Below are 46,942 nucleotides of genomic sequence, written 5' to 3'. Positions count from 1 at the left end.
TGAGCCGGAATCACATGTTCTCCATAATGTTTAACTGACAAGCAATGCTCCGATGTGGGCAAATAATTAATACGACAAATATTTACCACCATTTCATTCGCAGCTATTCTTAATTTGATTACTTTAAAAACAAGTGATTGAACGCAAAATGAGGCGCAAATGGATTGGTATCTAAACGTTCTTAAGAACTATTTTGGTTTTGGCGGCCGGGCTCGGCGCAAAGAGTACTGGATGTTTGTTCTGGTCAACATCATCTTTTCTTTCGTACTCAGCATCCTGGACAACATGCTTGGCTGGCAACGCGCCGGGGGAGAAGGCGTATTAACGACGATTTATGGTGTGCTGGTATTTATACCGTGGTGGGCAGTGCAATTCCGTCGTTTGCATGACACCGACCGTTCTGCATGGTGGCTGCTGATCCTGTTGATCCCCATCATTGGCTGGTTGGTTATCATTATTTTCAACTGTCAGAACGGCACGCCGGGTAGCAACCGCTTCGGTGCAGACCCTAAACAACTGTCCTGACGTAGCACGTAGAGATGCCTGATGGCGCTGCGCTTATCAGGCCTACAACCTACTCCGTTTTGTAGGCCGGATAAGGTGCTTGCACCGCATCCGGCTTAACCCCACCTTATTTCCCCGCAAACAGCTTCGGAATTTCGCGCAGACACCAGGATTTGGCCTCACCCATACTGTCCCGTCGCCAGGCCATGATGATATCAATTTCGTTGGTGGACTCCGGGCTCACCACGCGCAAACGACCTGCGGCAATATCCTCTTCCACCAGCGGATACGGCATGGTCGCCACACCCAGCCCGGCCAACAGCGCCTGGCGCTTATCTTCGATTGAACTCACCGTCAGGCGCGGCTGTTTATCCAGTAACTGGACGGTCAGCACCGGGCGCTCACGGGCGGTATCCGCCACCGCAATGCCCCGGTATTTCACTCGGGTCACTTCCGACAACGGCTCCGGCTCCTGATGGATAGGATGATCCGGCGCAGCCACGTAGACGTTCATCAGCGTGTACAGCTTGCGGGAATTAATTTCTGACGATGAACGAAAATGCATATCCGGGGCGATCACGATATCCGCCCTTCCCTGCTCCAGGCGTTCCCATGCCCCAGCCAGCACCTCAGTGATCACCGAAAGCTGGGTATTGGCCTTCACGGCAAGCCGGTCGATGAGCGGAAAGAACGCTGCCGTGGGTACCAGCGCTTCGGTGACGATCGTCAGATGCGTTTCCCAGCCGCGGGCCAGCGCTTCGGCATCGGTGGTCAGCTTATCAGCCGCCTCGAGCAGCACGCGCCCACGTTCCAGTAGCATGCGTCCAACGTTAGTAAATTTTGTGCGATGGCCTGAGCGGTCAAACAACACCACATCCAGCTCTTCTTCCAGCTTTTGCATGGTATAGCTGAGAGCGGAAGGAACGCGCCCCAGTTCGTCCGCCGCAGCGGCAAAGCTGCCACGTCTGTCGATTGCATCCATTACGCGTAACGCTTCAAGCGTTAATGCCCTTTCTTTGGCCATGTCGTTCTCATTCAGGAAATTTGAACATACCGGGCAGAATATCTGGCTAACAATACAGCGTCCAGCCATTTAACATAAAAGGAAGTAAAGAGAGGTCAAGAAAGATGATTACTACCCGAACAGCAAAACAGTGCGGACAGGCAGACTACGGCTGGCTGCAAGCCCGTTATACCTTCTCCTTTGGACACTATTTTGATCCTAAGCTGCTGGGTTACGCCTCGCTGCGTGTTCTGAACCAGGAAGTTCTGGCACCGGGGGCCTCTTTCCAGCCGCGTACCTATCCGAAGGTGGATATTGTCAACCTGATCCTTGAAGGGGAAGCGGAATATCGCGACAGCGAAGGCAACCATGTCCGGGCAAAAGCCGGTGAGGTTTTACTGCTCGCCACGCAGCCTGGGATTAGCTACAGCGAGCACAACCTTAACAAGGATAAGCCATTAACCCGCATGCAATTATGGCTGGACGCCTGCCCGCAGCGGGAAAATGCCTGTGTACAGAAAGCCACGCTGGCGACCGGCAAGTATCAACTGATCGCCTCCCCGGACGGAGAACAAGGCAGCCTGCATCTTCGCCAGCAGGTGTGGATACACCATGTCGAATTGAAGCAAGGTGAATCACTGAGTTTTCAGTTACATGGCCCACGCGCCTATCTGCAGTCGATCCACGGCACGTTCCATGCGCTAACGGCTGGAGCAGAAAAAGAAGCGCTGACCTGTGGTGATGGCGCATTTATTCGTGACGAAGCTAACATAACATTAGTTGCCGATACGCCTTTGCGCGCTTTGCTGATAGATTTGCCCGTATAGTCAGGAAAAACAAGGGAGTACGACTATGAGCAAGAAAGCGTCAAAAAAGCGTAAACCGGCGGTTAAAGCCAAAATTCAGGACACGGTCGTCCAGACCAAAACCTTTGGCTACGAAGATATGCTGACGGAACTGGAAGCGATTGTTGCCGATGCCGAGCAAAGGCAGGAAGAAGAAGACGCCGCCTGATAAGGCGGCTCAGACTGACGCCGGGTGGCGGTTACGCCTTACCCGGCCTACAGATTAATGCGCTTTGCTGGCCATGATCTCAATGATCTGCTTGTCGGTTTCCTGCATCGAACGACATGCCAGCGCACACAGATTCGCAATAGATTGCTCGACATTATGCGCCACAATCCCTTCGTTACCGGTCACTGCCGTATCGTCCAGCGCCATGAGTACCGCCTTCCATGCCGCCGACGCGCTGGTAGACACTTTCATCGCACAGCTGTTTGACGCGCCATCGCAAATCATCCCACTCACATCGCCAATCATGCTGCTGATCGCCATAGCGATGGTGTTATAGCGCCCATCCACCAGCCATGCCATCCCCGCCGCCGCGCCCATCGCCGCCGTCGTTGCCGCACACAGAGCCGACAAGCGAGGAAGCTGATGATGGATATAGATTGCACTCAGGTGTGACAACATCAGCGCACGCGCCAGTTTTTCATCATCCGCACCAAAGTGCTCGGCCACCACCATCACCGGAACCGTGGCGGTGATCCCCTGGTTCCCGGAACCGGAGTTACTCATCGCCGGCAGCGTCGCGCCGCCCATTCTCGCATCCGACGCCGCACTGGTACGGATCAGAATAGCGGTTGAAAGATCGTTTGCCAGCAGGCCACGGGCACACTGCTTCTCCAGCGTAGCACCGATATGTAATCCCCATGTCCCGCGTAACCCTTCCTGAGACAGCGCCCCGTTTAGTTTTGCCGCCTGCAGAATAAAGCGGATGGACTCAAACGGCACCGCATTCACAAACGCCAGAATCTCTTCCAGAGAGGTGTGGGATAACACCGCCAGCGGCGAATCCAGCTCTTCATCCTGCGTCTGTTCTTCTTTACTGAACACCACACCATTATGGGTTTCGATGTGCACAATGTTGGTATGACCGCCAACAATCGTGACGCACGCCCACCCGTCACGGCTGTACACCTTAGCGCGTGAGAAGAGAATATCTTCGCAAGGTTGCTGCAGCATCACCGCCACGTTTCCGGCAGCCAGCATGGCTTTGGCGTCGGCTATGGCCTCTGCGGACGCATCCTTCAGCACTTCTAAACCCGCGTGGGCATTGCCACCCAGCGCACCCAGCGCAGCGGCGACGGGCAACCCGACCATTCCGGTGCCCGGTACGGTCACGCCCATGCCGTTTTTCATCAGGTTGGGTGAGACCCACGCATCAATGCGTTCAACCGCGCCGTTCAGCTCAGCGGATGCGACTGCCGCCGCCAAAGCCAGAGAGATAGGTTCGGTGCAGCCCAGGGCAGGTTTGACTTCTTCCTGCACCGCGCGGATAAAACAGTCCCATAATGGATTCAATGTAGTCTCAAACATAGCAACGACCTTCACTCAGATAACTCAAGAAAATGCCAGGAACGGAGAAACGCACAACAGCAGGCCTGTGATGATGATCAGGTACAGGGAAGCGCCTTTATATTTGTGCAGTGCAGGAACTTTGTAGACCAGCCAGGCCGGGATCAAACAGCCCACCATGCCGAAGATTGGGCTACAAATAGAGGTGAAGCTCAGTACCGGCGCATTGAGCACAATTGCACTCCAGGCCAGTAAAATAGCGAAGACCATGATGCCGCGCTGAACGAAGATTTCGTTGATCTTCTCAGCAGGCATGTAGCGACGCAGCACATTCATCACAATGCCTTGAGTCGCTTCACGGAAGCCTAAGTACACACCGAAGAACGCGGTCATCACGGCAAAGATGTTCAGAATAACGCTGACGATTTTCACCCAACCCGCGCCGTCACCGCTAATAAACTGTGCGGCAATCGCCAGGGCGGAAATGTTCTGCTCGTAGGCTTTCACCGCTTCATCATGGCCCATTGCCAGGGTGAAAGAGACGGCGTAGAAGAAGACGGTGACAAACAGTATGCCAAACGCGATGTTCATGGCGCGCAGCGCTTTATGACGCGCGACCTCAATGGATTTTGCGCGAGAACGGTACGAGATAACCATCGGGCTTAAGGTTTGAATAAACAGAATCGAGGTCAGCGTAAAGGGCAGCGTAATAATCGCATTCTTAATCAGCAGCCCCATCGGCGGCAGCGAGCCAGCGTTATGCAAATGCCACATCCCGACCATCGACACGCCAAGGGCGGCAACGACCAGCAGCTTGGTCAACACCATGCCGGTGGAGATTTTAAACAGTAATTTTTCACCGCGTGACGAGATAGCCACCAGGATGCAAATCAGCACCAGGCCATAGAACGGGCTGTCGGACAGTAACCCTTCGGTCACGCCAAATGTATGCAGATACGAAGCGCTGTCGTTAGTGATGGCGGTGGAATAAACAAACATCCAGATAACCAACATCACAAAATACAACGCCCCTAACAGAATGCCCCAGTTTTTGCCTAAATAACCGCTAATGACGCTTGGGTAATCTTTGCACTCTGGAGACTCAGCCAGCGTGTTGATGAACAGACGCTGGAACAAATACATCGCGGGATAGCCGATAATCGAGGACAGCAGGAATACCCACAACCCCATCAGACCCACCTGGACGGGAAGAAAAACAATCCCCGCGCCAATCGCCATACCGATACTCATAATGACCCAACCGGTGTCCATGCTGTCGAATTTAATGGCTTCCTGCCATTCACTTTCGGTCATTCCCGCCCGGCGCGCCGGAGCGGATGCGTCGAGTATTACGCTGTTATTCGTAGCCGTTTCCATAATTTCCCGCTTAATGTGTAGGTAGAGGTTTTTTTATTTTTTTCGTATTGCGTCAAGGCGATACGCAATTCATAAGATGCAGGCGAGCTCTTAGAATGAAGAAAATCATACGCTCAGGGTCAGAGAAAAACTTCACAAACAAAACCCTATAATCCCTACAGGTAAAGAAAGATTTTCTCTTGAAAACATCAAAGGTGGGATCGATTTCTGTTTTTGAAGCAGATCACAACAAAAAAAGGTGCACTTCTGTGCACCTTTTTGGTCATGCTATTTTGATTAACTCACATACACACTACTTTGATCGCCAGACCGCCGCGCGAGGTTTCGCGGTATTTATCGTTCATGTCTTTGCCAGTTTCATACATCGTCTCGATAACTTTATCGAGCGACACCCGAGGTTCTGACGTGCGGCGCAGCGCCATACGCGCGGCGTTAACCGCTTTTACTGCGTTGATCGCATTACGTTCAATGCACGGAATTTGCACCTGTCCGGCGACCGGATCGCAGGTTAACCCCAGGTTATGCTCCATGGCGATTTCAGCGGCAATACAGACCTGCGCCGGGCTCCCGCCAAGCAGTTCTGTCAGTCCGGCGGCAGCCATGGAACAGGCCACACCAATCTCACCCTGGCAGCCCACTTCGGCCCCAGAGATAGACGCATTCATCTTATACAGCGCGCCTATCGCCCCCGCAGCCAGTAAATAACGGGCGATGGAGTTCGCATTCACCGGGCGGCGGAACTTGTCGTAATAGGCCAGCACGGCGGGGATAATGCCACACGCACCGTTTGTCGGGGCGGTAACAACCCGGCACCCGGCGGCGTTCTCTTCGCTCACGGCCAGTGCGAACATGTTAATCCAGTCGATGACGTTCATTGGGTCACTGGACAGATTGTCGCTGGAAACCAGCAACCGACGTAATGCCACGGCGCGACGCGGAACGTTAAGCGGACCGGGCAGGACGCCTTCGGTGTTCATGCCGCGCTCGATACCGGCGTGCATGACATCCCAGATTGCCGCAAAACCCGCGTCAATCTCATCTTTACTGCGCATCGCCAGTTCGTTTTGCATCATCAGGCCGGAAACGGAAAGCCCGTTTCGCTCACACAGTTTCAGCAGCTCGCTGGCAGAATGGAAATTGTACGGCACATGCGCTTCAACGTCGTGCGCCTGACCAAAGTGATCCTCCTCAACGATAAAACCACCGCCAACGGAGTAATAGGTTTTGCTTAATAGCGTCTCGTTGCTGTTCCACGCGGTGATGCGCATACCATTTTCATGGCGCGGGAGCGTTTCACTATGGAAGAGAATGTTCTCAGCAGGAGGGAAATCAACGATATGCGTGCCCTCTGCCACCGGGAGACGTCCGGTACGGGCCACGTCCTGGGTAAAACCCGCAATGGTATCAATCTGCACGTTTTGCGGACTGTTACCTGCGAGGCCCATCATGATGGCGACATCGGTCGCATGACCTTTTCCGGTCAGGGAGAGTGAACCATAAAGATCGACCACAATGCGCGTGGTCTGGTGCAATTCTCCGCAACTGACCAGTTGGTCGATAAAGCTTTTACCTGCGTTCATTGGCCCCACGGTATGGGAGCTGGAAGGTCCAATGCCAATCTTAAAAATATCGAATGCGCTAATCATATCCACACCCTCGGATTGCCGTTCAGTGAAGACCAGGTTTCACACTCATTAACGGGATCGGGGCGATCCTGACGATCGCCCCGCGGGGAGTTACACCGTGTCGCCGCGTACGGCGATGGCTTCAATCTCCAGCTTCACATCCTTCGGCAAGCGAGCAACCTGCACACAGCTGCGTGCCGGATAGATAGCCTCGTGCTCATCAAAGAACTGCTGATACACCTGATTAATGGTGGCGAAGTCGTTCAGATCGGCCACGAAAACGGTGGTCTTCACGATATCGTTCACTTTCAAACCGGCGGACTCAACGATCGCTTTCACGTTTTCCAGACTCTGACGCGCCTGATCGGTCACGTGTTCGGCAACTTCACCGGTCTGCGGACATACCGGGATTTGACCTGAGGTCAACACCATGCTGCCCAGATCCACGCCCTGTACGTAAGGCCCAATCGCCCCTGGCGCACAGTCGGTTGCAATAACTTTTCTCATAACCCCTCCGGCGTTAAAGCGCCTGGGTGAAAGTACGTGAAATAACGTCCTGCTGCTGTTCGCGGGTCAGCGCGTTAAAGCGCACCGCATAGCCAGACACGCGGATCGTCAGGTTCGGATAGTTTTCCGGGTGCTCAATAGCATCCATCAGCATTTCGCGGTTCATGACGTTGACGTTCAGGTGCTGACCGCCTTCGACATGCGCTTCATGATGGAAATAACCGTCCAGCAGACCGACCAGGTTGGTTTTACGCACGCTATCTTCTTTGCCCAGCGCAGCCGGCACAATCGAGAAGGTGTACGAGATACCATCTTTGGCATAGGTAAACGGCAGTTTAGCCACCGAGGTCAACGAGGCGACGGCACCTTTGCGATCGCGGCCGTGCATCGGGTTCGCCCCTGGCGCAAACGGCGTACCTGCGCGACGCCCGTCCGGGGTATTCCCGGTTTTCTGGCCGTACACCACGTTAGAGGTGATGGTCAGAATGGACTGCGTCGGCACCGCGTTACGATAGGTTGGCAACACTTTAATTTTCTTCATAAAGCGTTCAACCAGGTCGCAGGCAATGCTGTCTACGCGCTCATCGTTGTTACCGTACTGCGGATAGTCACCTTCAATTTCGAAGTCGACCGCCAGGCCGTTTTCATCACGGATCGGTTTGACGCGAGCGTACTTGATAGCCGACAGGGAGTCCGCAGCAACGGACAGACCCGCCATACCGCATGCCATGGTGCGATAAACATCACGATCGTGCAGCGCCATCAGCGAGGCTTCGTAGCTGTACTTGTCGTGCATATAGTGAATGATGTTCAGCGCACTGATGTACTGCACGGCCAGCCAGTCCATAAAGTGGTCCAGGCTCTCCATCACCGTGTCGTAATCCAGCACGTCATCCATCAGCGGCGCAGTTTTCGGCCCAACCTGGATTTTCAGCTTCTCATCCACACCGCCGTTGATTGCGTACAGCAATGTTTTGGCGAGGTTGGCACGCGCACCAAAGAACTGCATTTGTTTGCCGATGACCATCGGGCTGACGCAGCAGGCAATGGCATAGTCATCGCTTTCAAAGTCAGCGCGCATCAGATCGTCATTTTCATACTGTAAGGACGACGTGACGATAGACACCTGTGCGGCATATTTTTTGAAGGCAATCGGTAAGCCTTCAGACCACAGCACCGTCAGGTTCGGCTCAGGTGCCGGTCCCATGGTGTGCAGCGTATGCAGGTAGCGGAACGAGTTTTTGGTGACCAGCGTGCGGCCGTCCAGCCCCATCCCACCAATAACTTCGGTCGCCCAGATAGGATCGCCGGAGAACAGGGTGTCGAATTCCGGGGTACGCAGGAAGCGCACCATGCGGATCTTCATGATGAAGTGGTCGATCAACTCCTGCGCCTGCTGCTCGTTTAAGATACCGGCTTTGAAGTCGCGCTCAATGTAAATGTCGAGGAACGATGCAGTACGGCCCAGCGACATCGCGCCGCCGTTCTGCGATTTCACCGCGGCCAGATAAGCAAAATACACCCACTGTACGGCTTCCTGTGCGTTACGCGCCGGACGGGAAATATCGCAACCGTACTTCGCCGCCATTTCCTGCATTTGCAGCAGCGCACGACGGTGCTCAGACAGCTCTTCACGCAGGCGAATCGTCGCCTCCAGATTCTGCCCCCACTCCAGATTCGACTGGAGATCGGCAAACTGCTGCTCGCGTTCACGCACCAGGTAGCGAATACCGTACAACGCAACACGGCGGTAATCGCCAATGATACGACCACGGCCATAGCCATCCGGCAGACCGGTTAATACGCCAGACTTACGGCAGCGCAGCATATCCGGGGAATACGCGTCGAACACGCCCTGGTTATGGGTTTTACGCAGTTCGGTATACTGGTACTCAAAATCAGCATCCATTTCACGACCGTAAGCATCAAAAGAGCTTTTGATCATGTTGATGCCGCCGAACGGATGCAGCGCACGCTTCAGCGGCTTATCCGTTTGCAGACCGACGATCTTTTCCAGTTCTTGTTCAATATAACCGGCATCGTGCGCGGTGATCGTAGTGGCAATATTGGTATCAAAATCTACCGGCGCATGCGTCGAGTTTTCAATACGGATGCCCGCCATGACTTTTTCCCACAATGCGGTGGTTGCCGGCGTCGCTTCGGCGAGGAAAGATTCATCCCCTTCATAAGGCGTGTAGTTATGCTGAATAAAATCACGGACATTAATTTCTTCTTTCCAGTCCGTACCTTTAAAGCCAAGCCACGCGTCGGCATACAGCATATCGCTGGTATCGATATTTACCTTCATGAAAAATAATCTCTCTACAGAAAATTAATTATGCAAATTCTACTGGTGTGTTAATTCTGCCTAAATGAATGGCATCACGAGCAATCATTTTCTCTTCATTCGTCGGAATAACTGCACAAATAACTCGAGCATCATTAGCAGAGATAATTCTCTCGCCATGAGAATTTGGCAGACTATTCATTTCGCTGTCGATATTCACACCTAATACGGCCAGATGTTCAATCACCAGACGGCGAATTAAGACTGAGTTTTCACCAATGCCGCCGGTGAAAATAATCCCATCAAGACGATGTAACGATGCAGCATGTCCGGCGATATGGCGTGCAATACGATGCACAAAGGTTTTAATCGCCAGCTGCGCACGCTCGTGTCCTTCGTGCCAGGCTTTTTCCAGCGTACGTAAGTCAGAGGACAAACCGGAAATACCCAGCAGGCCAGACTCTTTATTAACGACACGCTCAAGGTCGCTCAGCGTCTGATTGGTTTCACTGGCGATCCACGCCATTGCGCCAAAGTCCACATCACCGCTACGCGTGCCCATCATCAGTCCTTCCAGCGGCGTCATACCCATTGAGGTATCCACGCTTTGTCCGTTACGGACCGCACAGATGGACGCGCCGTTACCCAGGTGCGCGACAACCAGGCCAGAATCATCATCCTGGAGGTCGAGAAGCTCGTGCGCTCGCTGAGAAACATAGCGGTGCGACGTGCCGTGGAAGCCATAACGACGAACACCCAGCTCCTCGTAATATTTCCACGGTAAACCGTACAGATAGGCTTCAGGTGCCATCGTCTGGTGGAAGCTGGTATCAAATACCGCCACCTGCTGTACACCTGGGAAAAGATGCTGTGCGGATTCAATCCCGCTCAGGTTCGCATAATTATGTAATGGTGCTAAAGGAGATACCCGACGAATATTGTCGATAACATCATCTGTAATTATCGCTGATTCCGTAAAGATACTTCCACCGTGGGCAATGCGGTGGCCAATTAAGGCCACGCTGTCCATTAAATTACGTTGTTCCAGTTCAGCGGCAATAGCCTTTAATGCGTCTTCGTAGCTGTGGTGAGCCAGCTTAGCCGGCTCCCCACCATTGATTGCTATGAACGCATTTTCAGAGTTAATACCGTCTGCAATTCCCGCCATTAAAACATCACAGTTGGCTGCATCCAGCACTGAGAATTTAATGGAAGATGAACCGCAATTAATAACCAGTACTACCGGAAACTCATTCATTTCACTACTCCGCTCATCCTGAGCTTAAGGATTAAAACAGTTTGTAGACGATGTTCAGGATAGTCAGCAGACCAATCGCAGTAACAAACACGTTATCCAGACGGCCACGGTATTTCGCCAGAGACGGCGCTTTACGGATGGCATACATCGGCAGCAAGCAGAGCAGTGAGGCGATAATTGGCGCACCCATCGCTTCAATCAGGTCCAGGATATTCGGGTTGGCGTAAGCCACAACCCAGGTGGAACCCATGATGAAGACCATGCTGATGATATTAAGTTTGCCAACGGAGACTTTGGTCTTATCACCCTTATAACCAAACTTCAGGACCAGACCGTTCAGACCTTCCAGCGTGCCCAGATAGTGGCCGAAGAAAGATTTGAAGATAGCGACCAGTGCGATGATAGAAGCACCGTATTCCAGAACGGTCGCGAAGGTCGACTTGGTGCCGGACAGTGAAGCAAAGTGGTTCGCCAGGTATGACAGTACCGGAATGTTCTGCGCTTTGGCTTCGGCCATATTTGCCGGAGACAGCGTGAACAGGCAGCTAAAGGCGAAGAACATGACCACTGCAACCATCAGCATACTGGCGCGGGAGATGATCTTGGAACATTTCTGCTCGGTAAATTCGCGGCCATAATCTTTTTCATACTCTTCGCGTTTAGACACCACGAAAGAGGAAACAATTGGCGAGAAGTTGAAGGAGAACACCATGATGGAAATACCCAGCCATACGGTGACCAGAATACCGTCATGCCCGGTCAACGCTATATTGCTGAGATCCACCTGCTGGATAACCGCTGAGTTCCAGTAAGGGATCAGGGACAGAGAGATAAGTACCAGGCTGGCAATGAACGGCCATACCAGGAAGCTCATCACTTTAACCATCAGATCTTTACCGAAGTAGATGACGAATGCCATCAACAGCAGCAGGAACAGCGCGACGAAGCCACGATTAAGCGCTGGCATCTGCAACTGGTTTTCCCAGAAGGTCATAAAGGTGTTGGTAATGGTGACGCCATAAATCCACAGCAGTGGGCAAATCGCAAAGAAGTAGAGGAACGTGATGACCACGCCGCCCGTTTTACCAAAATGCTCTTCAACCGTTTCTGTGATGTTGCCGGAAGGGTTAGAACCGGAAAGACACAGGCGCGCCAGTGCACGGTGGCAATAGAACGCGATGGGGTACGCTAACACCAGCATTAACAGAATGGGGATCAGCCCGCCAAAGCCTGCGCGGATAGGGAAGAACAACACCCCGGCGCCGATGGCTGTACCAAATAAACCCAGTGTCCAGGTGGTGTCCGATTTGCGCCAGGACGATTGTTTTGTCTGGCTGGATACAATGCTATCAGTAGTACTCATATCCTATCCTCAACGAAATATATTAAGCGTCAACTAAACCAGTAATTTGGGATACACGAGAAAGGTCGATATTACCGCCAGAAATAATGCTGACTGTTTTTCTATTCTGGATATAGCTATCTAATTTCCCGCTTAATAATGCAGCACAGGCCAGCGCGCCAGCGCCTTCTGTCACAACTTTATTTCGCTGAATTAATGCCACCATACTGTTGCGAATTTCATCTTCGCTGACCAGGACAATGTCATCCACTAACTCACGAACGATTTCATAGGTCAAAGTACCCGGGCGGGAGACGTCACAACCATCCGCCAGGGTGCCGGTCGTTCGGTGCGTGGTTATTTCTCCAGCGTGGAAAGAAGCCGCCATGCCGTGAACGTTTTCAGACTGTACGCCAATAATTTTAATGGTCGGGTTGATAGATTTAATGGCTATCGCAATACCGGCAATCAGTCCGCCGCCACCAATTGGCACAATCACGTTATCGACATCATACAGATCTTCCAGAATTTCCAGACCGATAGTCCCCTGGCCGGCAATCACTTTCGGATCATCATAAGGCGGAATAAAGATGCGGCCTTCAGTTTCAACAATCTCACTCACTTTAGCGATCGTGTCGTTGAAGTTGTCACCGTGCAGCACAACTTCTGCGGAGTAGTCGCAGGTAGCAGCCACTTTAGACTTCGGTGCGCCTTTTGGCATCACCACTTTGCCGTCAATACCGAGCATCGCACAAGAGAGGGAAACCCCTTGCGCATGGTTACCTGCAGAGCAGGCCACCACGCCTTTACATCTTTCCGCTTCAGTTAAAGAACTGAGCTTGTTAAAGGCGCCGCGAATTTTAAATGAACCAGTACGCTGCATGTTCTCAAACTTAAGGAAAATTTCCCCTTTGCAACGTTCACTAAAATAGTTAGAGCGAGGCATTCCCGTTTTATAAATTTTCCCCGCCAGTCTTTTTTTCGCTTCGAGGATATCTTCAATTGCAACTGGGAGATCGTATGTAATGTGCATTAGAACCTCTTACCTGGGTATTAAAGTAAATAGATAGCCGTGACCAACGTCTGATATAGACCGATGGCATTAATTCCGTATTAAATCGAGTTTAATCTTTAATCAACTTCAATTAATTGCTTTCGTCGCTGGCAATTATATGATGAATATTCTTTGGCTAATTCCACCAAAATTGATGCTGCTTTTTTAATTCGATAATTTTTAGACCAGACGGCGGCGTAACGCGCGACCGGTAAGGCCTCTTCTACCGGAATAGTAATAAACTGGTTTGAACCAAATGGAGTGGTCATATCGCAGGGAATTACTGTTAAGAAATCAGCATTGAGAACAAGATTATAAATTGTGACGACCGAGTCTGTTTTAACGATGTTTTCACTGCTGATGCCATTTTTTTGTAACGTAGTAAGAAGCTCGCTGTAGTAACCCATATTCGTTTGCGGCAACACCCACTGTTCATTTTGCAATGCGCTCAGCGTAGTGATGCCGGTGCGTGTTCGGGACTTACTGGCAACCAGAACAAACTCTGACTCGAACAGCGGCTCCACATGCAGGTCGTGCAATTTCATCTCATCGCTTAACGTGCCGATTGCAAAGTCCAGACGCCCATCACGAACCGCTGGTAAGAAAGAGGAAAGCTGGGCTTCATACATGGAAACCTGCGCGTTCGGGAACACCTCTTTAAACTTCTTAATCATGCCGGACATGATGGTAAAGGCGATCAGTGAAGGGAAACCGAACGACACATCAACAACCGCATTGCTCGTCATGCTATTCATCTCATCAACCATGTTTTTCATTTCACGGGTAATAGATTCAGACCATGAGAGCATCACCTGACCGGCTTGGGTCAATGTGACGCCTGTATTTTTACGCACCACCAACTCAATACCAAAATAAGCCTCAACATCATTAATGATTTTGCTTACTGCGGGTTGAGTTAAACCTAATTCTTTTGCAGCTGAGCCGATAGAACCACTTCTAATGACTTCCTGAAAGACCACTAAGTGCTGTGTTTTAGGGAGAGAAATAGTATTCATATCGGCCTGCTCTAATTACTTTGTTGACGGCAGGAAGTGTACCAAATTAAACGTTCACGGATATGTGCGACCACTCACAAATCCCCTTCACTTACATTTTGTAAGACTATTATAAACCAATAAAATCGTTATTTATCAATATAATGAAGAAAAACGATCTCACTTTAACCTGACTTTAATCAAAAAAAGATGGGGGGATAACGAAAATTTATGGCGATAACACATGCACATTAACGGTTATTTAACCGACGGTTGAAAGAAGATAATTCAAGCAATTACAGAGTAATTATCGGTCGGAATAACGTTTAAATTTAATGAGCAATTTATCAAATAAAATTATATTTTAATTATTATCGTGGTTAAATAACGCCATGCATCACACTATTTTGCCTTATTTGTTTGTAAAGAAACATTGCGTTTATCATTATTCAAAACAAAACAAACAATAAATTATCAAATGCAACAATAAATTAACGCTGGTTTTTGATGTTTTCACAGCAAGTAATTTTGTGATTTCGATCGATTGCGTGTGTTTTTTCTATAGCGAAACGTATCGATAAGCGTTTTGTGTTAGCTGTCACAAAACTGGAAATTTTCAGCAACCCCTTTGCCGCTGAAAAAGACGTTTTCGAATAAATAACGGGAAAATAAAAATGAGATTTACCGCAAATTTGCCGGATGGCGGTGCAAGCACCTTATCCGGCCTACAAAAAAATCGGGACCAGTAGGCATAAAAAACACGCCATAAAAGCAAAAACCCTCGCCATTTCTGACGAGGGTTTCCTTTAATAGTTGACGCTGACCGATACGCCGCGTTCTTTTGAGCATAGCGTCGTGGACAGTCATTCATCTTGTTGCCTGCCGTAAAGCAAAAATCCCGCCGAAGCGGGGTTCTATAAAGAGTGAAGCTGACCGATAAGCCGCGTTCTTTTGAGCATAGCGTCGTGGACAGTCATTCATCTTGTCCATCGTAAAGCAAAAACCCGCCGAAGCGGGGTTTTATAAAGAGTGAAGCTGACCGATAAGCCGGGTTCTGTCGTGGACAGTCATTCATCTAGGCCAGCAATCGCTCACTGGCTCAAGCAGCCTACCCGGGTTCAGTACGGGCCGTACCTTGTGAACCCCTATTTGGCCTTGCTCCGGGTGGAGTTTACCGTGCCACGGACTGTTACCAGCCGCGCGGTGCGCTCTTACCGCACCCTTTCACCCTTACCTGATCCCACTTGCGTGGGCCATCGGCGGTTTGCTCTCTGTTGCACTGGTCGTGGGTTTCCCCCCCAGGCGTTACCTGGCACCCTGCCCTATGGAGCCCGGACTTTCCTCCCCTCCGCCCGTCTCCCCCGAAGAGGACGACGACGAAGCGGCGACTGTCTGGTCAGCTTCGGCGCGAAGTATAGAGGGTTTGCGGGCCAATGTCACCCCGCACTGCGCATTCCTATCGCCAGCGTAGCGGCGATGTTTCTGGATGACCGATAAATATTATCAAATGCTCCCCGGAAGGCCTCTTCCAGCGTACCTATGCTGGTCAATACGCTAAACACGGCATCGATACCATATTGATGCACCACGCCCACATCGCGTGTCAGGCTGCCCGCAATACCAATCACCGGCTTGTGGTATTTCTTCGCCACACTTGCCACGCCGACAGGCACTTTGCCGTGAATACTCTGGCTGTCGAGGCGTCCTTCACCGGTAACCACCAGCGTACAGTCGTGAATATGCTCTTCCAGATTCAGCGCCTGGGTCACAATCTCTATCCCGCTACGCAGTTCTGCACCTAAAAATGCCATTAATGCCGCCCCCATACCGCCAGCGGCTCCGGCTCCGGGCACATTTTTCACATCAACGCGCAACGATTTTTTTATGATGTCGGCAAAGTGAGACAAATTTCTATCCAGCTCGATAATGCGTTCTTCAGTCGCGCCCTTCTGCGGACCAAAAATGCGGGATGCACCGTTTTCACCGGTCAATGGATTCGTCACATCACAGGCAACACGAATCGAACAGGTTTTTAAGCGCGGGTCCAGACCCGAGATATCAATGGTATTCAGGCTATTCAGGCAACCGCCACCATAGCCAATGTCAGTACCGTTGGCGTCACAGAGTTTTGCCCCCAGCGCCTGTACCATACCCGCACCACCGTCGTTGGTCGCACTGCCGCCAATACCAATAATGATATTTTGCGCGCCGCTTTCCAGCGCCTTGAGAATCAACTCCCCGGTACCACGCGACGTGGTGACTAAGGGGTTGCGTTTTTCTGGAGGGACCAGCGCCAGCCCACTGGCTGCCGCCATTTCGATAAACGCGGTGTTACCGTCTCCGGACATGCCCCAGCTGGCATTCACTTTTTCGCCCAACGGTCCCGTTACCCACGCGAAATGTTCCGTTCCCTGCGTGGCGGCAATCATCGCTTCAACGGTCCCTTCGCCGCCATCGGCGACCGGAACAGAAACATAGTGCGCATCGGGAAAAATTTCCCGAAATCCTTTTTCTATCGCCTGCGCTACCTCGGTGGCAGAAAGGCTTTCTTTATAAGAGTCTGGGGCAATTACGATTTTCATAGTTATGTAGCCTGACAGTGCCGCGCGAGGCAAGAATTACAGGGCGCGCAGTCGCGCCCTTCTTGTTAGCGAGTGACTTCCACTTTCGCCAGTTTTTCGTAGTAGCATGCCAACGCACTGTGGTCAGCCGTTCCCAGCCCGTCAGCGCGCAGCGCCTGCATCATTTCCATTACCGCTGCAGTCAGCGGCAGCTGTGCACCCACGCCGTGTGAGGTATCCAGCGCATTCGCCAGATCTTTGATGTGCAGGTCAATACGGAAACCCGGTTTAAAGTTACGGTCCATCACCATCGGCGCTTTGGCATCCAGCACGGTGCTGCCCGCCAGTCCGCCGCGAATAGCCTGATACACCAGATCCGGGTTCACACCCGCTTTGGTCGCCAGGGTCAGCGCTTCAGACATCGCCGCAATATTCAGCGCCACGATCACCTGGTTTGCCAGCTTAGTGACGTTACCCGCGCCAATGTCGCCGGTATGCACCACAGAACCCGCCATCGCTTTCAGCAGGTCGTAGTACTTGTCGAAAATCGCTTTATCACCACCAACCATCACCGACAACGTGCCATCAATTGCCTTCGGTTCGCCGCCACTCACCGGTGCATCCAGCATATCCACGCCTTTCGCTTTCAGCGCATCGCTGATTTCACGACTGGCTAACGGGGCGATTGAACTCATGTCGATCAGAACGGTGCCCGGCTTCGCGCCTTCGATGATACCGCCTTCGCCCAACGCCACTTCTTTTACGTGTGGAGAATTCGGCAGCATGGTGATAATCACATCGCACTGTTCAGCAATGGCTTTCGCCGTGGTAGCGGTTTCTGCGCCTGCGGCGATGACTTCCGCAATCGCTTCTGGGTTACGGTCAGCAACCACCAGCGAGTAACCTGCCTTGAGGAGGTTTTTACTCATTGGTTTACCCATAATACCGAGGCCAATAAAACCTACTTTCATTGTCATGTCTTTATCTCTCTATACTGTCGATGGTGGTTATTTCTTAAAAGAATCAGCCAGTTTTTGCGTCGCTGAACGGAACACGCCGAGATCGCTACCGACGGCAACAAACGTCGCGCCCCAGTCCAGATAGCGACGGGCATCTGCATCAACCGGTGCCAGAATGCCGCTTGGCTTACCGTGCTTTTTCGCGACCGCAAAGATGTGCTGAATCGCCTTTTGCACTTCCGGATGGGAGGCATTGCCCAAGTGGCCTAACGCGGCGGCCAGGTCGCTTGGGCCGACGAAAATACCGTCCACGCCTTCGGTTGCGGCAATCGCATCCACGTTATCAACACCCTGCTGACTTTCGATCTGCACGATGATGGTGATGTTTTTGTTTGACTGTGCGAAGTAGTCCGGCACGGTGCCAAACATATTGGCGCGGTGAGAAACCGATACGCCGCGAATACCTTCCGGCGGATAGCGGGTAGATGCCACGGCGTTCACCGCATCTTCTTCGGTCTCAACAAACGGAATCAGGAAGTTATAGAAACCAATATCCAGCAGACGCTTGATGATCACCGGCTCGTTGGTCGGCACACGTACAACCGGCGCGCTGGAACTGCCTTTCAGCGCCATCAGCTGTGGGATAAACGTCGAGATATCGTTTGGCGCATGTTCACCGTCCAGCACCAGCCAGTCAAAACCGGCCAGGCCTAATACTTCGGTACTGATCGGGCTTGCCAGCGCGGACCAGCAGCCAATCTGAACCTGATGCGCCGCAAGTGCCGCTTTAAATTTGTTTGGGAAAATCGTGTTATTCATCGCCTATACCTTTGTTTATTTCTGCAATTCCATACGTTTAATGTCACCGACAATAAACAGGTAGCAAACCATCGCCATCAGCGCCGAGCACCCTACAAATACCAGCGCAGCATTAAATGAGTGCAGCTCGCTCACCAGGTAACCAATCACCAGCGGGGTTACGATAGAAGCCACGTTACCAAATACGTTAAACACGCCACCGCACAGACCCACAATCTCTTTCGGGGCGGTATCGGAAATCACCGGCCAACCCAGCGCGCCAAAACCTTTACCGAAGAACGCCAGCGCCATCAGCGCCACTACGAAGGTGGTATTATCCGTGTAATTGCACAGGATAATGGTTGAGGCGAGCAGCATTCCGAGCACGATCGGCAGCTTACGCGCCAGGGTGATGCTGGCGCCGCGTTTAATCAGGTAATCCGAGAACACGCCGCCCAGTACACCACCGGCAAATCCACACAGTGCCGGAATAGACGCGACCAGGCCGACTTTCAGGATCGACATACCTTTTTCCTGCACCAGGTAGATAGGGAACCAGGTCAGGAAGAACCAGGTGATGGTGTTGATAAAATACTGTCCAAAGAACACCCCCAGCATCATGCGGTTTGTCAGCAGTTGCTTGATATAATGCAGTTTCGGACCGCTCGCCGCAGCACCACCCGGCTTCTTGTGGTCCATATCCACTACCGCGCCATTATCAGAGATAAACTTCAGCTCTTCCTGCGACATCCGTGGGTGATCGGTAGGGTTATGGATCAGTTTTACCCACAGTCCGGTCAGCACAAAGCCAATCACGCCCATCACGGTAAAGACGTGTTCCCAGCCCCAGGCGAAGGTCAGCCAGCCCAGCAACGGTGAAAACAGCGCCAGTGAGAAATACTGCGCGGAGTTAAAAATCGCAGAGGCCGTGCCACGCTCTTTGGTCGGGAACCAGGCCGCAACAATACGGGCGTTAGCCGGGAAGGAAGGCGCTTCCGAGAAGCCCAGCATAAACCGCATGATAAACATGGAGATCCCCGCCCAGGCCAGCGGGAACATATCGACAAAACCCTGCAGGAAGGTAAACAGCGACCAGAAGAAAAGACTGTAGGTATAGACTTTCTTCGAACCAAACTTGTCGAGCAGCCAGCCGCCGGGAATTTGCATCAGCAAATAGGCCCAGCCGAAGGCGGAGAAAATGTAACCCATTGATATGGCGCTGAGCTGCAACTCTTTGGCCACTTCAGTACCGGCAATAGACAACGTCGCGCGGTCTGCATAGTTTACGGCAGTGACAATAAATATTATCAGCAGTATTAAATATCGGGTGTGCGTACCTTTCTTTTTCTCTACAACCGTATCCAGTATCATTCTATTTACCTCAGGTACAAAAAGATTTTTATTATTATTTTGAAGGATGTTTACGCTGATAAATTACCGTAAGATAAAATACGCTTTTATTTATCAGTCGCTATTAAACCGTGATTCAGTATAATCAGCGCAGCGTCGTTAATCATTGTGCAAACGCTCATTAAAAGCATAATATTAAAATATTATTTTATGCATATGCACATAACCATGGGCGCTGATGCACACATTTACGTATTGATACCCTTGGTGGCGCGGCGTTTCTAAGTTTAAGTGATCTCGCTCACATTCTTAAATTAAAACTCCTGACATTCTTATTCCACGACACTGAGTCTTTATTACTTATAATTAGATTCGATATATATCTATTATCACCACCTGGCTGGAGAATACTGGACAATGGCCGACATCGAAATTAGACAAGAATCGCCCACGGCGTTTTATATTAAAGTACACGACACTGATAATGTGGCGATTATTGTCAATGACAATGGTCTGAAAGCCGGGACACGTTTCCCGGACGGACTGGCGCTGATTGAACATATTCCCCAGGGTCATAAAGTGGCACTAACGGATATTGCTGTTCACGGCGAAATCGTGCGCTATGGTGAAGTGATCGGTTACGCCGTTCGCGACATCGCACGCGGTAGCTGGATTGATGAGTCAATGGTTGAGCTGCCCAAAGCCCCGCCGCTGGAGACGCTGCCGCTGGCAACCAAAGTGCCGGAGCCGCTTCCTCCTCTTGAAGGCTACACCTTCGAAGGCTACCGTAATGCCGACGGCAGCGTGGGCACCAAGAACCTGCTCGGCATCTCCACCAGCGTACACTGCGTGGCGGGCGTGGTGGATTATGTGGTGAAAATCATTGAGCGCGATCTGCTGCCCAAATACCCGAACGTTGACGGCGTGGTGGGGCTGAACCATCTGTATGGTTGCGGTGTAGCCATCAATGCACCGGCCGCTATCGTGCCAATTCGTACCATCCATAACATTGCCCTGAACCCCAACTTCGGTGGCGAAGTGATGGTTATCGGACTCGGCTGCGAAAAACTCCAGCCGGAACGCCTGTTAGAAGGCACGCACGATGTGAAAAGCATCCCGGTAGACAGCGCCAGCATTGTCAGCCTGCAGGATGAAAAACACGTGGGCTTTAAATCGATGGTGGAAGACATTTTGCAGGTTGCCGAGCGCCATCTGGTAAAACTCAACCAGCGTCAGCGAGAAACCTGCCCGGCCTCTGAACTGGTGGTCGGCATGCAGTGCGGCGGCAGCGATGCGTTTTCTGGCGTCACCGCTAACCCGGCAGTGGGCTACGCGTCCGATCTGTTGGTGCGCTGCGGTGCCACCGTGATGTTTTCGGAAGTGACTGAAGTGCGTGACGCCATCCACCTGTTAACGCCGCGCGCCATCAATGAAGAAGTGGGCAAGCGCCTGCTCGAAGAGATGGCCTGGTACGATAACTACCTGGATTTGGGACAAACCGACCGCAGCGCTAACCCCTCTCCGGGCAACAAGAAAGGCGGTCTGGCTAACGTGGTCGAAAAAGCGCTGGGCTCGATTGCCAAATCGGGTAAGAGCGCCATTGTGGAAGTGTTATCGCCGGGCCAGCGTCCGACCAAACGCGGCCTGATTTACGCGGCAACGCCTGCCAGCGACTTTGTATGCGGCACGCAGCAGGTCGCGTCCGGGATCACCGTGCAGGTGTTCACCACCGGTCGCGGTACACCGTACGGTCTGATGGCAGTTCCAGTGATTAAAATGGCAACACGCACCGAACTGGCCAACCGTTGGTTTGATCTGATGGATATCAATGCCGGAACCATCGCTACCGGTGAGGAAACCATTGAAGATGTCGGTCTGAAGCTGTTCGAGTTCATTCTCGACGTGGCGAGCGGACGTAAGAAAACCTTCTCGGATCAGTGGGGACTGCACAACCAGCTGGCGGTGTTTAACCCGGCACCGGTGACCTGATTTTCTCTGGCTGAGCATTTTTCCGGCCTATAAGCGCCCTGTCCCGTAGGCCGGATAAGGCGCTTTAGCGCTGCTATCCGGCATTTCAACGATTAGCAGCCCTGTGTCTGTAACTGAATATGCATCACTACTGCTGAATTTATCCCTGCCATCACTGAACAATGATCACTTCGACGCCGCTACGGTGTAATTCTTGTAGACATTCCGCTGGAATACCTTCATCCACAATGATGGTATGAATACGTTGTGTATCAATGATTTTATGCAGGCTGGAGCGATTGAATTTGCTGGAATCAGTCACCACGATAATCCGTTCAGCCACTTCGCACATCCGACGGTTAAGCCGGGCTTCGTCTTCATTGTGCGTACTCACACCGCGTTCTAAATCAATAGCATCAACACCAAGAAACAGCATGTCGAAGTGGTAATTCTGCAGAGACTGCTCGGCCTGATCGCCATAAAAAGACAGCGACTGACGACGCAGATGTCCACCGGTCATCAGCAGCTCGACACCTTCAGCTTCCAACAAGGCACTGGCGACATTCATCCCATTGGTCATCGCAATCACATCGGTATGCTGGCGCATCAGACGGGCAATTTCATAGGTCGTAGTACCGGAATCCAGGATCACGCGATGCCCTGGTTTGATCATTTCAGCGGCAGCCTTGGCGATACTGCGTTTAACCGCCGTATTCAGCGAGCTCTTATCTTCAACAGAAGGCTCCACGCCCGGAGTATTGCTGTCACAGATCAGCGCCCCACCATAGGCACGAACGGCAATACCCTGCTTTTCCAGAAACGCCAGATCGTTGCGGATCGTCACCGTAGAGACGCCAAATAAAACAGAAAGATCGTTCACCTGCACGCTTCCTTGCTGTCGCAACCGCTGGATAATCTGCTCGCGCCGCTCGCTGGTACCTGTTACCCGCTTACTTGCAGAATCGGTATTGCTCATAAGAGATCCTTTAGTTAATTCTTTCGTTTCATTTCGTTTTGCCTATTAACGCCTTTCTTTTACCGGATTGCAAGCACTACAACCGGCTCAGATAGCGATAGAATCGCCGCTGAAACCTTTCATTATGTTTCTTTTGTGAAACAGATCGGAAAACAAGAATCTTTCGTTTTATTTTTATGGCAACTTGGATCAGTATCAAATGAAACAAAACGAAAGATTGATGTCGCAGTAATCTGACCTGGAGAGGAAAGTGAAACATCTAACTAAAATGGTGGAGCAGCATAAACGGGGGAAAGCAAACGGGATTTATGCCGTTTGCTCCGCGCATCCATTGGTACTGGAATCAGCAATACGCTACGCCCATGCAAACCATACACCGTTGCTGATAGAAGCAACGTCCAATCAGGTTGACCAGTTTGGCGGCTATACCGGTATGACGCCAACCGATTTTCGCAGTTTTGTCTGTCGCCTGGCAGAATCTTTTAACTTTCCTCAGGAAATGCTAATTCTGGGTGGGGACCATCTCGGACCAAACCGTTGGCAAAACCTACCCGCAGAGCAGGCAATGGCCAATGCTGACGACCTCATTAAAAGCTACGTGGCAGCAGGATTTAAAAAAATCCACCTGGATTGCAGCATGTCCTGCCAGGGCGATCCTGTTCCATTAACGGATGCCATCGTCGCTGAACGCGCGGCACGCCTGGCGAAGGTTGCCGAAGAAACCTGTAAGGCACATTTTGGCGAGTCCGATCTGGTTTACGTGATCGGCACGGAGGTTCCGGTTCCCGGCGGTGCCCACGAAACGTTAACGGAGCTGGAAGTTACCACACCTGACGCGGCACGTGCCACGCTGGAAGCTCATCATCATGCGTTTGAAAAACAGGGTATGGACGCCATCTGGCCACGCATTATCGCGCTGGTGGTGCAACCCGGCGTTGAATTTGACCACACACATATTATTGATTATCAGCCGCAAAAAGCCGTTGCCTTAAGCAAGATGGTAGAAGCCTACGACACATTGGTCTTTGAAGCGCATTCCACCGATTATCAAACACCACAGTCACTGCGCCAGTTGGTCAAAGATCACTTTGCGATCCTGAAAGTTGGCCCAGCCCTGACCTTCGCCCTGCGTGAAGCGTTGTTCTCACTGGCCGCTATTGAAGAAGAATTACTGCCAGCAAAGGCCTGCTCAGGTCTACGCCATGTTCTGGAAAGCGTGATGCTCGATCGCCCGGAATATTGGCAGAGCCATTACCACGGAGATGGCAACGCACGTCGACTGGCACGAGGTTACAGTTACTCCGATCGGGTTCGTTACTATTGGCCAGACAGCCAGATTGATGACGCCTTCGACCGACTGGTACGCAACCTGGCAGACGAGCCAATTCCACTGCCGCTCATCAGCCAATATCTACCGTTGCAGTACGTAAAAGTGCGCGAGGGAGATCTCAACGCCACACCACGAGAACTCATCATTAACCATATTCAGGACATACTGCAGCAATACCACCGTGCCTGCCAGGGCGCATCATCCCATAACGCATAAAAAGAAAGAGAAAAACACTATGCCAAACATTGTATTAAGTCGCATTGACGAACGTTTAATTCACGGTCAGGTCGGTGTGCAGTGGGTCGGATTTGCGGGGGCAAATCTGGTTCTGGTTGCCAATGATGAGGTCGCTGAAGATCAGGTTCAGCAAAACCTGATGGAAATGGTGCTCGCAGAAGGGATTGCCGTGCGCTTCTGGTCACTGCAAAAAGTGATCGACAATATCCACCGTGCTGCCGATCGTCAGAAAATTCTGCTGGTCTGCAGAACCCCCGCAGACTTCTTACGGCTGGTTGAAGGCGGCGTTCCGGTTAACCGCATCAACGTTGGCAATATGCACTACGCCAACGGCAAGCAGCAAATCGCTAAAACCGTTTCTGTAGACGCGAACGATATTACGGCATTTAACGGGCTGAAAGCCGCCGACGTGGAATGCTTCGTTCAGGGCGTACCAACCGAACCCGCCCAGGACCTCTTTAAACTTCTCTGAGGAATTCACAATGGAAATTAGTCTGTTGCAGGCTTTTGCGTTGGGTATTCTCGCCTTTATCGCAGGCCTGGATATGTTCAACGGGTTAACGCATATGCACCGCCCGGTGGTTCTTGGACCGCTGGTCGGGCTGATACTGGGCGATCTGCATACCGGTATTTTAACCGGTGGTACGCTGGAACTGGTGTGGATGGGCCTGGCCCCACTGGCGGGTGCTCAGCCACCAAACGTCATCATCGGGACCATTGTCGGAACAACATTTGCTATTACGACCGGCGTAAAACCAGAGGTTGCCGTTGGTGTGGCTGTGCCATTCGCCGTAGCGGTTCAGATGGGGATTACCTTCCTGTTCTCCGTGATGTCGGGTGTTATGGCTCGCTGCGATCGGATGGCAGCGAATGCCGATACAGCCGGAATTGAGCGGGTGAACTATCTGGCATTACTGGCATTGGGGACGTTCTACTTCTTATGCGCCTTCCTGCCGATTTACTTTGGCGCGGAACATGCCAAAACCGCCATTGATGTGCTACCCACACGCCTGATTGACGGCCTCGGCGTCGCCGGCGGCATCATGCCAGCAATCGGTTTTGCCGTACTGCTGAAAATCATGATGAAGAACGTCTACATCCCCTATTTTATTCTGGGTTTTGTTGCCGCTGCCTGGCTCAAGCTCCCGGTACTGGCTATCGCCGCCGCCGCACTGGCAATGGCGCTGATCGATTTTCTGCGTAAATCACCTGAACCTACAGCCCCGGTAGCACAAAAAGAGGAATTCGAAGATGGAATCTAACCAAACGGCTCTGCCGAACGTTTCCGATACCGAAGATACGCTGCTTACCGGCACCAATGAAAACATCTATGAAGATCAGAACATTGGGGCGGAGCTGACAAAAAAAGACATCAACCGCGTAGCCTGGCGTTCCATGCTGCTACAGGCATCTTTTAACTACGAACGTATGCAGGCATCAGGATGGCTGTACGGTCTGTTGCCCGCACTGAAAAAGATTCACACCAATAAACGCGATCTTGCGCGTTCAATGAAAGGCCATATGGGGTTCTTTAATACCCATCCGTTTCTGGTGACGTTTGTTATTGGCATCATCCTCGCGATGGAACGCTCCAAGCAGGACGTGAACAGTATTCAAAGTACCAAGATTGCCGTAGGCGCACCGCTCGGGGGCATCGGGGATGCGATGTTCTGGTTAACGCTGCTGCCCATTTGCGGAGGGATCGGGGCCAGCCTGGCGCTACAGGGGTCTATTCTTGGCGCAGTCGTGTTTATTGTTATGTTCAACGTTGTCCATCTTGGTCTGCGTTTTGGCCTAGCACACTACGCGTATCGGATGGGCGTCGCGGCCATCCCACTGATTAAGGCCAATACCAAGAAGGTTGGGCATGCGGCATCCATCGTTGGGATGACGGTGATTGGCGCCCTGGTTGCAACTTACGTTCGCCTTAACACCACGTTGGAAATTACCGCAGGTGATGCGGTGGTAAAACTGCAGACGGATGTTATTGACAAACTGATGCCGGCTTTCCTGCCACTGGTCTACACATTAACCATGTTCTGGTTGGTTCGTCGTGGCTGGAGTCCTCTGCGTCTTATCGCCATTACTGTGGTGCTCGGCGTAGTCGGAAAATTCTGTCATTTCCTGTAAATACAAGGGGCTGTAGATGTTAGGTATTATTTTGACGGGTCATGGCGGGTTTGCCAGCGGAATGGAAAAGGCGATGAAACAGATTCTGGGGGAACAGTCTCAGTTTATCGCCATCGACTTTCCAGAAACCTCAACCACCGCCTTGCTCACTTCGCAACTTGAACAAGCGGTGAGTGAACTGGACGCTAAGGAAAATATCATTTTTCTGACTGACCTGCTGGGTGGCACTCCGTTTCGTGTCGCGTCTACCCTGGCGATGCAAAAACAAGGAAGTGAAGTGATCACCGGTACCAATCTGCAGCTTCTGCTGGAGATGGTGCTGGAGCGTGAAGGCTTGAGCAGCGAAGAATTTCGTCTACAAGCACTGGAGTGCGGGCATCGCGGCCTGACCAGCCTGGTCGATGAGCTGGGACGGTGTCGCGAGGAACACCCCGTTGAGGAAGGGATATGACACAACTGCTGCGCGCCAGACGTCTGCTGACTGAACAGGGCTGGTTGGACGATCATCAATTACGTATAGAAGAAGGCACTATCACGACGATTGAGCCTATCCCCTCTGGCGTGATGGGGCGTGATGCCGACCTGCTGTGCCCTGCTTACATCGACACCCATGTCCACGGAGGGGGGGGCGTCGATGTTATGGATGAAGCGGCAGACTCACTCGACAAGCTGGCGATGCACAAAGCACGTGAAGGGGTAGCCAGCTGGCTGCCCACTACCGTCACCGCCCCATTGCAGGATATTCACGGGGCACTGCAACGAATTGCCCATCGCTATCATTCAGGTGGCCCCGGTGCGCAAGTGCTGGGCAGCTATCTGGAGGGACCGTATTTCACGCCACAGAATAAAGGCGCGCACCCGCCTGAGTTATTTCGGGAGCTGGAACTTAACGAGCTGGATGAGCTGATTGCAATTTCCCGGCAAACTTTGCGCGTGGTGGCGCTGGCACCAGAGAAACCAGGCTCATTGCAGGCTATTCGGCACCTCAGGCAACAGGATGTCAGGGTGATGCTGGGTCATAGTGCTGCAACCTGGGAACAAACCCGAGCCGCCTTTGACGCCGGTGCAAATGGGTTAGTGCACTGCTACAACGGCATGACAGGGCTGCATCATCGGGAACCCGGTATGGTCGGCGCGGGGTTAACCGATCCGCGCGCATGGCTGGAGCTTATTGCCGACGGACACCACGTCCACCCGGCAGCCATGACGCTGTGCTGCAACTGTGCAAAAGATCGGATAGTGCTAATCACCGATGCAATGCAGGCCGCCGGTATGCCCGATGGGCGCTATACGCTGTGTGGCGAAACGGTAGATATGCGCGGCGGTATCGTACGGACCGCTTCTGGCGGTCTGGCCGGCAGTACGCTGTCCGTTGATGCGGCCGTTCGCAATATGGTCGAATTCACCGGAAGTACGCCAGAAGATGCTATCCATATGGCTTCACTGCATCCTGCTCGCTTGTTAGGTATTGATCACCAGCTAGGATCTTTAAAAACGGGCAAGCGTGCCAGCATTATTGCCCTTGATAGCGCTCTGCATTTACAACAAATCTGGATCCAGGGCCGCACGTTCCCACTCTAGACCTTTCACTGTGTATGCTATTGGCCTTCGCTTAAACACCGCAAGGCCTTTCTTTTCCTTTCGAAGTAACAAACACCATACGCTACGATTCCAAATTTAAATCTTATATATCAATAATATAATAAAACAATACTCTTGCACGATCACAATTTTCGTTTTATTTCTTTTTATTCATTTGAACTTTCAATTTCTTTTCTATACATTTAATTCAACTGATTACATGTACAAGTGAAACGAAACGAAAGATAGCGACAAGTTTGCCAGCGTCTGATGTGGAATTCACACGACTAAGGACTGAGTTATGCCAGAAACCTACACCCCTGTTCGCGCGATAACGGGCACCTGGACAGAAGAAGAAATTCGCCAGCAGCCCGCCAGCTGGATCCGCTCTCTCAGCAATATCGAAAAAATCCGATCCTCCATCGACAGTTTTCTCGCACCCTTGTTGCGTAAAAGCGATCTGCGGATCGTACTGACGGGAGCGGGAACCTCCGCGTTTATCGGTGACATTATTGCTCCATGGCTCGCCAGCCACACCGGAAAGAACATCAGCGCCATCCCGACAACCGATCTGGTCACCAATCCAATGGATTATTTGGCACCAGCGCATCCGCTGCTGTTGGTCTCTTTTGCCCGGTCGGGTAACAGCCCGGAAAGTGTTGCAGCAGTTGAGTTGGCGAATCAGTTTGTCCCTGAATGCTATCACCTCTCAATCACCTGTAACGAAGCGGGCAGCCTGTACCAAAACGCGGCCGATAGCGATAACGCGTTTGCACTGCTCATGCCTGCAGAAACGCACGATCGCGGTTTCGCGATGACCAGCAGTATCACCACTATGATGGCCAGTTGTCTGGCGGTATTTGTTCCAGAGAAAATCAACAGCCAGACATTCCGCAACGTGGCCGATCGCTGTCAGGCGATCCTGACGTCACTGGGCGATTTTAGCCACGGCGTGTTTGGTAACGAACCGTGGAAACGGATCGTTTACCTCGGCAGCGGTGGATTACAAGGTGCCGCACGTGAATCAGCGTTGAAAGTTTTGGAACTCACGGCGGGTAAACTGGCCGCATTCTATGACTCGCCAACCGGTTTTCGCCATGGTCCTAAATCACTGGTCGATAACGAAACGCTGGTCGTGGTGTTTGTCTCCAGCCATCCCTATACACGTCAGTACGATCTCGATCTGCTGGCAGAGTTACGTCGTGATCAACAGGCACTGCGCGTTGTGGCCATTGCCGCAGAGACCGATGCCATTATTGAAGCCGGTCCACATATTCTATTGCCACCTTCACGCACTTTTATCGATATGGAGCTCGCTTTCTGCTTCCTGATGTATGCCCAGGTGTTCGCACTGACGCAATCCATCAGTATCGGCAATACACCGGATACGCCTTCTGCCAGCGGTACAGTCAACCGCGTCGTTCAGGGCGTTGTTATTCATTCCTGGAACGGCTAAAAGGATCGCATCATGAGCATTATTTCTACGAAATACCTCCTGCAGGATGCCCAGGCAAAGGGCTATGCCGTACCTGCGTTTAACATCCACAATGCCGAAACGATCCAGGCTATCCTCGAAGTCTGTAATGAAATGCGATCGCCGGTGATCCTCGCCGGAACACCAGGCACCTTTAAGCATATTGCGTTAGAAGAGATCTACGCGCTATGCAACGCCTACTCCACAACCTATGACATGCCTCTGGCACTGCATCTTGACCATCACGAATCGCTGGACGATATCCGTCGTAAGGTGAACGCTGGAGTGCGTAGCGCGATGATTGACGGCAGCCACTTCCCGTTCGAAGAAAACATGAAGCTGGTGAAATCCGTTGTGGATTTTTGCCACGCCAAAGATTGCAGCGTTGAAGCTGAATTGGGTCGTCTGGGTGGCGTTGAAGATGACATGAGCGTGGATGCAGAAAGCGCTTTCCTGACAGATCCTCAGGAAGCAAAACGTTTTGTCGAACGTACTGGTGTAGACAGTCTCGCCGTCGCTATCGGCACCGCGCACGGTCTCTATACCAAAACCCCGAAAATTGATTTCCAGCGTCTGGCAGAAATTCGTGAAGTGGTCGATATCCCACTGGTATTGCATGGCGCAAGCGATGTACCTGATGAATATGTCCGCCGCACCATTGAGCTGGGGGTGTGTAAGGTCAACGTCGCCACCGAACTGAAAATCGCCTTTGCCGATGCGGTCAAAGCCTGGTTTGCAGAAAATCCACAGGGTAACGATCCCCGTTACTACATGCGTGTCGGTATGGATGCCATGAAAGAAGTGGTACGCAGTAAAATTAATGTCTGCGGATCGGCAAACAGATTAATGCCTGCCCGCGAATTATCATAACATTCATCTCTTTTTAGTGAATGATTCAAAAGCGCGGTCTGATTAACTTCAGATAGCGCTTGCATCAAATAAATCACAGCGTACAAACCCGCCAGAAACCTCCCTTCTTCGCACCAACGCGTTGCAGTTTGCCTTTCTGCTGCAACGCTTTCAGATAGCGTTCAATGGTTCGGGCTGAGATTTCACACTCATCGGCAAGGCTTTTGGCAGTTCGTGCAGGCTGACGCGACAAAATATGCAGTATGCGTTTTTCTATATCCAGTAAATCAGGCGACATTTCTTCCGACATTTCTTCCGACATTTCTTCCGATATTTCTTCCGACAGGGCTGATGATTTTCCCAACCCGTCTTGCAAAGCAGAGATAATATTTTCCAGAATAAATTCTATAAATGGCGTGCAACTACTTTGCCGATCGCACAGCCCTAACACTTGGTAATAACGCTCCTGCTGGAAGTGGATCAGCGTTTCCACCGGTAGCCACGCCAGTTCTGCTCGCCATTCACTCAGAATCAATGTCTGCCACAGCCGTCCCATCCGACCATTACCATCGGCAAAAGGATGAATAAACTCAAACTCATAATGGAAAATAGCCCCGGCTATCAGGGGATGGAGCTCGGTTGTTTTTAACCAGCCCAGTAGCTCATCTATCAAACGCGAAATTTGTGATGCCGGGGGGGCCATATGGATGAGCTTTTTTTCTCTGTAAACACCGACATTCCCGGAGCGCAACCGCCCGGGGTTATCGACCAGTCCCATCATAAGAATCTCATGGGCCCGGAGAAGATCGGATAACTGATGACTCTTCCATTCTGACATTTTTTCATATGCCAGAATCGCATTCCTGACTTCCTGTATATCTTTTGCCGGAGCCAGTATTCGCTTGCCATCCATCAGGGCAGTGACCTGATCTGCACTCAACGAATTATGCTCAATCGCTAAAGAGGCCTGAATAGTACGGATGCGGTTCTCTTTGCGCAAAAGAGGAGATGCCCTGCCAGCCACAACCGCCCAATATCCCATAAGCTCACCAATCTCAATGACCTGATTGAGTATCAATGGGGTGATGGCAAAGGGAGGTTGGTAGCCACTCACGCTTACTCTCCCTGCTGTTCCAGGGCGTACTTATACAGCGCATTCTTTTTCACGCCGTGGATTTCGGCAGCCAGTGCGGCGGCCTTTTTCAGCGGCAGTTCTGCCTGTAACAGCGCCAGCGTCCGCAAGGCATCGGCCGGGAGATCGTCGTCCTGCGCTTTATGACCCTCAACAATCAGCACCATTTCGCCTTTACGGCGGTTTTCATCTTCTTTTACCCACGCCAGCAATTCGCCGACCGGGGCGCCGTGAATGGTTTCCCAGGTTTTAGTCAACTCGCGCGCCAGCACCACATAACGCGACTCTCCCCATACGGCGACCATGTCTTCCAGGCTGTCGAGCAGACGGTGGGTGGACTCATAAAAAATCAGTGTACGAGGTTCCGCTTCAATGGCCTTCATTGCATCGCGACGGCCTTTGGATTTGGCGGGCAAAAAGCCTTCGTAGCAAAAACGGTCTGATGGCAGGCCTGCAGCACTTAATGCGGCGATGGCCGCGCAAGGACCCGGTAGCGGCACAACTCGAATACCCGCCTCACGACAGGTACGCACCAGGTGATAGCCAGGATCGTTAATCAGCGGCGTTCCGGCATCGGAAACCAGCGCGATGTTCTGGCCCTCCTTGAGCTTCGCCACCAGCATTTGGGCTTTTTGTTGCTCATTGTGATCGTGTAACGCAAACATACGGGCGCTAATCGCGAAGTGTTGTAATAATAATCCGGTATGACGGGTGTCTTCAGCGGCAATTAAATCAACGGCTTGTAAAACTTCGAGCGCTCGTTGGGTAATATCAGCCAAATTTCCGATAGGAGTAGGTACAATAAAGAGTTGGCCTTGAGAATTATCCGCCGATTCGTGTTGTTTCATTGTGTCGTCCGTATTGCCGATTTAATATTGAGCATTGCGTAAAAAATATCACTGGATACAGTATGGTACCCTCAACATTTTCTCGTATGAAAGCCGCGCGCGCTCTGCCAGTCATTCTGGCAGCATTGATTTTCGCCGGTTGTGGCACCCAGGCGCCAGACCAGAGTGCAGCCCATATGCAGGGCACAGCACAAGCTGATTCCGGCTTTTATCTGCAACAGATGCAGCAAAGCTCAGATGATAGCAAGACCAACTGGCAATTACTCGCCATTCGTGCACTGCTGAAAGAAGGTAAGAGCCAGCAGGCTGTCGATCTGTTCAACCAATTGCCGCAGAACCTGAACGATGCCCAGCGTCGTGAACAATCCCTGCTGGCCGTTGAGATCAAACTTGCGCAGAAAGATGTCGCGGGCGCGCAGGCCCTGCTGGAGAAGCTAAAACCAGCCGATTTCGATCAGAACCAACAGGCGCGTTACTGGCAGGCACAAATTGATGCCAGCCAGGGGCGTCCATCGTTAACGCTGCTGCGTGCGCTAATCGCTCAAGAGCCGCTGTTGGCCGCCAACGATAAGCAGAAAAACATCGATGCGACCTGGCAGACACTCTCGTCAATGACACCAGAGCAGGCGCAGGCGCTGGTCATCAACGCTGATGAAAATGTTCTGCAAGGCTGGCTGGATCTCCAGCGCGTCTGGTTTGATAACCGTAGCGATGCCGACATGATGAAGGCCGGCATTGCCGACTGGCAAAAACGCTATCCGCAAAACCCGGGGGCAAAATTACTGCCCACGCAGTTGGTTAACGTCCAGAGCTATAAACCAGCGTCCACCAGCAAGATAGCCCTACTACTGCCGCTGAACGGTCAGGCCGCTGTTTTTGGTCGCACTATTCAGCAGGGTTTTGAAGCAGCGAAAAACAATGGCACGCAACCAGTATCAACCCCTGTCGCCGCAGCCCCTGCAGCCGTCACGGACGCCACCACGCCCGTTGCACAACCGCAGTCCGTCGACGGCGTGGCCAGCCCTTCCCAGGCCTCGGTGAGCGATCTGACCAACGATGCGCCAGCACAGCCAGCCACACCGGTTAGCGCGCCGCAAACAGCACCAACTCAGCCAACGACGGCCAGCGCCCCGGCGAATCCTTCCGCAGAGCTGAAAATTTATGACACCTCGTCACAGCCGCTGAATCAGATCCTGGCCCAGGTGCAGCAGGATGGTGCCAGCATTGTTGTCGGCCCTCTGTTGAAGAACAATGTTGAAGAACTGATGAAGAGCAGCACACCGCTGAACGTACTGGCGCTTAATCAGCCTGAAGCCGTGCAGAACCTGGCGAATGTGTGCTACTTCGCGCTGTCACCGGAAGATGAAGCGCGCGATGCCGCACGTCACATCCGCGATCAGGGAAAACAAACCCCGCTGCTGTTAACGCCGCGTAGCGCGTTAGGCGATCGCGTGGCCAACGCCTTTGCACAGGAATGGCAAAAACTTGGCGGCGGCGTGGTGTTGCAACAGAAATTCGGCTCTACAGCAGAACTGAGAATGGGCGTCAACGGTGGTGCAGGGATTGCCCTGACGGGCAGCCCGGTCGTCTCCTCTGCGCCAGCACAGCCTGGCGTCACGATTGGTGGACTCACCATCCCGGCTCCGCCGACCGATGCGCAAATCACCGGTGGCAGCGGTCGTGTTGACGCCGTGTATATTCTGGCCACGCCGGAAGAGATCGCCTTTATTAAGCCGATGATCGCCATGCGTAACGGCAGCCAAAGCGGTGCCACGCTGTATGCCAGCTCCCGTAGCGCGCAGGGTACTGCCGGTCCTGACTTCCGCCTGGAAATGGAAGGCTTGCAGTACAGTGAAATTCCGATGCTGGCCGGCGGCAACGAACCGCTCATGCAGCAGGCGCTTAGTGCCGTGCGCAACGATTACTCGCTGGCACGCATGTACGCCATGGGCGTCGATGCGTGGTCGCTGGCTAACCACTTCACGCAAATGCGTCAGGTGCAGGGCTTTGAAATTAACGGCAACACTGGCGCATTAACCGCCACGCCGGATTGTGTGATTAACAGGAAGTTATCATGGCTCAAATACCAGCAAGGACAGATCGTCCCCGCCAGTTAACGAGTAAACAGACCGGTGACGCGTGGGAAGCCACCGCGCGTTGCTGGCTGGAGGGCAAAGGACTGCGTTTTATCGCCGCCAACGTGCGCGAACGCGGCGGCGAAATCGACCTGATAATGCGTGAAGGCAAGACCACCGTCTTTGTTGAAGTCCGTTTTCGTCGTTCCGCTCTTTTTGGCGGGGCGGCGGCGAGTGTGACCCGCAGCAAACAACAGAAATTATTACACACCGCCCGCTTGTGGCTTGCGCGCCACAATGGGAGTTTTGATACTGTGGATTGTCGGTTCGATGTGTTAGCCTTCACCGGAAATGATGTTGAGTGGTTAAAGGATGCCTTTAATGACCACTCATAATTGAAGATTTAAGGATTAGCGTGTTAGACAGAATTAAAGTCTGCTTTACAGAAAGCATTCAAACTCAGATTGCTGCGGCTGAAGCGCTCCCGGATGCGATTTCCCGTGCAGCCATGACGCTGGTTCAATCCCTGCTCAATGGCAACAAAATTCTCTGTTGTGGTAATGGGACATCCGCTGCCAACGCACAGCATTTTGCTGCCAGTATGATCAACCGTTTTGAAACAGAACGGCCCAGTTTACCTGCTATTGCACTAAATACTGATAATGTGGTCTTAACTGCGATTGCCAACGATCGCCTGCACGACGAAGTTTATGCAAAACAAGTCCGTGCGCTGGGACATGCAGGTGATGTTCTGTTGGCAATTTCTACGCGTGGCAACAGTCGCGATATCGTTAAAGCCGTTGAAGCTGCCGTCACCCGCGACATGACGATCGTCGCTCTGACCGGTTATGACGGGGGAGAGCTGGCCGGATTATTAGGGCCGCAGGATGTCGAAATCCGCATTCCCTCACACCACAGCGCACGCATTCAGGAAATGCATATGCTGACGGTGAACTGCCTTTGCGATCTTATCGATAACACGCTTTTCCCTCACCAGGATGATTAAGGAGTACACATGAAGGCATTTTCGCCGCTCGCAGTGGTTCTTTCTGCGCTGCTGTTGCAAGGCTGTGTCGCTGCCGCCGTTGTCGGAACGGCAGCTGTCGGAACGAAAGCCGCAACTGACCCTCGCAGCGTCGGCACCCAGGTAGATGATGGAACCCTGGAATTACGCGTCAGTACCGCGTTATCAAAAGATGCCCAGATCAAGAAAGAAGCGCGCATCAACGTCAGCGCCTATCAGGGTAAAGTGCTACTGGTGGGGCAGTCTCCTAACAGCGAGTTGTCTGCGCGGGCGAAACAGATTGCAATGGGTGTAGAAGGCACGACGGAAGTGTTTAACGAAGTCCGTCAGGGTCAGCCAATCGGCCTGGGTGAAGCCTCCAACGATACCTGGATCACCACCAAAGTGCGCTCCCAGCTGCTCACCAGCGATCAGGTAAAATCATCCAACGTTAAAGTGACCACCGAGAACGGGGAAGTCTTCCTGCTGGGTCTGGTTACCGACCGTGAAGCGAAGGCTGCGGCGGATATCGCCAGCCGGGTCAGCGGCGTGAAACGCGTCACGACCGCGTTTACATTTATTAAGTAATACTGCTACAGATGCCGGATGGCGACGCCTGGGCGTCTTATCCGGCCTACAGGACTTCATCGTTTGTAGGCCGAATAAGCGTCAGCGCCATCCGGCATTTTATTTAGCCCTTTCGCGCAGCTCGGACGAGGTCAGGATCGAAACCCCTTCATGTCCTGGCGCAAGTGCCTCCACCAGCATTGCCCGTGCGACATCACGTGCCTCAATAGATTTCCAGTTCCCCGGTAGCAGCTTGAATAATGGCGCAAAGAGCTTTTCATTCGCTCGATGTTGTTCCCTGTCACCCAGCAACATCGAAGGCCGTACAATCGTCAGCCGGGGCCATTTCTGCGCAATCAGCGCCTCTTCCATCTCACCTTTAACCCGATTGTAGAAAAATGGCGAGTGCGCATTGGCCCCCATCGAACTCACTACCAGCATATGCTGAGCCCCCAGACGACGCCCCGTCAGGGCGGTATCTACCACCAGCGTATAATCAGCGTGGATAAAGGCCTCTTTACTGCCCGCTTCACGTCGGGTGGTTCCCAGACAGCAAAAAACAATGTCGACCGGATCGGTGACCTGTGCCAGCGCATCGGTCAACTGCGGATCGTGAGGGTTAAAGACGCCAACCGTATCGGCGAGCGGGCGGCGCGTTGGAGCCGTAATCGCATGGACCCGGGGCTCGTTCAGTAGCATCCGCAATAAATGTCCGCCCACCAGACCCGTGGCTCCGGTTATTAACACCTGGCTCATCGCTTATCCTTTCCCTTCAATCATTCCTCTAACTATAGATCACGTAGCCAGAGCAGCTTTTTACCAAAGCCCAGCGTGTTGTCAGTGAACTTGATTTCATCAAGACGAATCTCCCACACGGGTGCAGACAGCATTCTGGCGACGGGGAAGCGACGATTATACGCTTTACGCGCGTCGTCGCTCTCCTGCCCCTCCAGACGCCTGATTTCGCCTTTAAACTGGACGCCACGGATCAGCGCGACCGTTTTAGGTTGACCGTTTACCGTCCCGGCAACGGACGCGCATTGGCCGGACATCTGGGCATGGCGAGTTTTATCTTCGGTGAGCACATAGAAGGCAACCTTCTGCGCATCAAACAGATAAAACGCATTGGCGCACCACAGTTCACCGTCATGATGCACACACCAGGTCACGACGTGCTGTTTTGCCAGCCAGCGCGTCACCGCAGTCAGTGTTTCCATTTCTGTTCTCTTTTATACTGTAGGCCTGAAAATTATCACGTCGATGGTGACAATGACACCCTGGTATCTGTACCTGATCCGTACCGCAGACAACGCCCTGTACACCGGAATAACCACCGATGTGCAGCGCCGCTATAAGCAACATCAAAGCGGAAAAGGCGCGAAAGCCTTGCGTGGGAAGGGAGAGTTAACTCTGGCATTTGCCGCGCAGGTCGGCGATCGTTCGCTGGCCCTGCGTCTGGAATATCGAGTCAAGCAGCTCACAAAGCGTCAGAAAGAACGCCTTGTAGAAGGTGAAGGGCTTGAGGCATTGCTGAGTAGCCTACAAGCCCCGGTGCTTAAAAGCGATTGAAGTGCTCGTGGTATTCCACCAGACCAGACACGCCCTCCAGCGCATCTTCTGCCAGGCGATGCACCTGGAACGCGCTTTCGGTGCCCGGCCAGCGGCAGTGTAGATCGTGGTGGGCTGCCAGCTCAAAGCCAAAGCGACTGTACAGTGCCGGATCGCCCAGCGTGACCACCGCGGCGTACCCAAACTCGTTCAGTGAATCCAGTCCCTCATAGACCAGCTGACGCGCCAGGCCCTGCCCACGGTAGTTTTCATCTACCGCTAACGGAGCCATACCGACCCATTGCAGATCTTCACCTTGCACATCAACAGGACTGAACGCGACGTAGCCGACCACCTGACCTTCGTCGTCGGTGGCAACCAGACCCAGCGTCAGAAAACCGTCTTCACGCAGGTCGTGCACTAACTTCGCTTCCGCATCGCTTTCAAAGGAACGACGCAGCAGCGCATCAATACCTGGGGCATCAATGGGAATTTCAACTCGAATCAGCATGGTTCACCTACCGAGGTCTGTTTGGTTTCTGGCGAATGTTTCATACCCGCCTCAACAAAGTCCGCCAGTTGCAGCAGCATAACGCGTAATGCTTTCGGCATCTGCTCCAGTTCAATGGCGTCCATCAGATTTTTCACATATAGCCCTAATTCTGTATCGCCTTCAATCACCAGGCGACGCTGGAAGAAAAGCGTATCCGGATCCTGCTTACGCGCCGCAATCATCAATAAATCACTGGCGTCTGCGCTAAAACTCACATCAGCGTCTGCGTTCTGACTGACGATAAGTTTGTCGTTCTCAACAGAGGTATACCATCTAAGGCCAATATCACGAACATTTATGCTCAACCAGCGACCGTCGAGAAACTCCAGTTCCCCGTCGGCCAGCGCCTGGCGAAATTGCCAGCTCAGAACCTGTTCCAGTACCTGGCGCTTGAGCGTAAAGGGCGTCAGTTTAACCGGTACACTCATCAGAGAAGGACCAAAATGTACTAAGCGTGAACGCAGTTTATCCAACACGAGCTTTACTCCCTGTTTCTATAGTCCGGCTATTTTGCCATATCAAATAAACGACATAGCGGCATAAATCAACAATTCGATACGAAATTGTTACCTCTTTATTGGTGATACCAATACGACTTTAACTGCCTCAAATCAAAAATTGTCTCAGCAAGGTTAACTAAAATCCCTCTTCGTTAACATTTTTGCGCCCAGGCGGCGTAACTTTCAGGATAAATTATGGAGCTGCTGTGCCCTGCCGGAAATCTCCCGGCGCTTAAGGCGGCCATCGAGAACGGCGCTGATGCTGTGTACATCGGGCTAAAAGATGATACCAACGCCCGTCATTTCGCCGGCCTTAATTTTACCGAGAAAAAATTGCAGGAAGCGGTGAGTTTCGTCCATCAACATCGCCGTAAGCTGCACATCGCGATTAACACCTTTGCCCACCCGGATGGGTACGCTCGCTGGCAGCGTGCCGTGGATATGGCGGCACAACTGGGCGCGGATGCACTGATCCTCGCCGATCTCGCCATGCTTGAGTATGCCGCAGAACGCTACCCGCATATTGAGCGCCATGTCTCTGTTCAGGCATCGGCAACCAATGAAGAAGCGGTAAATTTCTATCACCGTAACTTTGACGTCGCGCGTGTGGTGCTGCCGCGCGTGCTGTCGATTCATCAGGTGAAACAACTCGCGCGCGTAACACCAGTTCCTTTGGAAGTGTTTGCCTTCGGCAGCCTGTGCATTATGGCGGAAGGCCGCTGCTATCTTTCGTCTTATCTGACGGGCGAATCCCCCAATACCGTCGGCGCGTGTTCCCCAGCCCGTTTTGTACGCTGGCAGCAGACCGCGCAGGGGCTGGAATCTCGCCTGAACGAAGTGCTGATTGACCGTTACCAGGATGGTGAAAACGCCGGATATCCCACGCTGTGTAAAGGGCGTTATCTGGTGGATGGCGAGCGCTATCATGCGCTGGAGGAGCCCACCAGCCTCAACACCTTAGAACTGCTACCTGACCTGCTGGCCGCCAATATTGCCTCGGTGAAAATCGAGGGGCGTCAGCGTAGCCCGGCCTATGTCAGCCAGGTGGCGAAAGTGTGGCGTCAGGCGATCGACCGCTGCAAAGCAGATCCGCAGAACTTCGTTCCGCAAAGCGCCTGGATGGAAACGCTCGGCTCTATGTCCGAAGGCACGCAGACCACACTTGGCGCGTATCACCGTAAATGGCAGTGAGAAAAGCAATGAAATATTCCTTAGGACCGGTGCTCTACTACTGGTCGAAAGAGACGCTGGAAGACTTTTATCAGCAGGCAGCCACCAGCCATGCCGACGTTATCTATCTTGGCGAAGCCGTGTGCAGCAAGCGCCGGGCGACCAAAGTGGGTGACTGGATCGACATGGCGAAGTCCCTCGCCGGGAGCGGTAAGCAGGTGGTCCTGTCCACGCTGGCACTGGTGCAGGCGTCATCTGAGCTGGGTGAGTTGAAACGCTATGTTGAAAACGGTGACTTTCTGCTGGAAGCCAGCGATCTCGGCGTGGTCAATATGTGCGCCGAACGTAAGCTGCCGTTCGTGGCCGGGCACGCACTCAACTGCTACAACGCCGTAACGCTGCGTATTCTGCTCAAGCAGGGCATGGTGCGCTGGTGTATGCCGGTTGAGCTGTCACGTGATTGGCTGGTGAACCTGCTTAACCAGTGTGACGAACTGGGTATTCGCGACCAGTTTGAAACCGAAGTACTGAGCTACGGGCATTTGCCGCTGGCCTACTCTGCCCGCTGCTTCACCGCACGCTCCGAAGATAAGCCTAAAGACGAGTGCGAAACCTGCTGCATCAAGTATCCCAACGGGCGTGATGTCCTGTCGCAGGAGAATCAGCAAGTGTTTGTCCTCAACGGTATTCAGACCATGAGCGGCTACGTCTACAACCTCGGTAATGAGCTGGCGTCCATGCAGGGGCTGGTTGATATTGTGCGCCTGTCCCCGTTGGGAACCGAGACATTCGCCATGCTGGATGCCTTCCGTGCCAACGAGAATGGTGATGCCCCGTTACCGCTTGCCCCCCACAGTGACTGCAACGGCTACTGGAAACGACTGGCAGGTCTGGAACTGCAGATGTGATTAATAGCTCACTTTGTTAACAACAATCGCTAGTCTTTAATGCAATATTAAAAGATTAACCGGTAACAAAGTGAGCCGTTATGACTGACAAAACCATTCCGTTCTCGGTGCTCGATCTGGCGCCGATCCCTGAAGGCTCCAGCGCAAAGCAGGCCTTCTCGCACTCTCGTGATCTCGCCCAACTGGCGGAAAAGCGCGGCTACCATCGCTACTGGCTGGCTGAACATCACAATATGACCGGCATCGCCAGTGCGGCAACCTCGGTGCTCATCGGTTATCTGGCGGCTAATACCACTACCCTGCATCTGGGTTCTGGCGGCGTGATGTTACCCAACCATTCCCCGCTAGTGATTGCCGAACAGTTTGGCACGCTGAATACGCTGTATCCGGGACGTATTGACCTCGGTCTGGGTCGAGCGCCGGGCAGCGATCAACCAACCATGCGCGCGCTGCGCCGCCATATGAGTGGTGATATCGATAACTTTCCCCGCGACGTAACAGAACTGGTGGACTGGTTTGACGCACGTGACCCGAATCCCCACGTGCGTCCGGTTCCCGGCTACGGAGAGCAAATCCCGGTCTGGCTGTTAGGCTCCAGTCTGTATAGCGCACAGCTGGCCGCTCAGCTTGGCCTGCCGTTTGCCTTCGCCTCCCACTTCGCCCCGGATATGCTGCACCAGGCGCTGCATCTTTATCGCACTCAGTTCAAACCCTCCACGCGTCTGGCAACACCGTATGCGATGGTATGCATCAACATCATCGCTGCCGACAGCAATCGCGACGCTGAGTTTCTCTTCACCTCTATGCAGCAGGCGTTTATGAAACTGCGTCGGGGTGAAACCGGACAACTCCCACCGCCGGTGGAGAATATGCATCAGCTGTGGTCCGCATCCGAGCAATATGGTGTACAGCAGGCATTAAGCATGTCGCTGGTGGGGGACAAAGCGAAAGTGCGTCACGGGCTGGAGTCAATCCTGCGTGAAACCCAGGCCGATGAGATTATGGTTAACGGGCAGATTTTTGACCATCAGGCACGCCTGCATTCGTTTGAGTTGGCGATGCAGGTGAAAGAGGAGTTGATTGGGTAGGTCTAGGTTGCCCGGTGGCGCTACGCTTACCGGGCCTACGGGTTCGAGTAGGCCGGATAAGGCGTAGCCGCCATCCGGCACGCTACTTACTGATACACCGGCAACAAATTAACGCTCGACAGGATATGGATAACCGCGTTGCCGACACCGAACACCAGAATCAGCGCAATCATCGGCTTGCCGCCCCAGACGCGGAATTTCGGGCTACCAAACCGCTTGCGGGATTTACGTGCCAGCAGCGCCGGCACAATGGCCGCCCAAATAGTGGCTGCGAGCCCTGCATAGCCAATGGCGTACAGGAAGCCGTTCGGCCACAGCAGGCCACCGACAATCGGTGGGACAAAGGTCAGTAAAGCGGTTTTCAAACGCCCCATTGCTGAGTCATCAAAACCAAACAGATCCGCCAGATAGTCGAACAGGCCCAGCGTCACGCCAAGGAACGAACTCGCCACGGCAAAGTTGGAGAACACCACCAGCAGCAGGTCCAGACTGCGGCTGTTCAGCACCCCACTCAGCGCCTGTACCAGTACATCAATGTTACCGCCCTGCTTAGCAATGCCAATGAATTCCGGGCGTGGAATATTGCCCATCGTCCCCAGCAACCATACGGTGTATAGCACCAGCGCCAGCAACGTGCCGTACACCAGGCACTTCACGATGGTCTTCGGATCTTTACCGTAATACTTCATCAGACTCGGTACGTTACCGTGATAACCAAAGGATGCCAGACAGAACGGCAGCGTCATCAGCAGATACGGTGTGTACGACGCATTGCTTTCTGCGACGTTAAACAGCGTGGTTGGGGATACATGTCCCATCAGGCTGCCGAAGGTCAGGAAGAAGGTGATCACCTTCGCACCCAGCACGATGGCCGTCATGCGGCTCACCGCTTTGGTACTCAACCACACCACAAACGCCACCAGTAGCGCGAAGCCAAACCCTGCCGCTCGCGCCGGGACGTTCAGCGACATCTCGGCAAACGTATGGTGCAGAATCGAGCCGCTCGCCGAGATATACGCATAGGTCAGGATATACAGTACGAACGCAATCGAGATGCCGTTGACAACGTTCCAGCCTTTGCCTAGCAGATCTTTGGTGATGGTATCGAAGCTCGAACCAATACGATAATTGAGGTTAGCCTCGAGGATCATCAGCCCGGAATGCAGCATGCAGAACCAGGTAAAGATCAGTGCCGCCATTGACCAGAAGAACCACGCCCCGGACATGACCACGGGCAGAGAAAACATCCCCGCGCCAATAATGGTGCCGCCGATAATCACCACGCCGCCAAGCAGCGATGGTGACGTTTGGGTGGTGGTTAGTGTTGCCATTTAGCCTGATCTCCAGTGTATTTACCCGTCATACTTCAAGCTGTAGATGCGTTGGCTGCACTCCGCCATCCCAGTCACTTACTTGAGTAAGCTCCTGGAATGTCCTCGTTTGCCGCCTTCCTACAACTCGAATTATTTAGGGTTAAAATTAGCTAATACAGTTCAATGCGCTGCACTGTACCAGTACACGAGTACAAAAGGAATAAAAAAAGCCCCGACTGTTAAGATCGGGGCTGTATATTTTACTTTACAGCTATGAAGCCAAGAGGCTTATGCGTCACCGCCGAAACGACGACGACCTGCGGAGTCATCACGACGCGGAGCGGAAGCATCGTCACGACGTGGAGCACGGCTGCCTTCACGACGTTCGCCACTGAAACGACGACCATCACCACGGCCACCTTCACGACGCTCGGTGCTGTTACCACGGTTTTCGCCACGGCCGCCTTCACGACGTTCGACGCTGAAACGACCACCGCCGCCGCCACGACGCTCACCACCGGTGTGCGGTACTGCATCGCCAACCAGCTGCATGTTCATCGGCTTGTTCAGGATGCGAGTACGGGTAAAGTGCTGCAGCACGTCGCCCGGCATACCTTTCGGCAGTTCGATGGTGGAGTGCGTACCGAACAGCTTGATGTTACCGATGTAACGGCTGCTGATGTCACCTTCGTTAGCGATAGCGCCAACGATATGACGTACTTCAACACCGTCATCACGACCCACTTCAATGCGGTACAGCTGCATATCGCCAACGTCACGACGTTCGCGCTTAGGACGGTCTTCACCACCGCGTTCCGGACGGTCACCACGCGGGCCACGATCGTTACGATCATTACGATCGCCACGTGGAGCACGTTCATCACGGTCGCGGAATTCGCGCTTAGGACGCATCGGTGCATCTGGTGGCACGATCAGCGGACGTTCACCCTGTGCCATTTTCAGCAGTGCTGCGGCCAGCGTTTCGATATCCAGCTCTTCTTCCGGCTGCATTTTCGCCAGCAGAGCACGGTACTGATCCAGATCGCTGCTTTCCAGCTGCTGCTGTACTTTCGCGGCGAATTTTTCCAGACGGCGTTTGCCCAGCAGATCTGCGTTCGGCAGTTCAACTTCCGGAATGGTCAGCTTCATGGTGCGTTCGATGTTACGCAGCAGACGACGCTCACGGTTCTCAACGAACAGCAGCGCACGGCCAGCACGACCCGCACGACCGGTACGGCCGATACGGTGAACGTAAGACTCGGAGTCCATCGGGATGTCATAGTTAACAACCAGGCTGATACGCTCAACGTCCAGGCCACGGGCCGCAACGTCGGTTGCAATCAGAATATCCAGACGGCCGTCTTTCAGACGTTCCAGAGTCTGCTCACGCAGGGACTGGTTCATGTCGCCGTTCAGTGCAGCGCTGCTATAGCCGCTACGCTCCAGCGCTTCTGCCACTTCCAGGGTCGCATTTTTGGTACGAACGAAGATAATCGCCGCATCAAAATCTTCTGCTTCCAGGAAACGCACCAGCGCTTCATTTTTACGCATGCCCCAGACAGTCCAGTAGCTCTGGCTGATGTCAGGACGCGTGGTGACGCTGGACTGAATGCGTACTTCCTGCGGCTCTTTCATAAAGCGGCGGGTAATACGGCGAATCGCTTCCGGCATGGTTGCAGAGAACAGAGCGGTCTGATGACCTTCCGGGATCTGCGCCATAATCGTTTCAACGTCTTCGATGAAGCCCATACGCAGCATTTCATCGGCTTCGTCCAGCACTAAACCGCTCAGTTTAGAGAGGTTCAGGGTACCGCGCTTCAGGTGATCCAGCAGACGACCCGGCGTACCGACGACGATCTGCGGGCCCTGACGCAGGGCACGTAACTGCACGTCATAACGCTGGCCGCCGTAAAGGGCTACCACGTTCACGCCGTGCATATGTTTAGAGAAATCCGTCATGGCTTCTGCAACCTGAACCGCCAGTTCGCGGGTCGGTGCCAGCACCAGAATCTGAGGTGCCTTCAGCTCAGGATCAAGATTGTTGAGCAGCGGTAAGGAGAACGCTGCAGTTTTGCCGCTACCGGTCTGGGCCATACCCAGAACATCGCGACCGCCCAGCAGATGCGGAATGCACTCTGCCTGGATTGGAGATGGTTTTTCGTAACCCAGATCGGTAAGGGCTTCAAGGATAGGAGCCTTCAGGCCCAGATCTGCAAAAGTGGTTTCGAATTCAGCCATGTAGTACGTGTGCCTCAAAATTAATGGCGGCCAGTCTACATAACTCATCATGAAATTGATCTGCAATTTTCATTGAAAAGTGTGAACCGGCTCAAAGTAGGTGTATTAACGAACAACAACGCCCTCACCGGTGAAGGTGATGGCAATCAAAAAAGATTACGGGCTGATGTGTACGTCAGCTATTGCTGGTCCGATTCTGCCAGGTCATCTTGGTCCTGGCCCAGGAGCGATAATTCCAACAATGCGTATCGGTGCTCAACAAAGTTATGAACGTTGTTAGCCACCGCCAGTTTGAACAATGCCGTAGCGTTGTCCAAATCCCCCAGACTTAGGTAGTACTTACCTAAATAGAAGTTGGTTTCACTGAGATGCTCAGCGAGCGAGGTGTTATCCGTTGCGTCCGCCTTCAGGCGCTCCATCAGCGTTGCTTCGCTAATGTTGCCCAGGTAGAACTCGACAATGTTCCATCCCCATTGCTCTTTATCCGATTTCTCGAAGCGCTGTATTAACGCTTCTTTAGCCTGCTTCTCATCGAGCTTCTGCTCGGCGAGATACAGCCACAGACTGCGGAATGGATCATTGGGATCGTCTTGATAAAACGCTAGCAGATCATCTTGCGCTAACTTGTCGCGACCGCCGTAATACAATGCGATACCGCGATTTAAGTGCGCGTAGTTGTAAGTTGGATCAAGCTCAAGTACAGAATCAAACGCTTCATAGGCAGCATCAAAATTGCCTGCCTGCGTTAAATATATACCTAAGTAATTGAATACTTCAGGCATATCTGGTCGGATTGCCAACGCTTGTGAAAAATCATTTCGCGCTAGTGCCCTCAGACCGAGACTATCATACAACACTCCGCGCTCATATAAAAGCTGTGCGCGTTCGTCATCGGTTAAAGCCCGACTGGCAAGAATTTGTTCCATACGTGCCAGAATCACTTCCTGCTGTAAAGTCGGTTGCAGTGGTACTGCGAGGACTTCACTCTTACGCCAGGCGGAATTACTGCATCCAGCCAGCGTGAGTGCTGTCGCAACGAAACACCAGCGCAAAAAAGGCTTCATTTCCCACTCCCGAAGACAACGATTGAATGAACGTCCTGTTCCCCGGTTGCTAACAAGGCTTCCTGCCGGGTTAAAGGCCCCCCGCTCACGCGGAGGGCAATGGCAACCTTACTCGCCGAGGCTTGCCGGTGCTTCCGGCGCAGCTGCTGGCTGAGACTGCTCAGTTGCTTCTTTAATGCTCAGACGTACGCGGCCCTGGCGATCAACTTCCAGAACTTTAACCGGTACTTCCTGACCCATCTGCAGGTAATCGGTCACTTTCTCTACGCGCTTGTCAGCGATCTGAGAGATGTGTACCAGACCTTCTTTACCGCCACCGATGGCAACGAATGCGCCAAAGTCAACGATACGGGTCACTTTACCATTGTAGATACGGCCAACTTCGATTTCTGCAGTAATCTCTTCGATACGA

46 protein-coding genes and 1 other RNA gene (1 of these 47 running past the window's edge) are annotated in these 46,942 nt (G+C 52.7%); 20 read left to right on the top strand and 27 right to left on the bottom strand.

Translation table 11 applies throughout. The annotated features are described in order from the left end of the window. Positions 1-159 precede the first annotated feature (159 nt). Positions 160-525 (top strand): DUF805 domain-containing protein, encoded by a 366-nt coding sequence (locus FDW88_RS22280; protein ID WP_115257427.1) that lies wholly within the window; start codon positions 160-162, stop codon positions 523-525. A 106-nt stretch (positions 526-631) separates the two neighbouring features. Here FDW88_RS22280 and yhaJ read toward each other — a convergent pair whose 3' ends face one another. Next, positions 632-1,528: a DNA-binding transcriptional regulator YhaJ gene (gene yhaJ / locus FDW88_RS22275; protein WP_115257426.1), complete on the bottom strand. Its 897-nt coding sequence runs from the start codon at positions 1,526-1,528 to the stop codon at positions 632-634. Positions 1,529-1,632: 104 nt separating this feature from the next. On the opposite strand from yhaJ, the gene FDW88_RS22270 reads away from it, so the two are divergent. Together FDW88_RS22270 and FDW88_RS22530 are read left to right on the top strand one after the other, a co-directional pair. Next, positions 1,633-2,334, top strand: a complete 702-nt coding sequence (locus FDW88_RS22270) for a pirin family protein (protein WP_137363373.1) — start codon at positions 1,633-1,635, stop codon at positions 2,332-2,334. 25 nt (positions 2,335-2,359) lie between these two features. Continuing rightward, positions 2,360-2,521, top strand: a complete 162-nt coding sequence (locus FDW88_RS22530) for a hypothetical protein (RefSeq protein WP_096755571.1) — start codon at positions 2,360-2,362, stop codon at positions 2,519-2,521. Positions 2,522-2,575: 54 nt separating this feature from the next. Here the strand turns inward: FDW88_RS22530 and FDW88_RS22265 are convergent, their stop codons facing one another. The 14 genes from FDW88_RS22265 to garP all read right to left on the bottom strand — a co-directional run bounded on the left by FDW88_RS22265 (position 2,576) and on the right by garP (position 19,999). Next, a complete protein-coding gene (locus FDW88_RS22265) occupies positions 2,576-3,886 on the bottom strand; it encodes a serine dehydratase subunit alpha family protein (RefSeq protein WP_117342714.1) in 1,311 nt (436 codons plus the stop codon). A gap of 24 nt (positions 3,887-3,910) precedes the next feature. Then, positions 3,911-5,242: an amino acid permease gene (locus FDW88_RS22260; protein WP_096755569.1), complete on the bottom strand. Its 1,332-nt coding sequence runs from the start codon at positions 5,240-5,242 to the stop codon at positions 3,911-3,913. A gap of 281 nt (positions 5,243-5,523) precedes the next feature. Next, the gene (tdcG, locus tag FDW88_RS22255) at positions 5,524-6,888 is read right to left on the bottom strand and encodes an L-serine ammonia-lyase (RefSeq protein ID WP_117342715.1); all 1,365 of its coding nucleotides are present in this window, start codon (positions 6,886-6,888) and stop codon (positions 5,524-5,526) included. A gap of 90 nt (positions 6,889-6,978) precedes the next feature. Next, positions 6,979-7,374, bottom strand: coding sequence for an enamine/imine deaminase (locus FDW88_RS22250; RefSeq protein ID WP_096755567.1), 396 nt, complete (start codon positions 7,372-7,374; stop codon positions 6,979-6,981). Positions 7,375-7,387: 13 nt separating this feature from the next. Continuing rightward, positions 7,388-9,682, bottom strand: coding sequence for a 2-ketobutyrate formate-lyase/pyruvate formate-lyase (gene tdcE, locus FDW88_RS22245; RefSeq protein ID WP_096755566.1), 2,295 nt, complete (start codon positions 9,680-9,682; stop codon positions 7,388-7,390). Between the two features lie 28 nt (positions 9,683-9,710). Next, positions 9,711-10,919 (bottom strand): propionate kinase, encoded by a 1,209-nt coding sequence (gene tdcD, locus FDW88_RS22240; RefSeq protein WP_096755565.1) that lies wholly within the window; start codon positions 10,917-10,919, stop codon positions 9,711-9,713. Between the two features lie 31 nt (positions 10,920-10,950). Continuing rightward, the gene (gene tdcC, locus FDW88_RS22235) at positions 10,951-12,282 is read right to left on the bottom strand and encodes a threonine/serine transporter TdcC (protein WP_096755564.1); all 1,332 of its coding nucleotides are present in this window, start codon (positions 12,280-12,282) and stop codon (positions 10,951-10,953) included. A gap of 22 nt (positions 12,283-12,304) precedes the next feature. Then, positions 12,305-13,294, bottom strand: coding sequence for a bifunctional threonine ammonia-lyase/L-serine ammonia-lyase TdcB (tdcB, locus tag FDW88_RS22230; RefSeq protein WP_096755563.1), 990 nt, complete (start codon positions 13,292-13,294; stop codon positions 12,305-12,307). A 98-nt stretch (positions 13,295-13,392) separates the two neighbouring features. Beyond that, positions 13,393-14,331 carry a transcriptional regulator TdcA gene (gene tdcA, locus FDW88_RS22225; protein ID WP_096755562.1) on the bottom strand — a complete coding sequence of 313 codons (939 nt, stop codon included), beginning with the start codon at positions 14,329-14,331 and terminating at the stop codon, positions 13,393-13,395. A 1,006-nt stretch (positions 14,332-15,337) separates the two neighbouring features. Next, positions 15,338-15,714, bottom strand: an RNA gene (gene rnpB, locus FDW88_RS22220) — RNase P RNA component class A. A 32-nt stretch (positions 15,715-15,746) separates the two neighbouring features. Then, positions 15,747-16,892 carry a glycerate 2-kinase gene (gene garK / locus FDW88_RS22215; protein ID WP_096755561.1) on the bottom strand — a complete coding sequence of 382 codons (1,146 nt, stop codon included), beginning with the start codon at positions 16,890-16,892 and terminating at the stop codon, positions 15,747-15,749. 65 nt (positions 16,893-16,957) lie between these two features. Further along, positions 16,958-17,848 carry a 2-hydroxy-3-oxopropionate reductase gene (gene garR, locus FDW88_RS22210; RefSeq protein WP_096755560.1) on the bottom strand — a complete coding sequence of 297 codons (891 nt, stop codon included), beginning with the start codon at positions 17,846-17,848 and terminating at the stop codon, positions 16,958-16,960. A 30-nt stretch (positions 17,849-17,878) separates the two neighbouring features. Then, complete coding sequence (garL, locus tag FDW88_RS22205) at positions 17,879-18,649, bottom strand: 2-dehydro-3-deoxyglucarate aldolase (protein ID WP_117342718.1); 771 nt, start codon at positions 18,647-18,649, stop codon at positions 17,879-17,881. 15 nt (positions 18,650-18,664) lie between these two features. Next, on the bottom strand, positions 18,665-19,999 hold the full coding sequence (gene garP, locus FDW88_RS22200; protein WP_096755558.1) for a galactarate/glucarate/glycerate transporter GarP: 1,335 nt from the start codon (positions 19,997-19,999) through the stop codon (positions 18,665-18,667). 396 nt (positions 20,000-20,395) lie between these two features. On the opposite strand from garP, the gene garD reads away from it, so the two are divergent. After that, complete coding sequence (gene garD / locus FDW88_RS22195; RefSeq protein WP_096755557.1) at positions 20,396-21,967, top strand: galactarate dehydratase; 1,572 nt, start codon at positions 20,396-20,398, stop codon at positions 21,965-21,967. 151 nt (positions 21,968-22,118) lie between these two features. Here garD and FDW88_RS22190 read toward each other — a convergent pair whose 3' ends face one another. Beyond that, entirely contained in the window at positions 22,119-22,922 is an 804-nt protein-coding gene (locus tag FDW88_RS22190) for a DeoR family transcriptional regulator (RefSeq protein WP_115257418.1), read from the bottom strand. A gap of 250 nt (positions 22,923-23,172) precedes the next feature. Here FDW88_RS22190 and kbaZ point away from each other — a divergent pair, with 250 nt between their 5' ends. The 8 genes from kbaZ (at position 23,173) to kbaY (ending at position 30,544) form a co-directional block, all read left to right on the top strand. Beyond that, a complete protein-coding gene (kbaZ, locus tag FDW88_RS22185) occupies positions 23,173-24,468 on the top strand; it encodes a tagatose-bisphosphate aldolase subunit KbaZ (RefSeq protein WP_137363372.1) in 1,296 nt (431 codons plus the stop codon). Between the two features lie 19 nt (positions 24,469-24,487). Next, positions 24,488-24,961, top strand: a complete 474-nt coding sequence (agaV, locus tag FDW88_RS22180; protein ID WP_117342721.1) for a PTS N-acetylgalactosamine transporter subunit IIB — start codon at positions 24,488-24,490, stop codon at positions 24,959-24,961. Positions 24,962-24,971: 10 nt separating this feature from the next. Then, positions 24,972-25,751, top strand: coding sequence for a PTS N-acetylgalactosamine transporter subunit IIC (agaW, locus tag FDW88_RS22175; protein ID WP_115257415.1), 780 nt, complete (start codon positions 24,972-24,974; stop codon positions 25,749-25,751). Then, positions 25,741-26,619 carry a PTS N-acetylgalactosamine transporter subunit IID gene (gene agaE / locus FDW88_RS22170; protein ID WP_115257414.1) on the top strand — a complete coding sequence of 293 codons (879 nt, stop codon included), beginning with the start codon at positions 25,741-25,743 and terminating at the stop codon, positions 26,617-26,619. Before agaW ends, agaE begins: the two co-directional genes overlap by 11 nt. Before the next feature lie 16 nt (positions 26,620-26,635). Beyond that, positions 26,636-27,070 (top strand): PTS galactosamine/N-acetylgalactosamine transporter subunit IIA, encoded by a 435-nt coding sequence (gene agaF, locus FDW88_RS22165; protein WP_115257413.1) that lies wholly within the window; start codon positions 26,636-26,638, stop codon positions 27,068-27,070. After that, positions 27,067-28,200 (top strand): N-acetylglucosamine-6-phosphate deacetylase, encoded by a 1,134-nt coding sequence (gene nagA / locus FDW88_RS22160; RefSeq protein ID WP_115257412.1) that lies wholly within the window; start codon positions 27,067-27,069, stop codon positions 28,198-28,200. The genes agaF and nagA overlap by 4 nt, the downstream gene beginning before the upstream one ends. A gap of 301 nt (positions 28,201-28,501) precedes the next feature. Continuing rightward, entirely contained in the window at positions 28,502-29,656 is a 1,155-nt protein-coding gene (locus tag FDW88_RS22155; RefSeq protein WP_117342723.1) for an AgaS family sugar isomerase, read from the top strand. A gap of 12 nt (positions 29,657-29,668) precedes the next feature. Then, on the top strand, positions 29,669-30,544 hold the full coding sequence (gene kbaY, locus FDW88_RS22150; protein ID WP_137363371.1) for a tagatose-bisphosphate aldolase subunit KbaY: 876 nt from the start codon (positions 29,669-29,671) through the stop codon (positions 30,542-30,544). Positions 30,545-30,617: 73 nt separating this feature from the next. Here the strand turns inward: kbaY and FDW88_RS22145 are convergent, their stop codons facing one another. Both FDW88_RS22145 and rsmI read right to left on the bottom strand, forming a co-directional pair. After that, positions 30,618-31,637, bottom strand: coding sequence for a Fic family protein (locus FDW88_RS22145; protein ID WP_137363370.1), 1,020 nt, complete (start codon positions 31,635-31,637; stop codon positions 30,618-30,620). Between the two features lie 2 nt (positions 31,638-31,639). Next, positions 31,640-32,503, bottom strand: a complete 864-nt coding sequence (gene rsmI, locus FDW88_RS22140) for a 16S rRNA (cytidine(1402)-2'-O)-methyltransferase (protein WP_115257408.1) — start codon at positions 32,501-32,503, stop codon at positions 31,640-31,642. 62 nt (positions 32,504-32,565) lie between these two features. Between rsmI and FDW88_RS22135 the strand changes: the two genes are divergently transcribed. The 4 genes from FDW88_RS22135 to dolP are packed head-to-tail and all read left to right on the top strand — an operon-like array spanning position 32,566 to position 36,169. Then, entirely contained in the window at positions 32,566-34,620 is a 2,055-nt protein-coding gene (locus FDW88_RS22135; protein ID WP_137363369.1) for a penicillin-binding protein activator, read from the top strand. Continuing rightward, the gene (locus FDW88_RS22130; protein ID WP_137363368.1) at positions 34,578-34,973 is read left to right on the top strand and encodes a YraN family protein; all 396 of its coding nucleotides are present in this window, start codon (positions 34,578-34,580) and stop codon (positions 34,971-34,973) included. Before FDW88_RS22135 ends, FDW88_RS22130 begins: the two co-directional genes overlap by 43 nt. 20 nt (positions 34,974-34,993) lie before the next feature. Beyond that, entirely contained in the window at positions 34,994-35,584 is a 591-nt protein-coding gene (gene diaA, locus FDW88_RS22125; RefSeq protein ID WP_048213380.1) for a DnaA initiator-associating protein DiaA, read from the top strand. 9 nt (positions 35,585-35,593) lie between these two features. Beyond that, positions 35,594-36,169: a division/outer membrane stress-associated lipid-binding lipoprotein gene (gene dolP / locus FDW88_RS22120; protein WP_115257406.1), complete on the top strand. Its 576-nt coding sequence runs from the start codon at positions 35,594-35,596 to the stop codon at positions 36,167-36,169. A gap of 99 nt (positions 36,170-36,268) precedes the next feature. Here the strand turns inward: dolP and FDW88_RS22115 are convergent, their stop codons facing one another. Both FDW88_RS22115 and FDW88_RS22110 read right to left on the bottom strand, forming a co-directional pair. Next, a complete protein-coding gene (locus FDW88_RS22115; RefSeq protein WP_115257405.1) occupies positions 36,269-36,904 on the bottom strand; it encodes an NAD(P)H-binding protein in 636 nt (211 codons plus the stop codon). 32 nt (positions 36,905-36,936) lie between these two features. After that, on the bottom strand, positions 36,937-37,365 hold the full coding sequence (locus FDW88_RS22110) for a YhbP family protein (protein WP_137363367.1): 429 nt from the start codon (positions 37,363-37,365) through the stop codon (positions 36,937-36,939). A gap of 52 nt (positions 37,366-37,417) precedes the next feature. Between FDW88_RS22110 and FDW88_RS22105 the strand changes: the two genes are divergently transcribed. Continuing rightward, positions 37,418-37,717 (top strand): GIY-YIG nuclease family protein, encoded by a 300-nt coding sequence (locus FDW88_RS22105; protein WP_115257403.1) that lies wholly within the window; start codon positions 37,418-37,420, stop codon positions 37,715-37,717. Here the strand turns inward: FDW88_RS22105 and FDW88_RS22100 are convergent. Together FDW88_RS22100 and FDW88_RS22095 are read right to left on the bottom strand one after the other, a co-directional pair. Next, a complete protein-coding gene (locus FDW88_RS22100) occupies positions 37,704-38,207 on the bottom strand; it encodes a GNAT family N-acetyltransferase (RefSeq protein WP_115257402.1) in 504 nt (167 codons plus the stop codon). The genes FDW88_RS22105 and FDW88_RS22100 overlap by 14 nt on opposite strands. Further along, positions 38,201-38,725: an SCP2 domain-containing protein gene (locus FDW88_RS22095; RefSeq protein ID WP_137363366.1), complete on the bottom strand. Its 525-nt coding sequence runs from the start codon at positions 38,723-38,725 to the stop codon at positions 38,201-38,203. Before FDW88_RS22095 ends, FDW88_RS22100 begins: the two co-directional genes overlap by 7 nt. Positions 38,726-38,944: 219 nt before the next feature. On the opposite strand from FDW88_RS22095, the gene FDW88_RS22090 reads away from it, so the two are divergent. From FDW88_RS22090 to FDW88_RS22080, 3 genes are all read left to right on the top strand, one after another. Next, positions 38,945-39,940 (top strand): peptidase U32 family protein, encoded by a 996-nt coding sequence (locus tag FDW88_RS22090; RefSeq protein ID WP_096755542.1) that lies wholly within the window; start codon positions 38,945-38,947, stop codon positions 39,938-39,940. Between the two features lie 8 nt (positions 39,941-39,948). After that, positions 39,949-40,827 carry a U32 family peptidase gene (locus tag FDW88_RS22085; RefSeq protein ID WP_096755541.1) on the top strand — a complete coding sequence of 293 codons (879 nt, stop codon included), beginning with the start codon at positions 39,949-39,951 and terminating at the stop codon, positions 40,825-40,827. Between the two features lie 80 nt (positions 40,828-40,907). Then, positions 40,908-41,915, top strand: a complete 1,008-nt coding sequence (locus FDW88_RS22080) for a luciferase-like monooxygenase (RefSeq protein ID WP_137363365.1) — start codon at positions 40,908-40,910, stop codon at positions 41,913-41,915. An 86-nt stretch (positions 41,916-42,001) separates the two neighbouring features. On the opposite strand, the gene mtr is transcribed toward FDW88_RS22080, so the two are convergent. The 5 genes from mtr to pnp form a co-directional block, all read right to left on the bottom strand. Beyond that, on the bottom strand, positions 42,002-43,246 hold the full coding sequence (gene mtr, locus FDW88_RS22075) for a tryptophan permease (RefSeq protein ID WP_096755539.1): 1,245 nt from the start codon (positions 43,244-43,246) through the stop codon (positions 42,002-42,004). 270 nt (positions 43,247-43,516) lie between these two features. Continuing rightward, entirely contained in the window at positions 43,517-45,466 is a 1,950-nt protein-coding gene (locus FDW88_RS22070; RefSeq protein WP_137363364.1) for a DEAD/DEAH family ATP-dependent RNA helicase, read from the bottom strand. After that, positions 45,459-45,539, bottom strand: a complete 81-nt coding sequence (gene yrbN / locus FDW88_RS22065) for a protein YrbN (protein ID WP_010723222.1) — start codon at positions 45,537-45,539, stop codon at positions 45,459-45,461. Before yrbN ends, FDW88_RS22070 begins: the two co-directional genes overlap by 8 nt. Positions 45,540-45,645: 106 nt before the next feature. Beyond that, entirely contained in the window at positions 45,646-46,530 is an 885-nt protein-coding gene (gene nlpI / locus FDW88_RS22060) for a lipoprotein NlpI (RefSeq protein WP_096755537.1), read from the bottom strand. 108 nt (positions 46,531-46,638) lie between these two features. Beyond that, positions 46,639-46,942: the 3' portion of a polyribonucleotide nucleotidyltransferase gene (pnp, locus tag FDW88_RS22055; protein WP_096755536.1), read on the bottom strand. The gene runs 1,829 nt beyond the window's last position; 304 of the gene's 2,133 nt are visible here — the last part of the coding sequence; its start codon lies off the right edge, out of view; the stop codon is at positions 46,639-46,641.

Source organism: Citrobacter sp. wls829 (genome assembly GCF_005280825.1).
GTDB lineage: Bacteria > Pseudomonadota > Gammaproteobacteria > Enterobacterales > Enterobacteriaceae > Citrobacter > Citrobacter gillenii.
The sequence above is the reverse complement of the archived record's forward strand: the minus strand, read 5'-3'. Positions and strand labels throughout refer to the sequence as shown.

What these genes read in the sequence shown, in the direction of transcription:
- garK (WP_096755561.1), bottom strand. Translation starts at nt 16,892, where the DNA reads ATGAAAATCGTAATTGCCCCAGACTCTTATAAAGAAAGCCTTTCTGCC.
- FDW88_RS22530 (WP_096755571.1), top strand. Translation starts at nt 2,360, where the DNA reads ATGAGCAAGAAAGCGTCAAAAAAGCGTAAACCGGCGGTTAAAGCCAAA.
- FDW88_RS22135 (WP_137363369.1), top strand. Translation starts at nt 32,566, where the DNA reads ATGGTACCCTCAACATTTTCTCGTATGAAAGCCGCGCGCGCTCTGCCA.
- yhaJ (WP_115257426.1), bottom strand. Translation starts at nt 1,528, where the DNA reads ATGGCCAAAGAAAGGGCATTAACGCTTGAAGCGTTACGCGTAATGGAT.
- FDW88_RS22070 (WP_137363364.1), bottom strand. Translation starts at nt 45,466, where the DNA reads ATGGCTGAATTCGAAACCACTTTTGCAGATCTGGGCCTGAAGGCTCCT.
- mtr (WP_096755539.1), bottom strand. Translation starts at nt 43,246, where the DNA reads ATGGCAACACTAACCACCACCCAAACGTCACCATCGCTGCTTGGCGGC.
- nlpI (WP_096755537.1), bottom strand. Translation starts at nt 46,530, where the DNA reads ATGAAGCCTTTTTTGCGCTGGTGTTTCGTTGCGACAGCACTCACGCTG.
- FDW88_RS22080 (WP_137363365.1), top strand. Translation starts at nt 40,908, where the DNA reads ATGACTGACAAAACCATTCCGTTCTCGGTGCTCGATCTGGCGCCGATC.
- FDW88_RS22250 (WP_096755567.1), bottom strand. Translation starts at nt 7,374, where the DNA reads ATGAGAAAAGTTATTGCAACCGACTGTGCGCCAGGGGCGATTGGGCCT.
- dolP (WP_115257406.1), top strand. Translation starts at nt 35,594, where the DNA reads ATGAAGGCATTTTCGCCGCTCGCAGTGGTTCTTTCTGCGCTGCTGTTG.
- agaW (WP_115257415.1), top strand. Translation starts at nt 24,972, where the DNA reads ATGGAAATTAGTCTGTTGCAGGCTTTTGCGTTGGGTATTCTCGCCTTT.
- tdcD (WP_096755565.1), bottom strand. Translation starts at nt 10,919, where the DNA reads ATGAATGAGTTTCCGGTAGTACTGGTTATTAATTGCGGTTCATCTTCC.
- agaE (WP_115257414.1), top strand. Translation starts at nt 25,741, where the DNA reads ATGGAATCTAACCAAACGGCTCTGCCGAACGTTTCCGATACCGAAGAT.
- FDW88_RS22280 (WP_115257427.1), top strand. Translation starts at nt 160, where the DNA reads ATGGATTGGTATCTAAACGTTCTTAAGAACTATTTTGGTTTTGGCGGC.
- tdcA (WP_096755562.1), bottom strand. Translation starts at nt 14,331, where the DNA reads ATGAATACTATTTCTCTCCCTAAAACACAGCACTTAGTGGTCTTTCAG.
- FDW88_RS22100 (WP_115257402.1), bottom strand. Translation starts at nt 38,207, where the DNA reads ATGCTGATTCGAGTTGAAATTCCCATTGATGCCCCAGGTATTGATGCG.
- rsmI (WP_115257408.1), bottom strand. Translation starts at nt 32,503, where the DNA reads ATGAAACAACACGAATCGGCGGATAATTCTCAAGGCCAACTCTTTATT.
- garD (WP_096755557.1), top strand. Translation starts at nt 20,396, where the DNA reads ATGGCCGACATCGAAATTAGACAAGAATCGCCCACGGCGTTTTATATT.
- tdcE (WP_096755566.1), bottom strand. Translation starts at nt 9,682, where the DNA reads ATGAAGGTAAATATCGATACCAGCGATATGCTGTATGCCGACGCGTGG.
- nagA (WP_115257412.1), top strand. Translation starts at nt 27,067, where the DNA reads ATGACACAACTGCTGCGCGCCAGACGTCTGCTGACTGAACAGGGCTGG.
- FDW88_RS22090 (WP_096755542.1), top strand. Translation starts at nt 38,945, where the DNA reads ATGGAGCTGCTGTGCCCTGCCGGAAATCTCCCGGCGCTTAAGGCGGCC.
- tdcG (WP_117342715.1), bottom strand. Translation starts at nt 6,888, where the DNA reads ATGATTAGCGCATTCGATATTTTTAAGATTGGCATTGGACCTTCCAGC.
- FDW88_RS22270 (WP_137363373.1), top strand. Translation starts at nt 1,633, where the DNA reads ATGATTACTACCCGAACAGCAAAACAGTGCGGACAGGCAGACTACGGC.
- garP (WP_096755558.1), bottom strand. Translation starts at nt 19,999, where the DNA reads ATGATACTGGATACGGTTGTAGAGAAAAAGAAAGGTACGCACACCCGA.
- yrbN (WP_010723222.1), bottom strand. Translation starts at nt 45,539, where the DNA reads ATGAAAATTGCAGATCAATTTCATGATGAGTTATGTAGACTGGCCGCC.
- garR (WP_096755560.1), bottom strand. Translation starts at nt 17,848, where the DNA reads ATGACAATGAAAGTAGGTTTTATTGGCCTCGGTATTATGGGTAAACCA.
- agaV (WP_117342721.1), top strand. Translation starts at nt 24,488, where the DNA reads ATGCCAAACATTGTATTAAGTCGCATTGACGAACGTTTAATTCACGGT.
- agaF (WP_115257413.1), top strand. Translation starts at nt 26,636, where the DNA reads ATGTTAGGTATTATTTTGACGGGTCATGGCGGGTTTGCCAGCGGAATG.
- garL (WP_117342718.1), bottom strand. Translation starts at nt 18,649, where the DNA reads ATGAATAACACGATTTTCCCAAACAAATTTAAAGCGGCACTTGCGGCG.
- FDW88_RS22130 (WP_137363368.1), top strand. Translation starts at nt 34,578, where the DNA reads ATGGCTCAAATACCAGCAAGGACAGATCGTCCCCGCCAGTTAACGAGT.
- FDW88_RS22085 (WP_096755541.1), top strand. Translation starts at nt 39,949, where the DNA reads ATGAAATATTCCTTAGGACCGGTGCTCTACTACTGGTCGAAAGAGACG.
- FDW88_RS22260 (WP_096755569.1), bottom strand. Translation starts at nt 5,242, where the DNA reads ATGGAAACGGCTACGAATAACAGCGTAATACTCGACGCATCCGCTCCG.
- FDW88_RS22105 (WP_115257403.1), top strand. Translation starts at nt 37,418, where the DNA reads ATGACACCCTGGTATCTGTACCTGATCCGTACCGCAGACAACGCCCTG.
- FDW88_RS22155 (WP_117342723.1), top strand. Translation starts at nt 28,502, where the DNA reads ATGCCAGAAACCTACACCCCTGTTCGCGCGATAACGGGCACCTGGACA.
- FDW88_RS22115 (WP_115257405.1), bottom strand. Translation starts at nt 36,904, where the DNA reads ATGAGCCAGGTGTTAATAACCGGAGCCACGGGTCTGGTGGGCGGACAT.
- kbaY (WP_137363371.1), top strand. Translation starts at nt 29,669, where the DNA reads ATGAGCATTATTTCTACGAAATACCTCCTGCAGGATGCCCAGGCAAAG.
- FDW88_RS22110 (WP_137363367.1), bottom strand. Translation starts at nt 37,365, where the DNA reads ATGGAAACACTGACTGCGGTGACGCGCTGGCTGGCAAAACAGCACGTC.
- FDW88_RS22265 (WP_117342714.1), bottom strand. Translation starts at nt 3,886, where the DNA reads ATGTTTGAGACTACATTGAATCCATTATGGGACTGTTTTATCCGCGCG.
- FDW88_RS22190 (WP_115257418.1), bottom strand. Translation starts at nt 22,922, where the DNA reads ATGAGCAATACCGATTCTGCAAGTAAGCGGGTAACAGGTACCAGCGAG.
- tdcB (WP_096755563.1), bottom strand. Translation starts at nt 13,294, where the DNA reads ATGCACATTACATACGATCTCCCAGTTGCAATTGAAGATATCCTCGAA.
- tdcC (WP_096755564.1), bottom strand. Translation starts at nt 12,282, where the DNA reads ATGAGTACTACTGATAGCATTGTATCCAGCCAGACAAAACAATCGTCC.